This is a genomic window from Wenzhouxiangella sediminis (assembly GCF_003410055.1).
GTDB lineage: Bacteria > Pseudomonadota > Gammaproteobacteria > Xanthomonadales > Wenzhouxiangellaceae > Wenzhouxiangella > Wenzhouxiangella sediminis.
In genome coordinates, this window is record NZ_QUZK01000022.1 from 1 (window position 1) to 56,365 (window position 56,365).

A 56,365-nucleotide genomic window follows, 5' to 3' on the forward strand; every position below is an offset into this window, starting at 1 on the left:
TGATAAACTCCTGATTTACAGTACGTATCAATGGGCAGTTACACAAATCTCAGGACAGTCCCCTAAAGACAGTCACTGGCCACGCCCAATGCAATGGAAGACACAACTCCACACTGTACGCCGCGCCCATTCATGACAATTGGTACCTGGACCGATCAGACCATAATATGGTCTTTCTTGCTCAAACTTCCCCAAAAAGCATTGCTCCATGCAATCATTTTCATTGTCGTCAATTTCAGTACACGAATCGGGGTGGTAATAATCCTCGTCCGAGGTTGTCGGACGCCCTTGGTTCCAACCCCCGCCGGTGGTTGTTTGGCCTCCGCACTCTATAGAGCCGTCTGGTGTTGTGGCGCAAAGAAAAGTATGAGAGTAATCAAGAAATCCCTTTGTTCCAGGTGGCTCGTCTAGCGCTCGCCGACAAATCCAACTCGTTAGACCTAAAGGATCGATATATTTCGAGGGGCTTTGGAACGCGTAACCATACGTACTAAACCCACCGCTAAGTCCAATCGGATCACTCTGCACATACCGCCCGGTCTGCGGCTCATAATCCCGGAAGTAGTTGTAGTGCAAGCCGCTTTCAGCATCATAGTACTGCCCGGGAAAGCGAAGATTGAACTCAAAGGCTTCGCCAGTTTTCTTTGGATCCTCATTCGGCGCCATTTCGCCAAAAGGATTTCTCCGGAACGACCACTCCCAACGCTTTGATCCACTAGCATCAACAACCGCGCGCGGTGCCCCCAAGTGGTCAGCGTGGATGCTGTAAACACTTTGGCCAGACTCGTGGCATTCGCCGAAAATCGTTAGCGTCAGAACGCGACCGAATGAGTTGGTGGGCATCAGGTTTCAGGAAAAGAACCGCGCCGTCGCCCCGGACATGATCCGGGGCCTCCCATCAGCTGGTGCCTTCGTTTGGAAGGTCCCGGATCGGGGTCCGGGACGACGCTTCGCGTCGGTTCGGGGTTCGGACCACGACACTAGGACATGGCCGATCTGGGTTCTGCGCTCAGCGACTCCCTGCGTAACGATTTTCGGCAACACACTCACCGACTCTCCACTCGCTCCTGAACACTGAACCCTGAAACCTGAACCCCTAATCCCAGAGCCCTTCTCGTAGCTGCAAGGTCACAGATTGGTGTAGTTCGGCCCGGAGCCACCCTCGGGCGTCACCCAATCAATCACCTGGTAGGGATCGGCGATATCGCAGGTCTTGCAGTGCACGCAGTTGGCGGCGTTGATCTGCAGGCGCTTGCCGCCTTCGTCTTCGACCACCTCGTAGACGTTGGCCGGGCAGAAGCGGGTACAGGGGTTGCCGTACTCCTCTTCGCACCGGGTGAAGCACACGTCCGGGTCGATGACCTTCAGGTGCACGGGCTGGTCTTCGTCGTGTTCGGTCTGCGCGTAGTAGACGGAGGCGAGGCGATCGCGCGGCGGCAGGTCGCGGTCGACGTAGTCGAACTCGAGACCCTTCTCGTCGATCTTGCGGTACTGCTCATGGTCGGCGTGATTGGACAAGGTACGGGGCAGCTTGCCGGCTGTCGCCGTCTCGATGGCGGCGATCGACATGCCGCGCCACAGTCCCTTGTTGAAACCGGGGCGGATGTTACGAACCTTCTTGAGCTCGGCCATGATGTCGGAGTCGCGCAGCCGCTTGTCGAAGCCCTCGCTGCTGAGCTTCTCGCTGAGGTGTTCTGCGGCGAGCATGCCCGACTTCATCGCCTGGTGCGTGCCCTTGATCTTGGGCACGTTGAGCAGGCCGGCGGAATCGCCGATCAGCATCGCGCCGGGCATCTCGACCTTCGGCAAGGACTGGTAACCGCCCTCGACCAGGGCGCGGGCGCCGGACGACAGGATCTCGCCGCCCTCGAGCAGCTCGTGCATCATCGGATGGTGCTTGAACTGCTGGAAGGCCTCGAAGGGCATGAATTCTGGGTCCTGGTAGTCCAGGCCGCAGACGAATCCGACCGCGACGCGGTCCTTGTCGAGGTGGTAGACGAAGCTGCCGCCGTAGATTTCGGAGGGCAGCGGCCAGCCGACCGTGTGCTGGATCAGGCCCGGCTCGACGCGGCCTTCCGGAAGGCGCCAGAGTTCCTTCATGCCGATGCCGTAGGTCTGCGGGTCGCTGTCGGCGTCGAGCTTGTACTTCTTGATCGCGCGCTTGGACAGGTGGCCACGGCAGCCCTCGCCCAGCACCGTCACCGATGCGCGGATCTCGATGCCCTGGACATAGGTGTCCTTCTCGTTGCCCTGCGCATCGACGCCCATGTCGCCGATGATCACGCCCTGGACCTCGTCGGCGTCGTTGTAGCTCAGGTCGGCGGCGGCGAAGCCGGGGAACAGGTCGACGCCCAGTGCTTCGGCCTTTGGCGCCAGCCAGCCGCACATCGCGCCGAGCGAGACGATGAAATTGCCGTGGTTTTTCTGCTGCGGCGGCGTGGGCAGCTTGCGCTTGCCGGTCTTCGACAGGTGCAGGAACTGATCCTTGCCGGCCGGCACGCAGATCGGCGGCGGATCATCGCGCCAGCCTTCGATCAGCGCGTCCAGCGGCTCGGGCTCGATGACCGCACCGGACAGGATGTGCCCGCCGATCTCGGCGGCCTTCTCGATCACGCAGACGTTGAGGTCGTCGGAGAGCTGCTTGAGCCGGATGGCGCAGGCCAGGCCGGCCGGGCCGGCACCGACGATCACCACGTCGTATTCCATGATTTCGCGTTCGGACATGAACTTCGCAGGGGATTCGGATCAGGCCTCAAAGGATACAGCCAAGGCGCTGACGGTGTCAGCCGACCGCAGCGCTGCCTGCAGATCCCTAGCCGGCGAGAAGCGATCTCAGCTCGGACAGGACCGTCTCGAGCATCAGGGGCTGCGCTTCGGCGGTCGGGTGGATGCCGTCGTCCTGCAACATGCCCGGGCGCTGGAAGATGTCCTCGAGGAAGAACGGCAGCAGTTCGACGTCGAAGCGTTCGGCCAGGCGCGGATAGACCGCCTCGAAGCGTTCGATGTAGACCGGGCCCAGGTTGGGCGGCAGGCGGATCTGCATCAGGCCGACGCGGGCGCCGGCCGACTTGCCTTTTTCGATCAGGGCCGCCAGATTGTCTTCGGTCTGGGCCGGCGAAAGGCCGCGCAGTCCGTCGTTGCCGCCGAGGATGATCAGCAGCACGTCGGGATCGTGGCGCTCGAGCAACCCATCGATGCGCGTTACGGCACCGGCGGTGGTCTCGCCCGAGATGCTGGCGTTGACCACTTCGTGCTCGCCATCCAGCCGCTCGGACAGCAGGTGAACCCAGCCCGATTCACGGGGGATGGAATAGGCGTCGGACAGACTGTCGCCAACGACCATCACCGTGGCGGCTTGCACGGCATGACCGAAGGCCAGCGCCGCGACCAGCACGGTGATCCATGAAACGTAGGCAAATCGCTTGAACATGACCCAATCCGGTAAAGAGATCCTGTCGGCCCGACAGGTGGGATTTTCCGTCGACGCGCCCGGCGGGCGGCTCGACATCCTCAAAGATATCAGCCTGGACCTGAACGGCGGCGAAACGCTGGCCATCGTCGGGGCCTCCGGCTCGGGCAAGACCACCCTGCTGGGCCTGCTCGCCGGCCTGGATCGCCCGACATCCGGCGATATCCGGCTGATCGGCGCTGAACTCAAGTCGCTCGACGAGAATGCGCGCGCCCGATTGCGCAAGCGCCACGTCGGCTTCGTTTTCCAGAGTTTCCACCTGCTGCCCAGCCTGACCGCGCTGGAGAACGTGATGCTGGCCCTGGAGATCGCGGGTTTCGACAAGCCCCGGGAGCGCGCGCTCGGCGCGCTCGACCAGGTCGGCCTGAGCCACCGCCTCGAGCACTACCCGCGCCAGCTCTCCGGCGGCGAACAGCAGCGCGTGGCCATCGCCCGCGCCTTCGCCGGCGAGCCGGAAATCCTGTTCGCCGACGAGCCCACCGGCAACCTCGACCAGCGCACCGGCGAGTCGGTGGCCGACCTGCTGTTCGAACTCAACGAACGCCACGGCACGGCGCTCGTACTGGTCACGCATGATATGAGGCTCGCCCGGCGCTGCGGACGAGTGGAAGAAATCGAGGACGGCCGGCTCGTCGGACGCAGGAATGGGGCAGTGGCAGGAGCTTCAAGCGCATGAGCATTCTGTTCGACGGGCAAGATCTTGAAACGCAAAGACGCGAAGACGCGAAGAAAAGTCATTTGGAAACTCGGCTAACCCCCTGGAATCACATTGCAGGCGCGTGGCGATCTGCCAAGGGACCGAGAACGTCTTCTCTTTCACCCTTTGCGTCTTTGCGTCTTCGCGTTTCCAAGATTTTGAGGAACAAAGCCCTCCCAGCATGAACGCCACCACGCTGTCACTAAAGCTGCTGACCCGTCAGTCCCGCTCCGGCGCGCTGATCATGTTGTTCGCCGGGCTGGTCGTGGCCACGGCGGCGCTGGCGGCGGTGAGTCTGTTTACCGACCGGGTCGGGCGGGCGCTGGAGCGGCAGGCCGGCGAGGTGCTGGCTGCCGACCTGGTGGTGACCGGCCGCGAGCGACTGCCTGACGAATATCTGGACAAGGCATCCGAGCTGGGCCTGGAAACCGCCGAGATCGCGCTGCTGAGCACCGTCCTTTTTGTCGGCGAGGAAAGCCATCTCGTGGACCTCAAGGCCGTCACCGAGGGCTACCCCTTGCGCGGGCAGCTCAAGCTGGCCGACCGGCTCGGGGCGCCCGAGGAGGCGCTGGCCGGCATCCCCGAGCCCGGCACCGGCTGGATGGCGGCGCGAGGCCTGCGCCTGTTCGAGACCGACACCGGCGTGCAGGTCGACATCGGCCGCCGACCGGTCACGATCGAGCGCGTGCTCGCCTGGGAGCCCGACCGCGGCGGCAGCCGCTTCATGCTCGCCCCGCGCCTGATCATCCACATGGACGACCTGCTGGCCAGCGAACTGCTCGGCCCCGGCTCGCGCGTGCGCTGGCGCCTGCTGGTCGCCGGCAGCGAGTCGGGCGTGGCCGAGTTCCGGCGCTGGGTCGAGCCGCGCCTGGAAGAACGCCAGGACATCGAGACCGTCGCGGAAGCCGAGGCCGACACCGGCCGGGCGCTCGAGCAGGCGCGCCGCTTCCTGGGCGTGGCCGCGCTGACCGCGGTGATCCTGGCCGCCGCCGCGGTGCTGCTCGCCGCGCTTCGCTTCTCGCGCTCGCAGCGCGACCTGGTCGCCCTGCTCAAGGCCTTCGGGGCCGAGGGCCGGCAGATCCTGCTGGCCCTGACCCTGCTGTTGCTCTGGCTGGCCCTGGCCGCGATTGCCGTCGGCGGGCTGCTGGGCTTCGGCGCGCAGGCGATCATCGGGCAGATCCTGGCCGACGGGCCGGCGGGCGAGCTGCCACCGGCAAGGCTCCTGCCCCTGCTGGGCAGCGGCAGCTTCACCCTGCTGCTGGCAGCCGGCTTCGCCCTGCCGCCGCTGGTCGCGCTTCGCGGCGTGGCACCCATGCGCATCCTCAATCGCTCGCTCGACACGCGGCCCGGCCTGGCCGGCGGGCTGTGGTTGCTGCCGATTCTCGGCGCCCTGACCATTCCGGTGCTGCAGCTCGGCAACCTGCGCCTGGCGATGATCGTGCTCGGCGGGTCGGCCGTACTGGCCGCCCTGCTGGCCCTGGCGGCCTGGCTGGCGATGGGCCTGAGCCGGCAGCTTTCCAAGCGCACCCGGGCGGACTGGCGCTTCGGCCTGGCCGGCCTGCACCGCCGTCGCGGCCAGGGCATCATCCAGATCACCGCCCTGGGCCTCGGCCTGATGGCCCTCCTGCTGTTGATGATCGTGCGTACCGAGCTGCTCGACCAGTGGCGCGGCAGCCTGCCGGCCGACACCGCCGACCATTTCGTGGTGAACATCCAGCCCGACCAGACCGAGGGCGTGCGCGAGGCGTTGATCGAAGCCGGCGCGCAGAACGTGCAGGTGCGGCCCATGGCGACGGTCAACCTCATCGAGGTCAACGGCGAGCCGCCGCCCGATCACCGCTGGGCCGGCCAGGTCAACGTTTCCTGGATCGACCGCCTGCCGCCGGCCAACCGGGTCGTCGAAGGCGAATTCTTCGCCCCGGATGCCACCGGCGAGATCTCGCTGGCCAAGCGCTGGTCGGAGCGGACCGGCGTCGGCCTGGGGGACACCATGCTGTTCGAGGCCGGCAGCCGGCGCTTCGAAGCCACGGTGACCAGCATGCGCGAGGTCGAGTGGGAGTCATTCAACGTCAACTTCTTCATCCTGCTCACGCCCTCGGCCGGCGAGGCCCTGCCGCACCAGTTCATCGCCAGTTTCCGCCTGCCCGAGGAGGCCGGCCCGCTGCGCGCCGTGCAACAGGGCTGGCCCAACGTCTCGATCATCGACATTGGCGCCCTGCTGGACCGCATCGGCGAGATCATCGACCGGGTCTCGCGCGCCGCGCAGGTGGTGTTCTTCTTCACCCTGGTGGCCGGCCTGGTGGTGCTGCTGGCCGCGCTGGAAGCCACGCGCGACGAGCGCCGCCAGGAGGCGGCCCTGATCCGCGCCCTGGGCGCCGACGACGCGATGGTGCGGCGCGGCCTCCTGATCGAGTACGGCGCCATGGCCTTCATCGCCGCGGTGCTGGCCACCGGCGGCGCGGCGCTGACCGGCTGGCTGCTCGCCCGTGAGCTGTTCGAATTCGCCTACCAACCGTCCGGGCTGCTACTGGTCACCGGCTTCCTGGCTTCCTTCGTGCTGGTGATCGGCAGCGGCTGGCTGGGCAACCGCTCGGTCCTTCGCACTTCCCCCATCCGCATTCTGCGCGCCGGCGGCTGATCCCGGTTTGGCTTCCACGCCCGAAACCGCGCTGCCCGAGGAGCACGCCGATCCGCACGCCCACCTGATTCTCTACGGCGGCCGGCTGCAGGTGCTGTGGCACATGGCCTGGCCGGCGATCGCGGTGATGATGGCCTTCGGCCTCAACGCCGTGATGGACGCCGTCTACATCGGTCGGCTGATCGGCGAGCAGGCCCTGGCCGGCGCGGTGCTGGCCTACCCGCTGACCCAGTTGACCCTGGGCCTCGGTTCGCTGGCGGGCATCGGCGGCGGCGTGGCGCTGTCGATCGCCATCGGCCGTGCCGACCGGGAAACGGTCAGGCAACTGCCCGGCACCGCGGTGACCATCGCCTTCGCGCTCTCGGCGGGCTATGCCGTAGTCGGCGGGATCTTCGCGGAGCAACTCGTCTACGCCATGGGCGCGCGCGGCGAGCTGGTCGGCATCGCCGCCGCCTACCTGCGCGCCTCGGCCCTGGGCGGGTTCGGCGCCATCGGCGGCATGACGCTCAACATGCTGCTCAGGGGCGAGGGCAAGATGAAGCTCGCCGCCGGCTACATGGCCACCGGGCTGCTGGTCAACGTCCTTCTGACACCGGCTTTCATCGTCTTCTTCGACTGGGGCGTGGCCGGCGCGGCCTGGGCGACGAATATCGGGGGCGCCGTCGGCGGGCTGCTGGTTTGGCGGCGCTTCGCGCGCGGCCGGGCCAGCTACCCTGTGGACGCCCGCTTTCTCGGCCTGCCGCGCGCGCTGGCCCAGCGCATCGTCAAGCTGGGCACGCCGGCGATGGTCCAGAGTTCGACCGGCCTGGTGCAGGCGGTGGTGGTTTTCAACATGCTCAGCCGCATCGGCAGCGAGGCCGACATCGCCTTCTTCGGTGCGGCCTGGCGGGTGCTGCTGTTCATGCTCACGCCGCTGTTCGGGCTGATGCGCGCCTTCCAGCCGGTGGCCGGTATCAACTACGGGGCGGGCCAGTGGCAGCGCATCCGCGAGGGATACTGGACCTTCGTCGCCGCGGGTGCGGTCATGATCGTGCCGATCTGGATTTTCATGAACCTCTTCCCCGAAGCTACCCTGGCGCTGATGCTGCCCGAAGCGACGCTGGGGGCGATCGACCTGCACCGCTTCCGGGTGCTGATGCTGGTGCTGCCGGTGCTGCCGATCGTGTTCACCGCGCTGGCGCTGCTGCCGGCCATCGAGCAGCCCGGCAAGGCGACGCTGGTCTCGGTGTCGCGACAGCTGCTGTTCTACGTGCCGGTCATGCTCACGCTACCCACGCTCATCGGCGTGTCGGGCATCTACTACGGCGCGACTTCGATCGACTTCGTCTGCGCGATGTGGTTGCTGTCGATCGTGCTGTTGACCTTCCGCAACGCACCCGCGACCCGATCGCCTTAGAATTCCCGACGAACCTTCACCAAGGCAAGCGAATGTTCCGCTCGGTCCTCGTGCTCGGCCACATCCGCGGCATCCGCATCGAAATCCACGTCAGCTGGCTGGTGATCTTCGCGTTGTTGATGATTTCGCTCCACACCGGGCTCGGCCAGGCCTACCCGGACTGGTCGACGGCCACCGTGCTTGTCACGGCGATCACCACCGTCCTCCTGTTCTTCGCCAGTATCGTGGCGCACGAACTGGGGCACAGCCTGGTCGCCATCCGCCGGGGGGTCAGCGTGGAAGCGATCACCCTGTTCATCTTCGGCGGATTGGCGCAGATCACGCGCGAGGCGGAGTCGGCCAGCGACGAATTCTGGATCGCCATCGCCGGCCCGCTGGTCAGCATCGCGCTGGCCCTGCTGTTCACGCTCGTTTCCCTGCTTGCCGCGGGGTTCAGCGAACCGGCCGCGGTGGCGCTCGGCTGGCTGGGCATCATCAACCTGGTCGTGGCGGTGTTCAACCTGATTCCCGGGTTTCCGCTCGACGGCGGTCGCGTCTTCCGCGCCGTGGTCTGGCGCTTCACCGGTGATGCCCGCAAGGGCATGCGGGCGGCGGTCGCGGGCGGCCGCCTGGTCGCCTACGGGTTGTTCGCGTTCGGGCTGTGGCAGCTCCTGGTCTGGAACAACCTGATCGGCGGGCTGTGGATCATGGTCATCGCCTGGTTCCTGCTCAACGCCGCGGAAGCCAGCGGCCGGAGCTTCGGACTCGGCGAGCGTCTCAGGAAGATCCGCGCCCGCGACCTGGCCGAGCGGGACGTGCCCTTCGTCTCGCCGACGACGAGCGTGGCCGACTGGGTGGAGCATCAGGTGCTGCCCACCAGCCTGCGCGCCGCGTTCGTGGGCGACGGCGAAACCTTGCTTGGACTGGTGACGCTCGGCGACGCGCGCGGGATCGAGCGCGAACGCTGGTCCCGAACCCGGGTCGCCGACATCATGACGCCGGCCGACCGGCTGGTGACGGTCGGGCCCGACACGGATGCCGAAGAAATCATGCGCCTGGTCAACCACCACCGGCTGAACCAGCTCCCGGTCATGGAGGGCAGTCGGTTGTACGGCTGGATCGATCGCCAGCGCCTGCTGTCGGCGCTGGCGGTGCAGATGGAAGCAGGCGACACCGGCGGCCGCTGAATTACTTCTTCCGGACGTCGCGCAGGATCGTGTAAGTCGTGATGTGCTTGCTCTCGTCCTCGTCGTCCTGGCGCTGCCCGGGGCGACTGTCGGCGTGCTTGCCGATGTACTTCATGTCGTCGCCGGGCCCGGCACGGAAGACCAGTAGTGCGTTGTTGGAAGACGGCAGGGGCTTGTCGGCGATCAGCGTCAACTGATCGGCGCTCTTGCCCGAATCGGCCACGGTCACCTTGCTGAAGCGACCGCCCATTTCGTTCATGTCGGAGACAGCGCCCTGGTAGTAGGTCGTCTGGCCACGCCGCTCGAGCCCGATGTTGCTCGACAGCGAGGAGCACATCTCCTCGGCACGCTTGATCGTGTCGTTGGAGACGAATTCGTAAATGTCGTCGTCTTCTTCTCGGCGCATCTTCTCGCTCTCCTGCAGACGGGTGACGGACGTCACATCTGCGACGTGTATTTGCAATATAACTCAGGTCCCGAACCTTTCGAAACCGCTCCTTCACGAATGTGATCCGCTCGTCGGGTAATCGTTCCCCGCGATTCGAGATATTCAACCGCCACGCTGGCGCTCCCACCAGGCCAGGCGCTTGGCCACTTCACGCTCGAAACCCCGCTCGACCGGACGGTAGAAGCGCCGCCGATCCATTTCCTCGGGAAAGTAATCCTGACCGGAAAAGCCGGCCTCCGTGTCGTGATCGTAGACGTAGTCCTTGCCGTAGCCGAGTTCCTTCATCAGTCCGGTCGGGGCATTGAGAATGTGCGCCGGCGGCATGAGCGACCCGGTCTCCTTCGCCGAGCGCCAGGCCGCTCCGGCGGCCTTGTAGACGGCATTGGACTTGGGCGCGGTCGCCAGGTAGAGCGTGGCCTGGACGATCGCCAGCTCGCCTTCGGGCGAGCCCAGCACCTCGTAGGCCTCACGCGCGGACAGCGCCTGGACGAGCGCCTGGGGGTCGGCCAACCCGATGTCTTCGGAGGCAAAGCGGATCAGGCGCCGCGCAACGTAGAGCGGATCCTCGCCGCCGACCAGCATCCGGGCCAGCCAGTAGAGCGCGGCGTCCGCATCGGAGCCCCGCAACGACTTGTGCAGCGCCGAGATCAGGTTGTAGTGCTCTTCGCGATCCTTGTCGTAGGCCGGCGCACGGCGCTGCACCAGGCCCATCAGCCGGTCGCTGTCGATGGTCTCGTCGTCGCCGGCGAGCTCGTAGATCGCCTCGGCCATGTTCAGCAGGTAGCGCCCGTCGCCGTCGGCCATGGCCAGCAGCATGCTCCGCGCTGCCTCGTCGACCGGCAGCGGCCGCTCGACGTGCGCTTCGGCACGCTCGAGCAAGCGCCCGAGTGCCGCCTGGTCCAGGCGCTGCAGCACGAGCACCTGCATGCGAGACAGCAGCGCCCCGTTGAGCTCGAAGGAGGGATTTTCGGTGGTCGCGCCCACCAGCGTGATCGTGCCGTCCTCCACGTGCGGCAGGAAGCTGTCCTGCTGGGCGCGATTGAAGCGATGGATCTCGTCGACGAACAGCAGCGTGCCCTGGCCGTTGCGGCGGCGCAGGCGGGCGGCCTCGAAGATCTTCTTGAGATCGCCCACGCCCGAGAAGATGGCCGAGATCTGGACGAACTCGAGATCGCCGACCTGCGCCAGCAGCCGCGCCATGGTCGTCTTGCCGGTGCCCGGCGGCCCCCAGAAGACCAGCGAGGCAACGCGGCCGGAATCGACCATCCGCCGCAGCGGCCCGCCGGGGCCGAGCAGATGGTCCTGCCCGACCACTTCGTCGAAATTTCCCGGACGCAGCCGGTCGGCCAGCGGACCCGAAGGCGGCTGGTCGGTGGTCTCCGGTGCGAATAGATCAGTCATGCGCCCATTTTACGCCCCGAACCCGATGACGACGGCCTTCACGATCCGCGTTGCTATACTCCGGAAAACAACCCGACCAGAGGGGAGGAAGCCAGCATGCGCGGCATTCAGGATCAACTGGCGCACCGGGCGAAGGCCACGCCCGACCAGCTCTACCTGACCCAGCCGATCGACCGGCAATGGCATACCTGGACGTGGGCGGAGGCCTACGACGAGGCAAGGCGAATGGCCGCCGCGCTGGAGCGCATGGGCCTGCAGCCGGGAGACCGGGTCGGGCTGATTTCGCGTAACTGCGCGCACTGGATCCTCGCCGACATGGCGATCATCCTCGCCGGCCTGGTGAGCGTGCCCGTCTATCCCACGGCCAAGGCCGAGACCATCCGCCAGATTCTCGAGCACAGCGACTGCAAGCTGTGTTTCGTCGGCAAGATCGACGAGGCCGTCGAGCGCCTGGCCGGCGTTCCCGCGGGCGTGAGCACCATCGCCATGCCCTACCCCGACGCGCGGGGCGATTCCGACTGGGAGGAGCTGGTCGAGCAGCCGGCCGGCGAGTTCCAGACCCGCCAACGACGGGAAGACGACCTGGCCACCCTGCTCTACACCTCCGGCAGCACGGGTACGCCGAAAGGCGCGATGCACAGCTTCTCCAACTTTGCCTTCGTGGGCCACACCATCGCCACTTCTCTGGGCGTCGAGCCCGGCGACAAGGTCTTTTCCTACCTGCCGCTGTCGCACTGCACCGAACGCGCCTACGTCGAGGCCGTAAGCTTCTACGCCGAGACGTCGCTGTATTTCGCCGAGTCGATCGAGACCTTCGCCGAGGACCTGCGCCATGTCCGCCCCACCCTGTTCGGCTCGGTTCCGAGACTGTGGAAGCGCTTCCAGCTCGGCGTGCTCGAAAAGCTGCCGCCGGAGAAGCTCGATCGCCTGCTGAAGATCCCGGTCGTGGCCGGCCTGGTGCGGCGCAAGATCAAGAAGGGCCTGGGCCTGGACCGGGCGCGCTGGTTCGCCAGCGGCAGCGCGCCGATGGCCGTATCGCTGCTGGAATGGTGGGACCGTGTCGGCGTGACCATCCGCGAGGGTTGGGGCATGACCGAGACCTTCGCCTACGGCACCCAGATCGGCCTGGACGTCGAGCCGCGCTTCGGTACCATCAGCCGCGCGTTGCCGGAAGCGGAACTCAAGATCAACGACGACCAGGAGCTGCTGATCCGCTGTCCCTGTCTGATGCAGGGTTACTACAAGGCCGACGAGCTCACCGCCGAGTCCATGACCGACGACGGCTTCTTCCGGACCGGCGATCGCGCCTTCATCGAGGACGGCTTCGTGACCATCACCGGCCGCGTGAAGGAGCTGTTCAAGACCGCCAAGGGCAAGTACGTCGCGCCCGTGCCGGTCGAGAGTCTTCTGGCGCGGACCTCGTGGATCGAGATCGCCTGCGTTCTCGGTAGCGGCATGACCCAGCCGGTCGCGCTCATCCAGCTCGCTGAACACGCGCCCGCTGATCGCGACCACGTGGCGCGGCAGCTCGAGTCCGACCTCGAAAAGCTCAACCGCGAACTCGAGCCGCATGAACGCCTGGGCAGCCTGATCGTGGTCAGCGAGACCTGGGAAGTCGACAACGGCATGCTCACACCCACGCTCAAGATCAAGCGCGACGTCATCGAGGCCCGATACGCCGGGCTGATCGAGCGGGCCAGCGACCGGATCCACTTCGAGTCCTGATGCGTCGTGTCCTGTTGCTGTCGGCCTATCGCGCCGACAGCCACGCCTACTGGGCCGACTGGCTCCAGCGCGAGTTCGAGGAGTTCGACTGGCAGGTCCTGGAACTGCCGGGAAGGCACTTCGCCTGGCGCATCCGCGGCAATCCCCTGAGCTGGCTCGATGCACTACCCGCCGAGAAGCCGGACCTGCTGCTGGCCACCTCGATGGTCGACCTGGCCACGCTCAAGGGCCTGCAGCCGCAGTTGGCCGACGTGCCCAGCCTGCTCTACTTCCACGAGAACCAGTTCGCCTACCCGCTCAGCGACGACCAGGTGCGCTCGGTGGAGCCGGCCATGGTGCAGATCTACGCCGGGCTGGCCGCCGACCGACTGCTGTTCAACTCCGCTTTCAATCGCGACAGCTACCTCCAAGGCGTGGCATCGCTGCTCGCGCGAATGCCCGATCACGTACCCGGCGGCATCGCCCAGCGCCTGCGCAAGAAATCATCGGTGCTGCCCGTGGGCGTCGATCCGATCGAGCCTGCCCGGGACAAGGATCGACGGCTCGTGCTCTGGAACCACCGCTGGGAATACGACAAGCGGCCCGAACTGTTCGTCGAGGCCATGCTCCAGCTGGCCGATCGTGGCGTCGACTTCCGACTGGCCCTGCTGGGCGCGCGGGGACGAAATCCCGTGCCGGCACTCGAGCTTCTGCGCCGGGAGCTGCCCGATCGCATCGTCGCCGACGGCTTTCCGCCGAAAGACGAGTATCGATCGATCGTGTCCAGGGCCGGCATCGTCGTCTCCACCGCCGCCCACGAGTTCCAGGGCCTGTCGATACTCGAGGCGGTCAGCGCCGGTGCCATGCCGGTCGTTCCGGATGCCTTGTGCTATCCAGAGCAGTTCCCTGAGCGATTCCGCTATGAGTCCGGGGATCCCGATAGCCTCGCCACGTACATCGAAAGGCTGCTTTCTCCTGGTAATGCCCGAGCGCCGGATGTGCAGGATTGGTCAGCCGCTCGCGTGCGCGAACGATGGCGCAAGGCGTTGTCCAGCCTGGCGGAGTAGGACCTCGCAGGCCAGATGCGGATCGTAAACTGGGGTAAGCTGGCGCTGGCGAAAAGCAGAAAGTCTTTAAAAGTAGGGAGTGGGCATGCCCCAGGAAATTACCGTGTGCCGGGCGCGCCCCGGATCCTTCTGCACGGGTCGAGCGAGGAGAACCGACGCCAGGCGCAAGCAGGGTGGAAAAGGTACATTTGGAAACACCGTGTTCGCCCTGCTGCTGGCAAGCGGCACGATCTTTCAAGCGGCGCAGGCAGGCTCGACAGCGGTCCAGGATCACGCCGCCCCCGAAGCCACTCCGGCGGCACTAAAGGGCGAGGCGTGGCAGCAAATCACGACGAAGATCGAGGCCGACCGTCACCGAATTCTCGAGCAGGACGGCAACTGGCGGGCTCACACGCCCAGCCAACACTATTCAACGACCTTCGGACCCGAAGGTCCCGAACTGGCACTGAAGGACGGCAAGCGCAGCCACACGATTGGCTTCCGGTTCCAGGGCGCTCGGGTGGATGGACAGGCCATCGAGACCCCTTCCCCGGAGCCTGTCGCCGACGGCAATCGCATGAGCTACCGACGCGGCTCGCTCACCGAATGGTACGTGAACGCCCCCGGAGGACTGGAGCAGGGGTTCACCATCGACGACGGGCCGGCCGGCGAGACACTGCATATCGATATCGGCGTGCATTCGGAACTGACAACGCAACTCGAGACCAACGCGCTGTTGCTCAGCGAAGGTGACCGACAGGTATTCAGGTATGCCGGACTCAGGGCCTGGGACGCCTCGGGTCGCGCCTTGTCCTCCCAACTGGCGCTTGACGGCCGTCGGCTGAGCCTGGCTGTCGACATCGAGGAAGCGCACTACCCGATCACCGTGGATCCGGTGATGTTCAACGAGGCGGCCAAGCTCACCGCCGAAGTTCCCGCCAATGCCTACGGCGGCGACTCGGACGCGGCCGGCTATTCCGTCAGCGTCGACGGCAATCGCGCCCTGATCGGAGCGCCCGGGAGCGATGACGGCGGACTTTCAACGAACGGCGAAGCCTTCATATTCGAACTGGATTCGAGCGGCGCGGGCTGGCAATTCGTTGCGCGACTGGCACCGGATGACCCCGGTTACGCTGCTCAGTTCGGCTCATCGGTCAGCCTTTCGGGTGATCGCGCGCTGATCGGCTCTCACAGCGATCTCCAAGGCGGTTCCCGAACGGGTTCGGCATACGTGTTCGACTTTGACGGCAAGGCCTGGAGTCAGAGCGCAAGACTGATTGCGCAAGATGGCGCAAGCCATGATTCCTTCGGATTCTCCGTCAGCCTCTCCAGTGATCGGGCGCTGATTGGAGCCAATCACGACGCCAACGGCAACGGCAGCAATGCGGGATCGGTCTATGTATTCGACTTTGACGGTTCAAACTGGAGCGAGAGCGCGAAACTGACTCCTGACGATGGAGCGCCCCAAGACGGCTTTGGCCATTCCGTCAGCCTGGCGGGAAATCGCGCCCTGGTCGGCTCGCCTTCCGGGACGGGTCATGATGTAAATTCGGGCTCGGCTTACCTGTTCGAATTCGACGGAGATGCGTGGCAGCAGAGCGCAAAGCTGGTTTCGAAAGACGATTCGGGAGACAACTCCTTCTTTGGTTCGGCCGTCAGCTTGTCCGGCGATCGCGCATTGGTCGGCGACTATGGTCATTACAGCGCGCCGCTCGGTTCCGGCGCGGCCTTCGTGTTCGACTTCGACGGCGCTGCCTGGCACCAGAGCGCCAAACTGACGAATGACGGCAGCGCAAGGGATGACGAGTTCGGCTACGCGGTCAGTCTCTCCGGCGACCGAGCGGTCGTCGGTGCCCATGGGCACGATGGCTCGGAAACCGGAACGGGTGCGGCGTATCTGTTCGAATTCGATGGAACGAGCTGGCACCGCAACGCAAGACTGGAAGCGGACGACGGCGCCGAGTACGACTCGTTCGGCTTTGCGGTCGGCATTTCCGGAGACCGCGTTCTGATTGGCGCCTACGGGGATGATGACAGCGGCGGAGACTCCGGTTCGGCTTACGTCTTCGACTTCGAAACCGAAGGCTGGTCGCAGAACGGCAAGCTCGTGGCTATAGGTGGCGCAGCGCACGACCGGTTCGGCCGCTCGGTCAGCCTTTACGGCACCAGAGCCCTGATCGGGGCCTATGGCGACGACGACGGTGCCTACAACTCCGGAGCTGCTTATGTCTTCGAGCTGGAAGGCGCCGACTGGACACTGACTGCCAAACTCGCTCCCGCCGATGGCACCTCCGGCGATCGCTTCGGTCGGGCCGTCAGCCTCTCCGGCGATCGGGCGCTGATCGGCGCCTACCTGGCTGCAGGCGATGGCGCAGATGACGGCGCGGCCTACGTGTTCGACTTCGACGGCCTTGAGTGGCAGGAAAGCGCGAAACTCCTGCCGAATGATGGCCTTAACGGCCAGTTCGGCTGGAGCGTCAGCCTGGACGGCGATCGAGCGCTGATCGGCTCTGCGACCGGATCGGCGCGCGTGTTCGAGCTCGGCGCATCGGGCTGGAGTCAATCCGCCAGACTGGTACCGGACGACTTTGAGGGCGACGATCTTTTCGGCCATGTCGTCAGCCTTTCCGGCGATCGCGCATTGGTCGGCGCCCAGGAAGACGACGACAACGGCAGCAATTCCGGGTCGGCGCACCTGTTCGAGTTCGACGGCACCAGCTGGATCCAGAGTGCGAAGCTCGTGGCGGCTGACGGTGCATCGGAGGATTGGTTCGGCAGCTCGGTCAGTCTGTCCGGCAACCGGGCGCTGGTCGGCGCCTATCGGGACAACAGTGACCAATTGGATACCGGCTCGGCCTACGTCTTCGACTTTGACGGTGTGACCTGGATCCAGAGCGCGAAACTGGAACCCGGTGTGGCCGACGAAAGCGATCTGTTTGGAAGGTCCGTCAGTCTGTACGGGGATCGCGCGCTCATCAGTGCCTCCCTGGACGATGCCAACGGCGGCAACTCCGGCGCGGTCTACGTGTTTGAATTCGACGGAAGTGACTGGAGCGAGCGTGCCAAGCTGACTCCGGCCTACGGCGACGCGGGCGACAACTTCGGTCAGGCCGTCAGCCTTTTCGGCGAACAAGCATTGATCGGCGCTTCCGGAGACGATGACAACGGCACCGGCTCCGGTTCGGCCTACATCTTCAAGAACGTCATACTGTTCTCGGATGGCTTTGAGGGCTAGGCAGGACTCTCCTCCATAGAAGGGACCCCGCTGTGAGTGGCACGATGGATGCCTCCGCCGGAATCAGTCTCCGCTCCCATCGACTTCCAGCGCCTCCAGGCGCTCGATCGTCGCTGCCGGAATTTCCTGGCCCGAATAGCGCTCGCGAAAATCTTCCATCTCGGCCCGGGCGCGCTCGGCGTTGCCCACGGCGATCAGCTGATCGATCAACCACAGGGCCCGCTCGGCGTCGGCGGTGCGGCGCTGCATTTCTTCGAGCCGGGGTTCGGCGGACTCGAGGGGAGTCTGCTCGAGGGCGTCGTCGGGTGCGGGGCCGGCCTCCGACCATTCCTCCAGGAGCTCACTCGCGCCGGGGCCGTCCTGACCGGTTGAAAAATTGAATCGGACTTCGTCTTCGCCGGCTTTCTCTTCTGCGGCAGGCGAGCCGGCGCTTGGCGATGCGGCTCGCTCGGACTCGCCTTGCGCTGTGTCGGCGGACGTCGCGCGCGCGCGACGCTCCAGGACGTCCAGCGACGGTGGTGGCGATTCCGGACGCACGGGTATTGGCCGTTCTCTGAAGGCTGCCCGCTCGGGAAACGGCCGGTCGCTGCGCGCAGCGTTGATCCCCGAGTCCCCGGTCCGATCCGATTCCGCTGCCGGCTGTGGACTGCCTTGCCGTTCGGGCTCGGTCATGGGGAATTCCGCTTGCGGCGGCTCCATGTTGACGACGATGGAGACGACCACGAACAGCGAGGCGGCGACCGCCGCGCCGCCCAGCCAGTGGGCCGGGCGCGGCAGGCTGCTCGGGCGGACCTCGTCGTGGGCTTTTGCGCGGATGCGCTGGTCGACGCCGGGGCCGGGCTCGATATCGCCCTGCTCGCGATAGAGCTGCGCGAGTCGTTCCTGATCGCCGTCGTGATTCCGGTGATCGTGATGTCTGTCCTTGCCGGTCATGGTTCGCTCGTCGATGTTGCGGGCCTGAGCAGCGTTCTCAGTTTTCCGGTGGCGTAGCGCAGGCGGCTCTTGACCGTTTCGCGGCCCACGCCGCTGCGCTCGGCGATTTCTGCCAGGGTCAGGCCCGCTTCCTGTTGCAGCAGGAAAGTCTCGCGCTGCACGCGGGAGAGCTGGCCCAGGGCCTTCGTCAGTTCCGCCCGGTGCTGCGCCTGCTCGACGCTCGCCTCGGGCGAGTCCTCCCGGTCGGACACCGGTTCGGCTTCGCTGCCGTCGGCATCCTCGCGCCGGCGATCGAGGGCTCGCCAGTGGTCGACCAGGCGGTTGTGGGCGATGCGGAAGGCGTAGCGCTTGAAGCCGGTGTCCTTCCGGAATCGCTTGCGCGCGTCGATGATGCGGGTCCACACGTCCTGGAACAGTTCGTCGGCGACCGATCGGTTGCGGGCGGAATGGAACAGGTAGCGATAGAGCGGCTTGCGATAGCGTTCATAGAGCGCATCGAAGGCGCGCGCATCGCCGCGTGCGTAGGCCAGCATCAGCTCGTCGTCACTGCGGGAGTCGGTCATCGCTCGCGGTGGTTGCGCCCGGATCGTCGATTCTACGCCCGGAGAGCCGCCGGCGCTTCGGACCGTGCCCGAAGCGCCGGCGCCGCACTGCCCGACCCGACAGGGTCAATGACCATCGCTGGCGATCGTGCGCTCGTTCGGCCCGTAGCGTCGGGCTACGGCCAGGCCGTCGGCCAGGCGGACCAGCTGGAGAAATTCGCCGCGGTAGCCGAAGGCATCGGCACCCTTCGAGTCCCGGGCCAGCGCGTGGACGTCTTCCATGCTGAAGCCTTCCAGGTACTTGCCGCCGCGAAGGTGCTGGCCGAAGGCCGCCACGGCCGCGGCAAAACGCAGTCGCTCCGAGGCCGACTCCGCGGCCAGGTTGGGCACCGGCCGCTCGATGAGCTGGCTGCTGTCGGATTCTGGCTGCTTGTAGCGCAGGCGAACGATGCCGAGCTCGTTGCTGATCTCGCGGGTTGCGCGAGCCGCACCGTAGCGAAGCGGATCCATGCGCTCGCCGCCGCTGCCGACGAGGGCGAGTTCGTACAGCGCGGTGACCGTGTGTCCGGCGCCGATGTCACCGGCGTCGACCGCGTCGTTGTTGAAGTCCTCTCGCGCGAGCATGCGGTTCTCGTAGCCGATCAGGCGGTACTCGGCGACCACCGCCGGGTTGAACTCCACCTGGATCTTCACGTCACGCGCGATGGTGTGCAGGGTCGCACCCATCTCGTCGACCAGCACCTTGCGCGCCTCGCCCAGAGTGTCGATGTAGGCGTGATTGCCGTCGCCCGCATCGGCGAGTTGCTCCATCAGGTGGTCGTTGTAGTTACCCGTGCCGAAGCCCAGGGTGGTGAGCGCAACGCCGGACTGGCGATTACGCTCGACCAGGTCGACGAGCGCATCGAAGTCGACGGTGCCGACGTTGAAGTCGCCGTCGGTGGCCAGGATGATGCGGTTGATACCGCCTTCGATGAAGCCTTGCCTGGCCTGGGCGTAGGCCAGCTCGATTCCGGCCGCGCCGTTGGTACGCCCGCCGGCCTGGAGCTGGTCGAGGGCGTTGCGGATCTTCACCGCCTGGTCGCCCGGGGTGGATTCCAGCACCACGCCGGTCGCGCCCGCGTAGACCACCATGGCGACCCGGTCGTCGCCGTCGAGCTGGCCGGCCAGCATCTTCAGCGCGTTCTTGAGCAGCCCGAGCTTGTCGGGCGAGTGCATCGAACCGGAGACATCGACCAGGAAGACCAGGTTGGCCGGCGGCACGTCCTCGGGCGGCGGCACGAAGCCCTTGATGCCGATCTGCAGCAGGCGCGTGTTCTCGTTCCAGGGCGAAGCGGCCTGCTCCAGCACGACGTTGAACGGTGTCGACGGATCCTCCGGCGCCGGATAGTCGTAGTCGAAGTAGTTGATCATCTCCTCGACCCGCACCGCGCCTTTCGGCGGGAGTTGGCCGGCGTTGAGCATGCGCCGGACGTTGGCGTAGCTGCCGGTGTCGACATCGATGCTGAAGGTCGATACCGGCTGCTCGCTCACCCGATGGATCGGGTTGGGGTCGAGCTCGTCGTAGTTCTCGCGGTTGATCGGGCGATCCGGCGCTCGCAGGTGAGCTAGCGGATCGGCGCCCGGCGACGCGGGCGAGGGGGCGAACGCCATAGGCTGGCCGGGAGCCGCCCGGTCGGCCAGGGCTTCCTCGACCCGGACCGGGCGCTGCCGAAACCGCCGCTCTTGCTCCGACGCGGTCTCGATGGTGACCTGCGTGAGATCCACTTCGGTCCGGGGCGCCGGTTCGGATACCGGCTTGTGCTCCTCACCGGTTTCCGGGGCCTGCGAGGCACAGCCTGCCGCCAGCGCAACGGCGGCCGCCGCCGCGGCCGCGAGTGCCCGGCGCCGAATACTCGAGTTGCGAATTGACTGGCTCATCCTGTTCTCCATTTGTGGGACTTGCATGGAGAACAACGATCGTGCCGCGAATACGGGGTTAATCCGTCGGTCTGTCGGCCAACAGGTCGACGTAGGCCACCTCGACCAGGTCGTCGTCGGCGATATGCAGCCGTTCCATGAGCACCTGCGCATCGGCCTCGCCCAGGCGCGAGGACTCGCCGTCTGCGAGCACGACCTCCAGTTCCAGAAAGTCGCCGAGGCCCTCGACGTGATCGAGGTGAATCCGGGTCCGGTCGGCCAGGTAGAGGATCCGGCGCTTTCGGACGCGCCCGGTGGTTCCGAGCGCATCGGTCAGCACTGCGCGCAGGCCATCGGGATCCTCGGTGGGCGTGATGCGATACTCCGACTGCCCCGGGCCGGCCTGGTCCGGGCGGCGGTAGAAGATCAGCTCGCCGCTGCCGTTGCCGAAATCGCGCAGCTTCAAGCGCCCGTCACGGCAGGCGAAGAAGGTGTCGTCCTGTTCGATGGCCCAGGGGCCCTCGTCGGCGATTCGCGCCGCGCGCTCGGCCATGACCTCCGGATCGGCCACGCGGGCCTTGATTTCGATGTTTCTCGCCATCTGCCGCATTCTTGCTCGAAGGGAAAGCAGGGAGCAGAATAACGCAGCAGACAACAACAACGACATTCGAGGAGGATCACCATGACCGAGACGCATGCCACGAAGCCGCCGGTCCATTTCTGGATCATCGCCGTCATCGCCGTGCTCTGGAACGCCGTCGGCGCTTTCGATTTCCTGGCCACGCAGATTCAGCTTGAATCCTACATGTCGGCCTTCAGCGAGGAGCAACTCGCCTTCTTCTACGGCATTCCGACCTGGGCCGTGGTCACCTGGGGCATTGCCACCTGGGGTTCGCTGCTCGGGTCGCTGGCCATGCTGCCCCGCCTGCGCTGGGCCTACCACCTGTTCATCATCGCGCTGGTCGCGATGCTGGCGACCTCGTTCCAGAATTTCGTACTTTCCAACGGCGCGGAGATCATGGGAACCGGCGGCATGATCTTTTCGGGCGTGATCGTCGCCATCGGCATCTTCCTGGTGTTCTACAACCGGGCCATGCTCCAGCGCGGCGTGCTCAGGTAGACGCCAGGCTCCAATCAAACGCGGGCGCCGTCGTCATTCGGCGCCCGCCGATCGGGTACTCGACTTCCGGTCGTTGCAGTTCTACAGCCCGAGATCCTGCCACTCCAGCGGTTCACCGCCAGGCGCCGGCTCGGGATCGATGAGTCGATCCTCGGCCGCTTCCGCATTGCCATCGAGCACGTCGCGCACGCGATCCAGGGCCCGCCAGCCGTAGGGCAACAGCGGCACATAGCGCCCGGCCACGCCCGGCGCGCCGAGCAGCACGTCGAAGTGCTGGGCATTCTTCACTTCCCAGTAGCTCACATTGCCGCCGTTGGCGCGCACCTGCTCGACCCAGGGCCGGCTGCTGAAGGCTGCGGGGATCAGGCCGTCGTCTGCGCCGTGGATCACCATCACCGGCGCTTCGCCGGGCAGCGAAGCGGAGGCGCGCGTGGCCTCGACGGCTTCGTGCAACTGCCTCGTCTCGCTTCCCTTGCCGGCCCACAGGGACCGCAGGCATCGCAGCGCCGGCAGCTGGGCGTCCTGACCGTCGCCCAGTGAGTCGGTGAGGACGATGCCCTCTCCCGCGCCGACCCCGGAATGCAGGGCCCACCAGGCATGCCGCTGGGCGGCAGTCGCTTCCGGCGCGCTGTAGGCGAAGCCGCAGGGCATGTCGAGAGGCCCGCGCCGCAGGTAGGCCGAGGCATAGCTGGCACCGACCGTGCGCCACAGGCCGAGCACCACGTTCACGGCGGCCTGGTCGAGGGCGGGATCCTCGAAGCCCAGTTCGTTGAGGCGCGCCCGGGCCGCCTGCGCGTGGCCTTCTTCGAGCAGTCCGGCGCGCACCAGCGAGGCGCAGCGAACCTCGCCCATCGCCGCCAGCATCGGATTGCCCAGGGGCATGCCGCCGACCTTCTCCAGGTCGGCCAGCATGCAGGGCTGGTAGAGCGCGGCGGCCGTGGCGTAGTCGTAGAGCGGCGGCGCGCCGGGCGCGGTGACGTTGGGCGAGACGGCGACCACGGCGTCGAGCAAGCCAGCTTCGTCCAGCTCGGCTGCGCGCAGCACCGCGCCCCCGCCATTGGACAGGCCGGCGGCGATCACGCGGGTGTTGTCGGCCGAAATCTCGCCATCGAGTTCATCGGACAGAATCCCGAGGCCGAACTCCGCCGCCGCCAGAACGTGGCGGCCCCAATCGGCTTCGGGGTTGTCGCCGGAGTGGGCATGCGGCAGCGCGACGGTGGCCGGGTCCGGTGCCGGGCCTTCAGCCTCCTCGTCTCCCGTCGGTATCGCGGCGGGTTCGAAGCCCAATCGGGCCTCGCCGCGGGCAGCACGGGTGCCGTCCAGGCGCACGCCGGTTTCGCTGGCGTAGTCGAAGAAATCGGTGCCGGCTCCCTTGTCGGTGTAGACCACGGCGCAGCCGGCGGGCAAGGCCCAGGGTCCGGCCAGGGCGATAGCGCCATAGACCCCGCGCGAGCCGGAGGCGGGCGCTACGACTAGGCAGGGCGCTTCGGAATCGAAGGCGTCGGGAAGCTGGAGCAGCACGCGTACCGGGTGGTTCGCATCGGCAACGGTTACGAAGGCCTGGAACTCGCGCCCGGGCACGGCCGGCAGGTCGTCGAGCAGGCCGCCGAGACCGCCCGCGGGCGTGAAGCTCTGGATGCCGGTCCAGGACTTGTGGATGGCCATGCGGCGCAGTTCCGCCGCTGTCGGCGCTTCCGGATCGGCCGTCTGCGGCGCGTTGCCGGCAAGCCCGTCCAGACCCAGCCCCGCGGTCAGCAAATCGTCGCCGTCGCGATGCTCGGTGACCCGGATTTCGAGGTCGGCGGCAGCTTTGCCGTTGCCGGCGGAATCCTCGCCGGGGCTGCAGGCCGCGAGCAACGGAATCGCGAATAGGAGGACAGTCAGGTTCGATCGCATCATCGGCTCTCTGAGGGCGTTCGGAAATTCGGGAGCGTCACTTTAGCAGGGCGCATGCGCGCGCACCCAATGGACTTTGGTACAGCAGCCGCGGCCTTGTCGCTCTGCTAGTCTTTCGATCCTGGCCAATCCACCCTATCCGGAGTCCGACGCGAACATGACCGATCGCCCCCTGCGCATCCTGATCACCGGCGCCGGCAGCGGCATCGGCGCCGGCATTGCAGCCGACCTGGCCAAGGCCGGTCATACCATTCTCGCGACCGACCTCGACGGCTCGGCCGCCGAGGCCACCGCCGCAGCGATCACTGCGGCCGGCGGCACGGCAAGCGCCCATGCCCTGGACGTCACCAACGACACCGATGTCGACAGGCTGGTGTCCGAACTCGACGGCAACGTCGACGTGCTCGTCAACAATGCCGGGCTGCAACACGTCGCACGCCTGGAGGACTTTCCCATGGAGAAATGGGACCAGCTCGTCCAGGTCATGCTGACCGGGACGGCGCGCCTGACCCGGGCCCTGCTGCCGGGCATGCGCGAGCGCGGCTTCGGGCGCATCGTCAACATCGGCTCGATCCACTCGCTGGTGGCCAGCCCCTTCAAGAGCGCCTACGTGGCCGCCAAGCACGGCCTGACCGGCTTTTCCAAGGTGCTGGCGCTGGAAACGGCCGACACCGACATCACCATCAACACGGTCTGCCCGACCTACGTGAAAACCCCATTGGTCGAGAAGCAGATCGCCGACCAGGCGAAGACCCACGGCATCTCGGAGGACCGCGTGGTCGAAGAGATCATGCTCAAGCCCATGCCCAAGGGCGTGTTCATCTCCTTCGAGGAACTGGCCGGCATCTGCGCCTTCCTGGTCGGACCGGCCGCGCGCAACATCACCGGGCAATGCATCGTTGTCGATGGGGGGTGGACGGTGCAATGAGATCAGGTTTCGGGTTTCAGGTTTCAGTGTTCAGGAGCGCCCGGAATACCGAGAACGCCTTGCCGACAACCCGCGCGCCGTGCTCACCGGACACTCGATGGTGGCATCATCAATCTGGCGATCTGGTCGCCGACCAGACTCCGGACCCGATATTTTTTCCTGAAACCTGAAACCTGAAACCTGAAACCTGAAACCTGAAACCTGAAACCTGAATCCTGAAACCTTTATCCTTGGATCTCAATGGCCACCCGAGTCCTCATCGCAGACGATCACCCGCTGTTCCGCGGGGCGCTGGTGCAGGCCCTGGGGGCTTGCCTGGACGACGTCGAGATACTCGAGGCGCGCGATCTGCCTGAAACGACTGCCCTGCTCGAAGACAACGAGGACATCGACCTCGTCCTGCTCGACCTGCACATGCCGGGCAGTCACGGCCTGGCGGGGCTGGCGTCCATTCGATGCAATCACCCGGCCGTGGCCGTTGTGGTCGTTTCGGCCAACGAAGACCCGCGCGTCATCCGGCGCGTGCTCGATCACGGTGCGGCGGGCTTCATCCCGAAGAGTTCCGGGCTCGACGACATGACCGCCGCGCTCGACACCGTGCTCGACTGCCGGGAGTGGGTGCCGCCCCGCCTGGAGCGCGCCGTGGCCGAACTCGATTCCGACGATGAAGACCTGGTGCTGGCCGAGCACATCGCGGCCCTGACGCCGCAGCAGTTCCGTGTGCTGGCGCTGGTCGCCGACGGCTGGCTCAACAAGCAGATCGCCGACGAGCTGGGCATCCAGGAGCGCACCGTCAAGGCCCACATGAGCGAAATACTTCAGAAACTCGAGGTGCGCAACCGAACCCAGGCCGGCGTGGCGCTGCGACGGCTCGAACTGATCGATCCCGCCTCGCGCATCGGATAGGCAACCCGGTCAGGGCATCTCGAAACGGTCCTTGAACAATTCGTCGGGCGGCGGCGTGATGGTAAACGCCTGCTGTACACCGATTTCCGAGCTGTTGCCGTCGGCATCGATGACCATGGCCATCAGGTAACCGTTGTCGAAGGGCGGATCGATCGTGATCGTTCGGTTCGAGCCCGGTGCGACGTTGTAGCTGTCGACGTGGATGCGGTAGCCCTCACGGAAATCCTGGCTGTTGTAGTAGAAGTCCACCTGTAGCGGATAGGTCGACTGACCGGTGCCGCTGTCGACGAAATAGGTCACCGAGAGTTGACCGCCCACGTCATCCACCTGCGAGATGACGGGATAGTTCTGCATGTTGTTGGGTCCGCTGTCGACATCGCCGGCGTCGTTGGGCGTGTCGCCGTCGTCGTTGAGGTCGATGGCCAGGTCGGCATGGCCGCCGAAGTTGTTGTCCTCGAGGCGATTGCCGGTCCCGGCCGTGCTTCCGACGCGGATCCCGTCGTCGTTGTTCCAGACAACGTTGTCCGAAACGTCATTGAGCGAGGCACCGTCGGTCAGCAAGACGCCGCCGCGTCCATTGCCGAGGTCCACGAAACGCTGGCCGCCAATCGTGTTATCGCGAATGGTGTTGTTGTCGCCGTGGACCTGAATGCCGTCGGAGGCATTGAAACCGATGTGGTTGCCGGTGCAGCCCGCACCCTCGTCACCGATCACGTTGGCCCCACCAAGCACTCGGATGCCCTCTATGGCATTGCCGATATTCTCGTTGGACGAGCCGAGCCCGATGAGATTGCCGCACACGTCGTTGGTGGCGCCTTCGAGCAGGACACCATCGCTGTTGTCTCCGATGACGTTGTCGAGGATCTGGGTGTTGACGGCCGCCGCGCGCACGCGGATGCCGACGCCCGCGTTGCCGAACACCGATCCGTCCTGTTGCGCGCCGACGCTGTTGCCGGTGATGGTCGAAGTCACGCCGCTGACGACATCGATGCCGTCGTCGGCCATGCCGCCGATGCGGTTGCCCTGCAGCAGGTTGCCGCCGGCGGCCACGACGATGCCGTTGGCCCCGTTGCCCACGAGAGATCCGTTGAGGAAACCGATCTCGTTGCCCTGGACGGTGTTGTCTTCATCGGCGAGGTATACAGCATCGTTGTCGTTGTCGAAGATCTGGTTGAAAACGACCGAGTTGTTTGATCCGGCCGAGACCTGTACGCCGCGCTGCTGGTTCTGGTAGATCCAGTTTTCCTCGATCACGTTGCCGCTACTGGTCGCCAGGTTGCCCACATGAATGCCGTGACCGGCATTGGCAGCAATCAGGTTGCGCCGTCCCGCCACGGAATCGCCCACTTCGCTGCTTCCGCCGTTGAGTGAAATGCCGTTGCCGCCATTGGCGAAGATCTCGTTGACGTGGATTCGTTGTGTGCCCGTCGTCGTGCGGATGCCGTCGCCGGCGTTGTATTCGATGTAGTTGGGGCTGGTAATCGGACCCGACGCAGTGCCCGCGATGATGCCCAGGAAGTTGTCGGGCCCGACAAGCTGGATGCCGTGTCGAGAATTGCCGAACGCACTCCCGCCGGCCGGATTGGTTCCGATGTAGTTGCCTGCGATCTGACCATCGGCACCCAGTTGCACGTAGATGCCGTCCTCGGCATTGTTGGAAATCAGGTTGCCCCGCCCGCTGATTCCGATGGTCGGCGAGGTCACAACGTCCGTGCCGACGACGCAACGATCGCAGTTGCTGACGTACACACCGCTGCCGCCGTTGCCACCGGCAGCACCGTCATGGCGAACGCCGATCCAGTTGGAATCCAGCTCGACTGTCGAGCTGTTGACGATCTCGATCCCGTTGTCGGGAAAATTGAAGATCGCCAGGCCGCGAATCGTCACGGCCGCAGTGCTGGCCACGCGCAGTCCGTCAGCCGTCGTCCCGCCCAGAGAAGAACCGTCGAGCCGCACGAGCGGCGTGGCGTCGAGAACGGACGAAGCGCCCGTGTTGTAGCCGGGTGCCGTGGTCGCGTCGATGGTCACGACGGAAGAAATGGTGGGCAGGGGCGTTACGGGCGTGATCGTGAACAGGCCGACGGAGAATTCGATCAGGTGGCCGCCACCGAATGCATTGGCCTCCTCGATGGCGGCCCTGAGCGTGCATCGGGGCGGCCCGCCGACCGGGATGTCGCAAAAGCCGTCGCCAGGATTGGCGTCTGACGCATCACCGATATCATTGACGACGAAAGCCTGGGCAGCGCCGGCTGCCAGCAGCATGCCCAGGGCCACGAACCGATTGAGAGTATTCATCGAGTTGTCCTGCGAAATCCCGTCGTCAAGCAAATCGAAATCCCGGCGGTTTCTGTGACACGCCACGCAGGGCAGGCTGACTTACGCGGCGGAATGCGCCAGAATGAAGCCGGGACACCAGAAAGTCGCCTCGATCATGGTTCAAGCCTCAGACTCGGGATCTGCCGGCAGCGGTTTGTCGGAGTTCGGTCCCGACGGTACCGATCTCGACCGGGTCCGCCAGCTCTACCAGGAGTTGCGGCGCATCGCCCGGCGCGAGCGCCAGCTCATCCCCTCGGCGACGCTCAACACGACCGCACTGGTTCACGAGGTCTGGCTGCGCCTGGCCGCCGGAGAAAGCGAGTTCCGCGACCGGCGACATTTTCTCGGCGTGGCGGCGGTCGCCATGCGCCGGATGGTGGTCGACTACGCTCGCTATCGCCTGGCACAGAAACGCGGCGGCGACGCCGTCCAGGTGGAGCTGGGTGACGCCGACGCGGCCACGGTGACCGACATCGACCGAATCCTCGACATCGACCAGGCCATCGGCGACCTCGAGCAGCTCGATCCCCGCCTGGGCCGCCTGGTCGAACTTCGCTTCTTCACCGGCCTTTCCAACGAGGACGCAGCCGAAGTGCTCGAAGTCTCCCCGCGCACGGCAGCGCGCGACTGGAAACGCGCACGGGCGCTGCTGGCGGCCAGCCTGGAATGAAGATCAGCGCCTCGGACTGGGCAACCATTTCCGACCATTTCGATCGCCTGGCCGACCTGACTCGGGACGAGCGACAGGCCGAGCTCGACGCGCTGGACCTGGATCGCGTTCACCGCCGACAACTTCGCCACCTGCTGGAACAACACGACCGGGCCGACTCGCTGGGGCTGGACACGGGCGCTCCCGAACGGCTGGGGTTGGACCGAGACGAATCCGGCAAGGCAGACGCGCCGCCGCCCGACTGGCAGGGCCAGCGGCTCGGGCCCTGGCAGGTCGACGAGATCATCGGCCGCGGCGGTATGAGCGTGATCCACCGCGGGCACCGCGCCGACGGGCAATTCGAGAAGGAAGTGGCCGTCAAGGTACTCAAGCGCGCCAACCTGATCGGCGACGGCGAACGGCTGACGGAGGAAACGCGCATCCTCGCGCGCCTCGAGCACCCGGGCATCGCGCGACTGATCGACAGCGGCACAAGCGAGCAAGGTCACGGCTATCTCGTCATGGAACTCGTCCACGGCCGCGCGCTCGACGCCCATTGCCGGGAGCGCGAGCTGTCCGTGGCCGCCATCGTTAAGCTGGTCATCGAGGCGGCCCGGGCACTTGAATACGCTCACCAGCGCCAGGTGGTGCATTGCGACGTCAAGCCGGCCAACCTGCTGGTGCGCGACAACGGCCGGCTGTGCGTGGTCGATTTCGGCATCGCTGCAATGCTGCAGCGGCAACCCGACGCCGAGCGCCACCTGTATTGCTCGCCCGCCTATACGGCCCCCGAACGGTTCCGGCGGGCGCCGCCGGACACGAGCCAGGACATCTACTCCCTCGGCGCGGTACTCGAGGAACTGATCGCCGAAAGGTCGGATCGCGACCTCGCGGCGATTTGCGCCCAGGCGACAGCACGTCAACCGGAAGAGCGCTACAGCTCGATGACCCTGTTGCGGGCCGACCTGGAATCCTGGCAGGAAAAGCGTCCGGTCGCGGCGCGCCGGGGCGGGCGGACTTACGTCTTCGTCCGCTGGCTGCAGCGCCACTCGGTCGCGGCGAGTCTCGGCCTGTTGCTGGTTGCCAGCCTGACGCTGGGCATTGCCGCCGCGCTCTGGCAAGCTCGCGAAGCTCGTAGCGAAGCCGCCCGGGCCGTGGCCGCCCGCGATTTCCTGATCGGCATCTTCGAGTCGGCCGATCCCGCGTTGATGCGCGGCGAGGATCCGCCGGCCTCCGAGTTGCTTCGGCGCGGCGCCGACCGGGTCCGCTCGGCCATGGCCGATCAACCGCGCCTTCTCGCGGAACTGCTCCACGTCATCGGGCGGACTCAGCTCGAAAGAGGCCTGATCGCCGACGCGGCGAATTCGCTCGACGAAGCGCTGTCACTGGATGCGGCCGATCGGATGAGCGACCTTCGAATCTCCGCCCTTTCCGATCGGGGCATGGTCGCTTACGAACAAGGGCTTTTCGAAGATGCCGTGCGCTTCCTCGAGAGGTCGCGTGCGCTCGCGCTCGAGCACGACGTGAAAGGCACCCGACTGGCCCGGATCGAGGTGCGACTGGCCGACATGCTGTTGATCGTTCAGCAGGCGGATCGGTCGCTCTCCATCGCCGAGCGGGTCGTTAGTCGCCTGGCGGATGCGCCGACGGGACCCGCGGCATCGATCCGGGCCGACGCGCTCCGCGTCCAGGGTGCCGCCCTTCAGGAAACGGGCCGCCTGGCGCAAGCCCAGGCCGTGCTTGAGGCGGCGCTTGAACTCCAGAAGCGCCTGGACGACGACGAGATCCTGCTGGCGAAGATCGAGAACGATCTCGGCATCGTCCACTGGTACCAGGAGGACTTCGATGCGGCCGCGAGCGTCTTCGAACGCTCACTGCAACACAAACGGGCCGTCTACGGCGACGACCACCCCCAAACGCTCAGCACCCTGGGCAACCTGGCCGGGGTCAACATGGCCCGCGGCGACCACGCCGGCGCGGAATCGGCCTGGCGACAATCGCTGGAATCGCTGATGCGTGTGCACGATGGACCACACCCCGACATTGCCTACACCTGGGGCATGCTGGCCTGGTCTCACTACATGCGGGACGATTTCACGGGCGGGCTCGAACTCGTCGAGCGAGGCCTGGCGCACCGCGACGCCCTGCCGGAGGCCGACCTGGCCATGGTCAACTGGCTGCTGCCTCTCAGGAGCCTTATCCTGCTGGAACTCGACCGCACCCCGAGCCTGTCCGATCTGCAACGACCCGGGGAAGCCTGCGACGACCTGGACGGCATCAGCAGCCTGCAGCAGCGGTTCTGCCTGGCCCGGCGCCTGCTGGAAACCGATCCACCGGCCAACTGCCACACATCGGTCGTACCCGCGGCAGGCGCAGCCACCCTCGACTCGCTACCCGCGCGTTGGCGAGACGCCTATCGACTGTTGCGACAACGTTGCGCCGGCGATCCCGCGCCCCCCGGCGGGCACATCACGGCAGCGAAGGATCCGCGATGGCTGGCGAGCCGCTTGGACGAGCTCGCTGGCAAGCCGGGCCGCGATGCCGTCACCGGGCCCGACTGAATTCACTCAGAGTTCCGGCAGGATTCTCCAGAAGGCGTCGATGCAGGCCGCGCCCAGGTGCTTGCAGCGGTCGGGTGACCAGCCGATCTCCGGCATCGGCATGTCGGCATTGTCCTTGAAAGGCATCTCCAGCGTCATGGCCAGGCAATCGAAGGTCTCGGCCATGTAGTCGGTGTTCTTCTTCAGGTCGGCCGCGCTGCCGGGGGCATCCACCTCGTAGCCGATTTTCGTCTGGAAATCCGGGCTGATCCCGGCCAGCAGATTCTTGAAGGTGTCGAGCTGGTGCTGCTTGCGGTCGTTCCAGGAGGGCGTGCCCTCGGCGCCGGCGATGAAGTTGTACGGCAGCGCCTCGTCGCCGTGAACGTCAAAGCACATGTCCACGCCGGTGGCGTGCATCTTCCGGCGCGTGAAGTAGACCTCGGGCGACTCGGTCTCGGAGGGCTCGGCCCACTCACGGTTGAGGTTGCGCCCCTTCGCGTTGCAGCGCAGGTGACCGCGCACGGCGCCGTCGATGCACATATTCGGCACCAGGTAGACCACCGCCTCGTCGAGGAGCTTGCGCGACACCGGCTCTTCGGCATCGAGCAGGCGCTCCAGGAAACCTTCGACCCACCATTCGGCCATCGACTCGCCGGGATGCTGGCGGGCGATCACCCAGATCTTCTTGCGACCCTCGACCGGCTCGCCGATGCGCAGCATGGTGTGGGCGCGCCCGTCCGGCGTGCTGCAAAGGGCCTCGGCGCGAACGCGGGGGTCGACCAGCGCGGCGGCGATCAGGTTGTCGTGCTCGAGCTGCGAATACGGCGCGAAATAGGCGTAGTAGACGACGTCACTGTCGGGCTTGTGCTTGATGACCAGCTGCTTGCCGTCGAATTCGGTAGGGACGCGAAACCAGTGGACGCGGTCGAAACTCGCCACCGCCTGGTAATCCTCGAAACCGTCCACGTAGGACACCTCGCCGGCATTCTCGATGGTCATGCGGCAGTGCGTATCGCGCGCTCCGGACAACTGGAAGTGGAACCACTGCATGTGCTCCCCGCCGGCATCGGGCCGGATCTTGAGACGGATATTGTCCGGGGATTCGGCTTCCAGGACTTCGATATTGCCGCTGTCGAAGGTTGAATTGATTTGCATGGCTATATCCAGGTTTCAGGTTTCAGGTTTCAGGCCGCGAGTTTATCGCAGGGGTCAACGCGCCGTAGGTTCCGGCCAGCCGAAGACTTCGGCGGCGACGCGTGCGAACTCACCGGCCAGAGGCGCTTCAAGGCGGAGACGCCCGGCCTGCCGCGGATGGTCGAGTTCGAGCCGGCGGGCGTGCAGGAGCATGCGGTGGCATCCCAGGTGCTGGCGGAAAAGGCGGTTGTGGCGGCCGTCGCCGTAGGTGGTGTCGCCGATCAGGTGGTGAGAGATGTGCTTGAGGTGGCGCCGGATCTGGTGGCGCCGGCCAGTTTCGGGCACGGCCTCGAGCAGCGAATAGCGAGCGGTTTCGAATCCGCCGACCGGGATGGGCAACTCGCAGGTCGCCAGGCGCTCGTAGCGGGTCCTGGCGTCACGCGGCTCGGCATGCTTGTGCCGCGCGAGCGGATGGTCGACGGTACCCTGCTCTTCCGTCCAGCCCCGGACGACCGCGAGGTAACGCTTGTCGACGCTGCGGTCCATGAAGGCCTGCCCGAGCATCCTGGCGGTTTCGGGATCGAGGGCGAACAGCAGCACGCCGGAAGTGGCCCGATCGAGTCGGTGCACCGGCCAGACGCGCTGGCCGAGCTGGTCGCGCAGGTTCTGCATCACGAATTCACGATCAGTACCTATGCTGCTGCGGTGGACCATGATGCCGGTCGGCTTGTTGACCGCGCACAGCCATTCGTCGCGCAGCAGGATCTCGAAAGACACGGACCGGCCCGGCGCTCAGCAGTGACGCTCGGCGGCTTCTGCCAGTCGCTCGAGACTGTCGAGGAAGCGGCGCCGCTCCTCGGGTTCGAGCGCTTCGAGCAGGTCGCGCTCGAACGCCAGCGCGGCGGGCACGATGGCGTCATGGATCGACTCGCCCTCCTCGCTGAGGTAGAGCCGCTTGGCGCGGCGATCGGGGTGGTTCTCCCGTCGCTCGAGCCGGCCCGCGTCAAGCAGGCGGGAGACCGCCCGACTGACCGCGACCTTGTCCATCGCCGCGCGATCGGCGACCTCGGTGGCGGTCACCCCGGGATAGCGCCCGACGATGGCAATCACCCGCCACTCGGTGACGCCCAGGTCGAAGCGCGACTGGTAGGTGCGGGCAATCCCGTTGCTGATCCGGTTGGAGAGCACGGACAGGCGGTAGGGAAGGAAATCCTCGAGGTCGAGCATGGTCGAAGAGGTACGGGTCCGGCTTGAAAACAGTTACAAATGTAACTAATATCACGGGTCCGAGGCAAGGCCATTCTTTGCCCACTCATTCAACCATTCGCCTTTCGTCGAAACGCACAGTTGCAAGGAGACCGAATCATGACGCAGTCCCGCCCCAATCCGCTCGGCGTCGAGCAGTTCGAATTCATCGAGTTCGCCGCGCCCGAACCGGCGTTGCTGCACGACCTGTTCCAGCAGCTCGGTTTCACGGCCGTCGCACGCCACAAGGAACAACCGGTCACCCTGTACCGCCAGGGCGGCATCAACTTCCTGGTCAACGAGAGCACCGACTCGTTCGCCAGCGACTTCGCCGCTGCCCACGGCCCGTGCTGCACCGGCTTCGCGATGCGCGTGACCGATCCGAAGGCCGCGCACGAGGCCGTCCGCGCCAAGGGCGCCAAGGACATCGAGAACAAGCCCGACACCCTGCCGATCGACGTGCCCTGCATCGAAGGCATTGGCGGTTCCGTGCTGTATCTGACCAGCGGCGAGGAAGACGTCGACCGCCACTTCGACTTCGATCCGGCCGTCGACCGCCATCCCGAAGGCGTGAGCATGAACTTCATCGACCACCTTACCCACAACGTCTACAACGGCAACATGGGTCAGTGGGCGTCCTTCTACGAAGACCTCTTCGGCTTCTTTGAGGTGAAGTACTTCGACATCAAGGGCAAGGCGACCGGCCTGAAGTCCAAGGCCATGACCTCGCCGACGACGAAGATCGCCATCCCGATCAACGAGTCCGAAGACCCCAAGAGCCAGATCAACGAATACCTGGACGAGTACAAGGGTGAAGGCGTCCAGCACATCGCGCTCTACACCGACCGCATCTATGAAACGGTCGAGGCGCTGCGCGAGAAGGGCGTCGAGTTCCTCGACACGCCCGACACCTATTACGACGTCATCGACGAGCGCATTCCGAACCACGGCGAGGACGTCGAGCGCATGCGCAAGAACAAGATCCTGATCGACGCCGACCCGAACGACTCGAACAAGCAGTTGCTGCAGATCTTCACCAAGACCAATATCGGTCCTATCTTCTTCGAGATCATTCAGCGCAAGGGCAACGAAGGGTTCGGCGAGGGCAACTTCACCGCCCTGTTCGAAGCCATCGAGCGCGACCAGGAAAAGCGCGGCGTACTTTAAGAGAAGGTTTCAGGGTTCAGGGTTCAGGTTTCAGGAGCGGGTCAGCACCGCTCCTGGAGCCTGACCCGAACCTGGAGTCTTCGAAGCGGATGCATCCAAGACAGCCAATTCGGAGGCAGTCATGAAGAAGTGGATTTCTCATTCCAAGGTGGAAGGCAAGGCCAGCCGGCAGGCGCACACCAACCTGCCCGAAGGCACGTTTGAGCGCGAGATGGGCAAGGAAGGCTTTTTCGGCCCGGCCACGCACTTCTACCACCAGCACATGCCCACGGGCTGGACCGACTTCGAAGGCCCGCTGCAGCCGCGCGCCTTCGACACCACCAAGCTCGACGACAACGTGGGCTCTCCGTGGCAGGCGGCCGAGCTGCTCAGCAACGCCCACTGCAAGTTCCGCTGCTGGCACTCGGACGGCAAGATGGATCACCTGGTGCGCAACGGCGACGGCGATGAACTGCTGTTCATCCACGACGGCGCCGGCGAGCTGTTTTGCGACTTCGGCCATATGTCCTTCCGCGACGGCGACTACATCATGCTGCCGCGCGGCACCATGTGGCGCATCGAGTCCGACGGCCCGGTCGAGATGCTGCTCATCGAGGCGACCAACTCCAGCTACATGCTGCCCGAGAAGGGCCTGGTCGGTCCGCACGCCATCTTCGATCCGGCCATGCTCGACACCCCGGAAATCGACGACGCCTTCCGCGCCCAGCAGGGCGAGGACGAATGGAAGGTGCTGGTCAAGCGGCGCCACCAGATCTCGACCATCACCTACCCGTTCAACCCGCTCGACGCCGTCGGCTGGAAGGGCGACCTGATGCCGGTGCGCATCAACTGGCGCGACATCCGCCCACTGATGAGTCACCGCTACCACCTGCCGCCGTCGGCGCACACGACGTTCGTGGCGCATCGCTTCGTCATCTGTACCTTCACGCCGCGCCCGTTCGAGTCGAGCGAGGACGCCCTCAAGGTGCCGTTCTTCCACAACAACGACGACTACGACGAAGTGCTGTTCTACCACGCCGGCAACTTCTTCTCGCGCGACAACATCCACCCGGGCATGATGACGCACCACCCCTGCGGCTTCACCCACGGCCCGCACCCGAAGGCGATGAACAACGCCTTCACGCCCAAGACGGACAAGACCGAAGAAGTCGCCGTCATGCTCGACACGCGCGACGCCCTCGACGTCACCGAAGCGGCCGAAAAGATCGAGTGGACCGGCTACGTGGATAGTTGGAAGCCTAAGAACTGACGTTATTGGGTTTCGGGTTTCAGGTTTCAGGTTTCAGGGGCCAGTGGCGGCGATTCGGGATCGTTGCCGAAAAACCGGATGACGTGCTGACTGCCACGTCGCCATGAGGCTCACCCCCGAAATCGGAATTCGTGTTGTTTTTCCTGAAACCCGAAACCTGAACCCTGAAACCTCAAACGCAATCTAGCGCCAACACGCTTACCAGACTCACAAGACACTCATTCGAGGCGAATCAATCATGAAACTAGCAACACTGAAGGAAGGCGGTCGCGACGGTACGCTGATCGTCGTTAATCGAGACCTCACACGCGCCGTTTCGGCAACCGATATCGCCCCGACCCTCCAGGCCGCGCTGGACGACTGGGACGCGGCCGCGCCGCGCCTGGCCAGCCTGTTCGACGACCTGATGAACGGCACGGCCGAAGGCAGCTTCGACCTCGACATCGACCGGCTGGCCGCCCCGCTGCCGCGCTGCTTCCAGTTCGTCGACGGCTCGGCCTACCTGCCGCACGTCGAACGCGTGCGCAAGGCACGCGGGGCCGAGGTGCCGGAGAGCTTCTTCACCGACCCGCTGATGTACCAGGCCGTCTCCGACGGATTCCTGGCGCCGCACGACCCCATCTCCATGGCCTCGACCGAATGGGGTATCGACTTCGAGTCCGAGATCGGCGTCTTCACCGACGACGTGCCGATGGGCGCCACGCCCGAGGAGTGCGCCGAGCACATCCAGCTGGTGACCATCCTCAACGACGTCTCGCTGCGCAACCTGATCCCCGGCGAACTGGCCAAGGGCTTCGGCTTCCTCCAGTCCAAGCCGCGCTCGGCGCTGGCCCCGGTCGTCGTGACGCCCGACGAGCTGGGTGACGCCTGGCAGGACACCAAGCTCAACCTGCCGCTGCTGACCCATCTCAACGGTGAACTCTTCGGCGAACCGGAAGCCGGCGAGGACATGCAGTTCAGCTTTGCCGAACTGGTCGCGCATGCCGCCAAGAGCCGCCCGCTGGCGGCCGGCTCCCTGGTCGGTTCGGGCACCATCGCCAACCAGGACACCAGCCGCGGCGCCTCCTGCCTGGCCGAGAAGCGCATGCTAGAGATCATCGCCGACGGCAAGCCGAGCACGCCTTTCATGGACTTCGGCGACGTGGTGCGCATCGAGATGAAGACCCGCGAAGGCGAGTCCATCTTCGGCGCCATCGAGCAGAAAGTGGTTCAGTACGAGCGATAAAGAAGGTTTCAGGGGTTCAGGTTTCAGTGTTCAGGAGCACTTGGAGAGCCGGCGCATGTGACGTCGACAGGCTTGGCGCCGTGCAATCGGTTCGCCAGGAACGACACAACGGGATCCGGTACACCGGTTCCCTTTGGTTTTCCTGAAACCTGAAACCTGAAACCTGAAACCCAATAGATCGCAGCCGAAGCGACCCAAAGATGCCCCAAACCAAACAGATGGTTCTATATTCCTACTGGCGCTCCTCAGCCAGCTACCGGGTGCGCATGGCGCTCAAGCTCAAGGGCCTGGATCACGAGATCCGGCCCGTGCACCTGGTGCGAGACGGCGGCGAGCAGTTTGCCGACGACTACACGGCGCTCAACCCGCAGCAGCTGGTGCCGACGCTGATCGACGGCGAGACCGTCATCACGCAGTCGATGGCGATGCTCGAGTACCTGGAGGAGCGCCACCCCGAGCCCGCACTGCTGCCCGGCGACCATGCCGGGCGTGCACGGGTACGCGCCATCGCCCAGGCGATCGCCTGCGAAATTCACCCGCTCAACAACCTGCGCGTGCTCAAGTACCTGACGGGGACGGCCGGTCTCGACGAAGACGCCAAGCTCGCCTGGTACCGACACTGGACGGAAACCGGCCTGGCTGCCGTCGAGCGCATGCTCGACAATCCGGGCACCGGGCGATTCTGTCACGGCGATGAACCGGGCCTGGCCGATTGCTGTCTGTTGCCACAGGTCTATAATGCCGAGAGATTCGAGTGCAACATCGCGCAGCTCAAGCGCATTCGCCGCATCTGCGAAGCACTCGGAAAGATCCCGGCCGTGGTCGAAGCCATGCCGGAAAACCAGCCCGACGCGGCCTGATTCCGCGTCAATCCGAAAAGACGAAACCAGTGACCGACCCGATGAAGCCAATTCGCCTGCTCGCCGCGGCCGCCGCGCTGGCGCTGCTGGCCGCCTGTGCCACGACGCCGCCCGACCCCGCCATGCTCGACAACGCGCGCAACGCCATCAGTCAGGCCGAGGCCGCCAACGCCGAGGAATACGCGCCGATCGAGTTGCGCTACGCCCACGAACGCCTGCAGCAGGCCAGCCAGGCCCTCGAGAACGAACGCCCGGACGATGCCCGGCGACTGGCCGAACAGGCCGAGATCGAGGCCCAGCTGGCCCTGGCACGTACCCGAGCCGCGCTCGCCCGAGCCGAACTGCAGCGCAAGCAGGAAGAACTCGAGCAGGTGCGCGCCGACCTGGTCGAGGTGTTCGGCGAGGGGGTCGTGCAGCCATGAGCCGAATGCAGACCACCGTCAGAATCACCCTCACGGCGCTGATCATCGCCGCCCTGGCCGCCTGCGCGGTCCAGCCGCCGCGCGAGAACGCCGCGCTGCGCAACCTGAACAACGACCTCGAGGAGTTCCGGGCCAACACCGAGTTGTCCGAACGTGTGCCGCTGGCCGTTTCCGACGCCGAGCGCGCGGTGCGCGCCGCCAGCGCGGAGGGCCTGTCCGAGGCCGAGCTTTCGCACCGCATCAATCTGGCGGCCAAGCGCATCGAGATCGCCCGCGCCGAGGCCTTTCGGGCCCAGGCGCGCGAGCAGATCGACGCCGTCGAGGCCGAGCGCACCGAACTGCTTCTGCGCGCCAGCCGCCTCGAGGTCGAGCAGGCGCGCCGTGAGGCCGAACGCGCCCTGATGCAGAGCCAGGCGGCGACCGAGGAAGCCGAGCGCACGCGCCTGGAGGCGATGACCGCCGAGGAACTTCGCGAGGAAGCCGCACGCCGGGAGCAGCAGGCCCGCGAGGAAGCCGAGGCCGCCCGGCGCCTGGCGGAAGCCCAGGCCAGCGAGATCGAGCTGGCCCGACGCGAGGCCGAGCTGGCCACCGAGGCCGCGGAATCCATGCGCCGCCGCCTGGATTACCTGGAGCTGCGCGAAACCGACCGCGGAGTCGTGGTGACGCTCGGCGACGTGCTGTTCGCGAGCGGCGAAACCACCCTGCAACCCGAGGCCCGCAATCAACTGGGCGACGTGGTCAAGCTCGTCGAGGGCGAACCCGAAAAGCAGATCCGCATCGAAGGGCACACCGACTCGACCGGATCGTCGGCGGCCAACATGCGCATTTCGCGCCTGCGGGCCGAAGCGGTGCGTGACGCCCTGGTCGAAGAAGGCATCGACGCCAGCCGGATCCAGGCCGTCGGCATGGGGGAGGACTTCCCCATCGCCAGCAACGAATCGGCCGAAGGCCGCCGCAAGAATCGCCGCGTGGACGTGATTCTGCTCAACGACTGACCGGGCCGCTCCCAACCCTTGAACTGGCCGGGAGTTGACGCTATAAAGTGAGTGTGATGGTTGATTTCTCGAGCGCGTCGCTCGCAGCATCCAGCCGCCGCAGGAACGAATCTGCACCAGCGCGCCCTGCGGCGCCGCATCCCACCTCCCGAATTCACACGGGCCGCCGAAGTGCGGCCCGTTGTTTTATGCGCGGGGCCGGACGGCTTCGCGCACACTCATGGACCCAACCGAAAAGGAGTCTGCCCATGTTCGAAAGTCAGAAGGATCAGATGGAAATCATGCTCAAGGGCAACGAAGAATTCCGTCGCCTCTACAACCATCACCAGCAGCTCGAAAAACGGGTCGTGGCCGCCGAAAACGGTACGGCGCCGATGGAGGATCTGGCGCTGAACCAGCTCAAGCGCGAAAAGCTCCGCACCAAGGACCAGCTCACTCGAATGATGGAACAGGGCCAGGCCGCCTGACCCCGGCCGGAACCGATTCCTGCCAGACGCCCGGCCACCGCGCCGGGCGTCTTGCGTTTCGGGCCTGCCGACGGGAGCGCCTTGCTCCCGACGGACGGTTTGAGCTATCGTGGCCGGCTGGCAACCGACCCGACCAGAGCCCCTTCCAATGAGCGTCTACGGCAACACACTCGAATTGATCGGCAACACGCCGATCGTGCGCGTCAACAAGCTGGACACCGGCCCCTGCGAGCTCTACCTCAAGCTCGAGAACCAGAATCCGGCTGGATCGATCAAGGATCGCATCGCCCTGAAGATGATCGAGGAGGCCGAGAAACGCGGCGACCTCAAGCCGGGCGCGACCATCATCGAAGGCACGGCCGGCAACACCGGGCTGGGGCTCGCCCTGGTCGCCGCGCAGAAGGGCTACCGCCTGATCCTGGTCATCCCGGACAAGATGAGCCGGGAGAAGATCTCCAACCTCAAGGCCATGGGCGCGGAAGTGGTCATCACCCGCTCCGACGTCGGCAAGGGCCACCCCGAGTACTACCAGGACCTGGCCGAGAAGCTGGCCGGGGAGACCGAGAACAGCTACTTCATCAACCAGTTCGGCAATCCCGACAACCCCAAGGCGCATGAAGAGGACACCGGCCCGGAAATCCTCAGGCAGATGGACGGTGATCTCGACGCGATGGTGATCGGCGTCGGCTCCAGCGGCACCATCACGGGGCTTTCGCGCCACTTCGCCAAGGCCGCGCCCGAGCTGGAACTGGTCCTGGCCGACCCGGAGGGCTCGATCCTGGCCGACTACATCGCCACCGGCAACGTACGCGACGATGCCGGCGGCTGGCTGGTCGAGGGCATCGGCGAGGACTTCCTGCCGTCCATCAGCGACTTCTCGCGCGTGCACAAGGCCTATTCGATCTCCGACAAGGAGAGTTTCCTGACCGCGCGCCTCCTGCTCGAGAAGGAAGGCCTGTTCGGCGGCTCGTCCACGGGCACGCTGCTGGCGGCCGCGCTGAAGTACTGCCGCGAACAGACCGAACCGAAGAAGGTGCTCACCTTCGTCTGCGACACGGGCAACAAGTACCTGTCGAAGATGTACAACGACACCTGGATGCGCGAACAGGGCTTCCTCGACACCGACGAGTTCGGCGACCTGCGCGACCTGATCGCACGCCCGGCCGCCACCCGCGACGCCATCACGGTGGGCCCCAAGGAGCCGCTTTCGAACGCCTACAAGCGCATGAAGCTCTACGACGTCTCACAGCTGCCGGTCGTCGACGGCAAGCGCATCGTCGGCATCATCGACGAGTCGGACCTGCTGATGGCCGTCTACGACAACGAGGAGCGCTTTGCCGAGCCCGTCTCGACGGCGATGGTCAGCAAGCTCGAATCCGTCCAGGTCGACGGCACCATCGACGACCTGCTGCCGATCTTCAACCGCGACCTCGTCGCCATCGTCCTCGACGGCGAGGAGTTCATGGGCCTGATCACGCGCGTCGACCTGCTGAACTACCTGCGCCGCCGGGCCGACCGGTAATCGGGTTGGCTGGTTTGCTCGTTTGCTGGTTCGCTGGTTGAAGACCACGGGAACCAGACGCACGAGCCAACTAGCCAACCAGCCAACTAGCCAACCAGCCAACTAGCCAACCAGCCAACTAGCAAACCAGTCAACGAGCAAACGCAATGACCAAACTCGCCACACGCGTCATCCACGCCGGCCAGGCGCCGGATCCGTCGAACGGGGCCATCATGACCCCGATCTACCAGACGTCGACCTACGTGCAGAAGAGCCCGGGCGACCACCAGGGCTTCGAGTACTCGCGCACGCACAATCCGACCCGCAAGGCCTGGGAGGCCTGCATCGCCGATCTCGAGGGCGGCAGCCACGGCTTCGCCTTCGCCTCGGGCATGGCCGCGGTCGACACGCTGATGCACCTGCTCGAGCCGGGTGACCACGTGCTGGCCATGCACGACCTCTACGGCGGCACCTGGCGCCTGTTCGAGCGCGTGCGCCGCCGCTCCTCGGGCCTGGAGTTCAGCTTCGCCGACCTGGCCGACGTCGACGCCGCCCGCGCCGCGCTGACCGACAAGACGAAGATGATCTGGGTCGAGACGCCGACCAACCCGATGCTGCAATTGGTCGACATCGCGGCCATGGCCGAGCTGGCGCGCGAGGCGGGTGCGATGCTGGTGGTCGACAACACCTTCGCCACGCCGATGCTGCAGCAGCCCATCGCGCTGGGCGCCGACGTGGTCCTGCACTCGGTGACCAAGTACCTCAACGGCCATTCCGACATGGTCGGCGGCGCGCTGGTGGTCAACGACGACAAGCTGGCCGAAGACATTCACTTCATCCAGAATTCCGCCGGCGGCGTCCAGGGACCCTTCGACTCCTGGCTGGTGATGCGCGGGGTCAAGACCCTGGCGCTGCGCATGGCCGCCCACTGCGAAAACGCCGGCCGCATCGCAGAATGGCTTTCCCAGCACCCCAAGGTCGAGAAGGTCATCTACCCCGGCCTGGACAGCCATCCGCAGAAGGCCCTGGCCGAGAAGCAGATGTCGGGCTTCGGGGGCATGGTCAGCTTCGACATCGGCGGCGACCTCGACCGCGCGCGGCGCTTCCTGGAGAACACTCATCTGTTCGCCCTGGCCGAGTCCCTGGGCGGCGTGGAGTCCCTGGTCAACCACCCGGCCATCATGACCCACGGTTCGGTGCCGAAGGAAAACCGCGACAAGCTGGGTATCACCGACACCCTGATCCGCCTGTCGGTCGGCATCGAAGACGTCGACGACCTGATCGAAGACCTCTCGACGGCGCTGGACCACGTTTAATCGAAGATCATGTCGTGATCAGGACTGATATGTTGTCGGGACTCTCGCAAAGGCGCCAAGGCGCAAGGATCGCAAAGGAAATCAACACGGAAGAAAAGAAGTCCGCGCCCCGAAGAAAATCGCTGCTGACAACTTTCTTTTTTCTGTTTTCCTTTCACTTTTTCATTGCGACCCTTGCGCCGTTGCGCCTTTGCGAGAAATCCGTCCCAGAGCGCTAGAATAAACACCGGATCCACCCCGAGACACCCATGCAATTTCGCCTGAAAGCCGCCTCCGGCCCGCACACGGGGAAGAACTTTCCGCTCGAGGAAGAGGACACTTCCATCGGCTCGGCCGAGGGTTCCGACATCCAGCTCGACGGTCTGATGGAGCGCCACGCGCGGATCGTTTACGACGGCGAGACCCTGATGCTCGAGCCGGCCGGCAAGGCCTGGGTCAACGGCGAGCCCGTGCAGCGCCGCCCGCTGAAATCGGGCGACGAGATCCGGCTCGGTGAGCATCGTTTCGTGCTGCAGGCCCCGGGACTGCGTCCGCCGAGCGTGCTCAAGGACACCGAGGCACGCCCTTCGCGCACCTGGCTGTGGACGGCCATCGGCGTGGCCCTCGCCGCCGGCGGCGCGGCGGCCGCTTACTACTACTTCTGGCCGCTGCAGTAAGAGATCAGAACAAGGGAACCACGGAGGACACGGAAATCACGGAGTGAATCAAGAAGGAATTTTTCCCGTGCATTCCGTGTTTTCCGTGGTTCCATTCTTTTCAGGCGGCGCCCCCACGAGCCGGAACCCGACTCATTCGTAGTCCACCAGCTCGCGCAGCACAGAGGTGGCGTAGCTGCCGGTTCCCAGCGAAAAGACCAGCTTCAGCGTGCGCTCCTCGGGGAAGGACCACTCGAGATCGCCCACGCGCATGCGCAGGGGGCGCCGCTCCTGCTTCATGCCGAACTTCGCCAGGCCCTCGACCAGTTCGCGGTGGGCCTCGAACTGCCGGTTCTCGATCTCGGCGGCCTCGCCTTCGGCGGGACTGTCGCCCTGCCCCGGCAGCGGACCGCTGGGATGAATATCCTGTTCGGCGCAGCGGCGGACCTGGTCGGGATCGTCCGGATCGGCGGCGAAGAAGGAGCGACTGCCGTCGAGCATGGCCAGGTCGCCATCGATCAGGCGGTTCCAGTCGCCGCGGCGGATGCGCTCGTCGAGCACGTGGTTGAACACCAGGCTACGCGCGGCCGACAGGTAGAAGCCGCGCTTGATCTTGGACGGCTTGCGGCGCATCTCGCCGCGGAAGAGCGCGAGAGCGCGAGCAATGTTGTTGCCGCCGAAACGCTGCTCGCCGAAGCCGTTGGGCACGCCGTGGTCGCGCACCGCGGCCAGCCGTTCCTCGAGCGCCCCGAGGTCGCCTTCCAGTTCGCGCACGACCAGCTCGAAGCGGTTGCCGCGCAGGCGGCCGCGCTTGATCTTGCGCGAGCTGCGCGAGGCCGACTCGATGGTCACGCCGTCGATGCGCCACTGCGACCAGTCGGGCGAGTCGGTTCCGGGGAGATGGATGGAAAAATACTGCCGGGTGACCGCGTTGCGGTCCTTGAGGCCGGCAAAACCGACCTGGCGGATGTGCACACCGGCGGCGCGCGCCAGGTCGGCGGCCACGTCCACCGTATTGCGTTCCCGCTTGGCCACCCATAGCCAGAGGTGCTCCCCCTGGCCGTCGGGTTCGTGCCCGAGCACCTCGTTGACCGCGAAGTCCTCGGGCTCGAGGCGGATTCGCCCGGTGGCGGGAGGCCCGCCCCAGGCGAATCCGGGTTGACGAGCGTTGTCTTCGCTCACTGATTGTCCTCGACGCGGTAGACCACCGTGTTGTAGGGCGCCCGCCGATCCCTGCCGGTGAAGTGCGCGCCGATGTAGTAGGTCTTGCCCGCCTCGACGACGACCTCGATCTCGTTGATGTCGTCGCGTTCGCGCAGGCGACCCCGCATCGAGCTCAGCCCGCCGGGATTGGTGATTTCCGGCGACACCGTCAGCGTGTACTTGCCCGGCTTGAGCCAGAACACCTCGCGCGGGATGATCTGCTGACCGTCGATGGCGACGACCCGGACCGGGTAGATGTCGCGGGCGGGCTGGGCCGGCGCACCGACGATGGAGCCCGACGCCTCGCCGGAATCGGCGAACGGCAGTTCGGCCAGCGCCGGCAACGCGGCCAGGCCGATTGCCAGGCCGGCCACCAGGTTGATGAGCATCCTTCTTGATTGCATGACAACCTCCTCGTGCTGTCTTGTTCGTGAATGTGCCGACAGGATGGGCCTTCGCCGCCGCCCCGACCATGGACATTCACTGAAATCGTCCTGAACTTGTCCTGAAATCACCTGAGAGCCGCGTGATATCAGCCCTCGCGCGCCAGGCGCGCTCGCAGTGACGGCCAGGCCTCGACCAGATCCTCGGCCATGCTCCCCGCCACCGCGCGCACATCCAGCGGCCTGCCCGGCTCGCCGGTGACCGTCGACGACCACACCACGCGACCGGGCGGGACGGCCAGCAGCCGCATCTCCGCCTGCCAGCCCTGCTCGGCCCGACCGGTGACGGCGCCCTCGATCAGCAGTTCGACACCCAGGTCCCCGGCCAGGGCGGAAACCACGTCCTCGCGGCCCAGGTAGGGCCTGAGGCTCGTGCGTCCGAGCAGCTCGAGCCCTTCGACCGGTCGTGCCAGCAATTCGGCCAGCAGGGTGTCGGCCATCAGCAGGCCGACATGCTCGGGCAGCTCGGCGCTGCGCTCATAGTTCTCGAAAGGCAGGATGGCCAGGCTGGACTCACCGGGCGGTTCCGGCGCCGTGCCGTCCAGGGCCAGCCAGAGGCCGTAGCCCGCGCCCAGGAGCACCGGCACGAGCACGGCCAGCAGCATGGCCGCCCGCCGTCGCCCGCCTCGCGACCCGCCGTCGACGCGCACCTCGGCGTCCAGGCGATAGCCGCGCCGCGGCACGGTCTCGACCAGGTCATCGGGACCCTCGACCGCGCGCACGGATTGTCGAAGCTCGCGCATCAGCGCGGCCAGGCCCGATTCGAAGTCGACCACGGCCTCTTCGCCCCAGACCGCGGTGTAGAGCCGCTCGCGGGGGATTACTTCGCCGGCGTGGGCCAGGAGGTTCTCCAGCAGGCGGGCGACCTGGGGCCGCAGGGACGTCTCGCTTTCGGCGTGCTCGTTGCGCAGCCGGCCGTCCTCGAGGGTGAAGACCAGATTGGCGAAGCGGTAAGCGTGCATCTTTCGGACAATCAGCCCCGGGGCTCGGCGTCCTCGGGATCGACGATCAGGAAGAACTCCTCGTCTTCACGGATCAGGCCGAGCTCCGAGCGGGCGCGTTCTTCGATGGCTTCCAGGCCGGCGCGCAGGTCTTCGACCTCGGCGGCTAGGGCCTCGTTGCGCTTGTGCAGTTCGTCGTTTTCGGCCTGCTGCTCTTCGACCAGCTCGCGCAGCGTGCGCACTTCACTGAACTGGCGCCACAGCTGTACCTGCAGCGCGAGCAGAATGATCAGCAGGGCGATCAGGATGACGCGCATGACGCACCCCCGGACTTGAGCATGCCCTCGATGATGCGCCGGTAGAGGCCGGGCAGCAAGACCAGTTCGTCGACGGCGATGCACTCGTCAACCTGGTGGATGGTGGCATTGACCGGGCCCAGCTCGACGACGGGGATGCCGAGCGGGCCGAAGAAGCGCCCGTCGGAAGTGCCGCCGCCGGTGTCCGGCTTCGACTCGATCCCCAGCAGCTCCCGGCAAGCCGTTTCGACAACGCCCGGCAGCGGTCCGGACGCCGGGCCGAACGGTTCGCCGGAGACGCGCCAGGAAAGCGCCCAGTCGCCGGGATCGGCGTCTTCGATCAAGTGGCGGATGCGAGACTCGAGCGCATCGGAGCGAGTGTTGGGGTTATTGCGCAGGTTGAACCAGATTTCGAGCTCACCGGGCGTCACGTTGTCGGCCCCGGTGCCGGCACGGACGTTGGAAACCTGAAGCCGTGTGGGCGGAAAGAACTCGTCGCCGTCATCGAAGTCCAGCCGGCCCAGTTCGGCCAGCAAGGGGCCGGCCCGGTGCACCGGGTTGTCGCGCGGATCGGCATAGGCCGTGTGTCCCTGGATGCCGCGAATGGTCAGCCGCCCCTGAATCGAGCCGCGCCTTCCGATCCGGATGACGTCGCCCAGGCGGTCCCGGCTGGACGGTTCGCCCACCAGGCAGGCGTCGGGCATCATCCCGCGCTTCTCCAGCTCGGGCACGACGGCCCGCACGCCGTGGCGCGCCGGGCCTTCCTCGTCGGAAGTCAGCAGCAGCGAAACCGTACCGGGGTGATCGGGATGCGCCTCGAGAAACGCCTCCAGCGCCAGCACGAAAGCGGCAACGGACGACTTCATGTCCGCCGCACCCCGGCCGTAGAGCACGCCGTCCCGGATTTCCGGCTCGAAGGGCGGCGAAGCCCAGTTCGACTCCGGCCCCGGCGGCACGACGTCGGTGTGGCCGACGAGCATCAGGTGCGGCGAACCGCTGCCGTGCCGGGCCAGAAGATTGTGCACATCCTCGACGTCGATCGACTCGACCGCCATCCCCGCGGCCTCGAGCCGGTCGGCGATCAAGGGCTGGCAGCCGGCGTCCTCGGGCGTGACCGACGCGCGCGAAATCAGTTCGCGGGCCAGTGTCAGCACCGCGTCGCGCTCGGCTTGGGAAGGGGCGGTCGCCATGGGAGTGAAGCTTACCGCATTGGCTGGTTCGTTGGTTCGTTGGTTGGTTGGTTGGTTGGTTGAGGATCGTCGATAATCGGGGGCCGGAAGTCGAGGCCTGATCTGCAATGCTGAACAAATGGCGCCAGCGACGCTGGCAACGCAAGGTCGACGCGGCCCTGCCCTCGCCCGAGGATGTCGCGGCCGTGGTCCGGCACTTTCCGGTCCTGGCCGGCATCGAGGGAGAATCAGCGCATCTGCTGCGCCGTCGCGCGGCCGAGATCCTGGCTGCCAAGACCTTCCTGGGCGCAGGCGGCCTGGAGCCGGGCTACGAGGACTGCCTCGCGGTCGCCCTGCTCGCCGCACGGCCAGTGCTCGAGTTGGGCATCGACGCCTACGCCGATTTCCACACCTTCATCCTCTATCCCGACGAATTCATCGCCGAAGAGGAATTCGAGGACGAGGCCGGCGTGGTCAGCCACGGCCGCGACCTGCGCGCCGGCGAGGCCTGGGCGCGCGGTCCGGTGGTGCTGTCGATGGCCGACGTCATGGACTCGGCGCAGGGCCAGGGCTTCGACGTCGTCGTCCATGAACTCGCCCACCAGATCGACCAGCTCAACGGCGACATGGACGGCTTCCCGCCCCTGCCACGCTCGATGAACCCGGATGAGTGGACCCGAAGCTTCTCCGAGGCCTTCGACCGAATCAACGCCGCCCTCGACCGCGACGAGGAACCCGCCATCGACCCCTACGCCGCCGAATCACCCGCCGAGTACTTCGCGGTCACCAGCGAATACTATTTCGATGCGCCCGCATGGCTGGAACAACACGAGCCGGCAATCTTCAGCTTGCTACGGAGCTTCTACTCAGGCAATTGATCACGACAGCCGAGTGCACCGCACATCCCCAACCCAAGCGCGGCGCAGCCGCCCGCAACGACCTCCGCGCCGAACCAAAAAACCAAAAAACCAAACAACGAAAAAACCACGCCGCGTCAGCGGCCAGCGGCTAACCCGGTCCCCAAAGCATTCGATCCAGCGCCCGCTCGGGGCTGAATCGGTCCAGATCGATACTGCCGCCCTCGAACTCGACGCCCTCCTCTTCCAGGCGCCGGCGCTGTTCGGCAGCCTTGCGGCTGTCTTCCGGGAAACTGATCCTGCCCTGGGCGTTGACCACCCGGTGCCAGGGCAGCGCCATCTTCTTCGGCGCCAGGCCGAGCGCCCGGCCGACAAGGCGCGCCTTGCCCGGCAGGCCGGCACGACGGGCCACTTCACCGTAATTGAGCACGCAGCCGGTGGGGATTCCGGCGACCGCCTCCCAGATGCGCTGATAGCGGTCGTCTTCACCCGCCGGATCAGCGGTCGCTTTCGTCTTCTCGCTCACGGGCGACTCCGAGGGTGTGCGACACGATCCCGTTGAGGATGTTGAGCTCGTTCTCGTCCGGCCGGGCACGCAGGTAGAGACGGCGCAGGCGCTGCATCAGCCGCTTGGGCTGGCGCGGGTTCAGAAAGCGGATGGCCAGCAGGGATTCCTCCAGGCGTTTGAAGAAGAACTCGAGGCGCTCGGGCTCGACCGGGTCCCAGTCCGAGGGCGGCGTCTCGCCGGGCGCACCGCCGATCATGGCCAGGTGCACTTCGTAGGCCAGGATCTGCACCGCCTGGGCCAGGTTGAGCGAGCCGTAGGTCTCGCTTGTCGGGATGCTGATCAGCGAATGACAGTGTTTGATCTCCTCGACGTGCAGCCCGGTCTTCTCGCGGCCGAAGACCAGGGCGACCTCGTGGTTGCCGGCCTCGGCCACCGCTCTGGCCGCCGCGGTCCGGGGGTCGACCGCCGGCTGCGGCAGGGACCAGAGCTTGCCCGAGGTGCCCAGCACCAGCGGGCAGCCGGCAATCGCCTGCATGAAGTCGTCGACGACCACCGCACGAGCCAGAATGTCGTCGGCGTGCGAGGCCCGGGCGGTGGCCTCCCCGGACGGAAAGCCCGACGGGGACACCAGATAGAGCCGATCGAGCCCCATCACCTTCATCGCCCGCGCCGTGGCACCGATATTGCCCGGATGCGTGGTGCCGACCAACACGACCCGGATATTGCTCGCTGGATTCGTCATGCGCGCGATTTTACCCCGATAATCCTTTATCCTTACGGGTTTGGCACCGAAGCTGCGCTCGCAATGTCCACCAACCCGTATATCAACATCGCTTCCGAGGCTGCGCGTCGCGCCGGCCAGCTGGCGGTCAAGTACCGCTCGCGCCTGGAGGGCATTCCGGTCGAGCGCAAGGCCCGGCACGACTACGTCAGCGACGTCGACCGCGCCTGCGAACAGGTGATCCGCGAATACATCCTGAAGCACCACCGCGACCACGCCATTCTCGGCGAGGAAGGCGGCCAGACGGGCAGCGGCGACTATGTGTGGATCGTCGACCCGATCGACGGCACCAGCAACTACCTGCGCGGCATTCCGCACTTCGCCATCTCGATCGCCCTGCAGATCAAGGGCCGGATCGAGGCGGGCGTGGTCTACGATCCGCTTCGCGAGGAGATGTTCACGGCCGCGCGCGGCCAGGGCGCCTTCCTCAACAGCCAGCGCATGCGCGTGTCGGGCCGCAAGGACCTGGCCACGGCGGTCGTGGCAACCGCGTTTCCCTTCCGCCAGCGCCGCCTCATGGAGGCCTACCAGGCGATGTTCAACTCGGTCTTCGAAAAGGTCGAGGACTTCCGCCGCGCCGGCACCGCTTCGCTGGACCTGGCTTACGTGGCCTGCGGCCGCCTCGACGGCTACTGGGAACTCAACCTCAAGCCCTGGGACATCGCCGCGGGCGCCCTCCTCGTCCAGGAAGCCGGCGGCGTGGTGATGGACGTCACCGGCGGCGACCAGTGGCTGCAGTCCGGCCACATCCTGGCCGCACCCTTCAAGCTGATCACGCCCATGCGCGCAGCCATCGAGCCGCACGTGACCGAAGGCATCAGGGCACGCGTGTCCCGCAAGATCGATACGGACTGATTATCGGGCGGGCGAGACGTCTCGCCTGCAGGCGGAGTGGCAAGATAATGGCGTTTGCCCTACCCTGCATTGTGTAGGGATACATTCTGGGGAGTTCGCCATCACTATCATCAATGCCATGCGGCTCGGTGCCGCACTTTCTGTGTGCTTGCCGCTGTTTGCCGTTAGCCAGACACCGGTAACGGATACCACGGCCAAGGAGTCCCTGGGATTCGCCCTGCAACCGTGGGACAGCCCGCAGGAACGCATCGTGGTCATGGACCGGATTGACCTCGATACCAATTACCAACTATACGTCACTCGCTCATCCGACGGCGGGGCGACGTGGACGACGCCGTCCCCGGCGCTCGCCACCGGCGTGTACGAAAGTCATGGCTCGCTCATACAAACGGGCGAGGACGCCTACCAGCTCTTCTACTCGACGATGAGCGACGACGGCATGCGCATCAGTCGAGCGACTTCCGCCAACGCCGCGAACTTCACGGTCGAGGGGCCCCTGGAACTGGGCTGGGCGGAACCGGGCTCGATCCGCCCTCGCGCCGTTCGACTTCCGGGCGGCCGGATCGTTTTGGTCTATGATCGCTTGCTCGACATGCCGGCCTACGTCTCCTGGTCCGATGACGATGGTGCATCCTGGGACACGAGCAAGGTGCAGATCGCGCCGGCCGGGGCGCAATTCGCCAGGATTACCTGGAGAGAGGCCGACGATCGCTTTCTCCTCACCTATTCCACGGGCGCGCAGGATGGATCCAGCCGCCTGTGGGCCCGGACCACCACCGAGATCGACGACTGGAGTGATCCTGCAACCGAGATCTCTTCGGGCGACGGAGACTTCCTCTCGACACCCCTGGCACTGGACGATGGTGATTTCGCTGTTCTCTGGGGACAATCGGTCGGCTCGGACGTCCAGCTCTTTTCCTCGCACAGCGAGAATGGCAATGACTGGAGCGAGGCACGACAACACACGTTCACGAACGGGAGCACCAATGTTGCGCCATTCGGGCTTGATGCCGGAGAAGGCTGCGTGGACTTGTTTTGGACCTTGAGCGATTCGGAGGTTTACTACGACATCGTTCAGGAGCTGGCCTGCCTGGACCCCCTGTTCGGGGATCAGTTCGAATAGCGATCGACTCCTCCGGACTCCTTCTTGGAAAAAGATTCAGGAGTCGCGACGATTTCTTCCCGTGGCCGTCATCGAACCAAGCGACGCCCTGAACGCACCATAAAGCAGGGGCGTCGTCAGCAGGATGCCCAGGAAGAAGCCCAGTACGGCGAAATGCTCTTCCGTGGCGGGCGGCTCCTCGAGGGGCGCCTGATGCCAAAGTAGCAGTGACCCCGCCATTACGACAATGCCCGTAAGCCCCAACCATCGACTGGCCGGGGGAATCGCTGCCGCACGGCGCTCGAAATCCTCTTTGAGCCGCTCTCGCCAGGTACCCTTGATTCGTTGTCGGTCTTCTTCAACGCGCTCCAAAAAGAGCAGTACTTGCGCCCCTAGGGCCGCTATCACGAGCAGGCCGATCATCGCGTAAAAGAGATAGACAAAAACGTCGTTGACGGTCGGAATTTCGCCTCCGATGCGCCCGCCTGACCTGCGGGGCCACTGCGCAAAAAGCCAATAACGCATTGTACCGCCCGGCCGGATTCGGCCGGGCAGCCGGTACTTAATTGCAGCTACCCGGCACGATCTTCTCGACATCAAGTGTCTGGTCTTCGAAGCCGGCCAGGGCCGACTCGACCTGGATCGTGGCGTTGTTGCAGTCCTCGATCGTCATCTCGATGGCGCCGAAAAACTCGCTCTGGACGTCGCCGGGCCGGAAACGACCGCCGAAGTCGGCACCCCCGGTGATGTTGACGTCGGGGAAGATCAGGGTGTCACCGAAACGCTCACCCAGGCCGAGGAGCCAGGTCTGCTTGCCGTTGTTGTACGTGTAGTAGGTCAGCACGAACTGACCTTCTTCCCAGGCCAGCTGGAAGCCCTCTCCGCTGCGTGCAGGATCGTACCAGTTGCCGGTGATGACGCGATTGTTCATCGACGGGCCGCCGGCATCGCATTGCGTTGGCACGATGCGTTGCATTTCCACAGCGAACGGCTCGAACCCGTCCAAGACGGGATCGATGTCGAGAACGGCACGGTCGCAGTCGATGAATTCCATCTCGATCGAGCCCCAGTGCGTGTAGTCGACATCATCGGGGTCGAAGGCGCTACCGTAATCGGCGCCCTGCGTGATCGACATCTCGTCGAACAGAATGCGGCCATTGGACAAGGTACCAATTCCGATCAGCCAGACCTGTTCGCCATCGAGGTACGTGTAGTACGTCAGGACGAAAGTCTCGCCGTCGTTCTCGAGCGTGAGCTGGATCCCCTCGCCCGAGCGACCGGGGTTGTAGAAATTACCGTAGGCTTCTTCACGAAGCTGCGCGTCCGTTGGCACGTCGTCATCGGACTCATCTCCGGGCTCGGCCTCGCCGTTGGCAATGGGACCGTCGGTGCCGAAGCGATCGAGAGTGACATGGCCACTGGCTCCCTCGATGCTTCCAGTCGTGATGAGGATATTATCGACCCGATCCCATTCCAGCGGTGTCGGCGTCATTGAAATGAACTGATCGAATGGAATGACAAGCTGTCCCGGTGACGGCGACTGAACAAACGCGATGGCATTGTTCTGGTCCGGCCCGGTAACGGACACCTGCATGACGGCACCGCCGCTGACCGATTCGATATCGATCTCGAACGCGCTTGAGCCGGTCAGGTCGAACAGCGGGCCGTCACTGCGATCATAGCCGGTACCGCAGCCGCCGCCAGTGTCCGAAACTGCCGACGACAGGTTGACCTGGCAGGTGAACTGGCCACCGGCCACGCTTGCGGTCACCGTCGACCCCGGCGGCGCCTCGTCATCGAGGGCTGGAACCAGGATTCTGAACCCGCCAAGTACGGAAGGCGTCTCCAGAATGCCTTCATCCTCGGATACCTCCTCTCCGGGCCCGACCGTAAAGGGGCCCTGGCTGACTCCGAAATCATCGATCAGCTCGGCCTGGGCCAGCTGGGCGGCGCCTGACAGTAGCGCGGCCAATATCACTCGTGACATAAGATTCTCCAATCGTCGTGGCCGGTTCTCCGGCGCTTGCCCTCAGTTACGAGAAGCGCCGGAAAATGTGGACAGCGGATTCTGCTGACCCGCAAGCGGCGTGCCTTGCAGCCGGTATCACTCGTTCGCCAGCGACTGCATGGCGTCGGAATAGCTGGCGCCGAAGTGCTCGATCATGGCGTCGAGCAAGCGCAGGTTCATGGCATTGCCTCGATGCTCGTCCACGCCTTCGGCGACACGTTCACGATGATCGATCAGGGCCTCGCGGTTCTTCTCAAGGAATGCGATGGTGGCCAGTACGTAGTCGTTCCAACGCAGCGGGTGCTCGGACAGATCCTCGTTCTCCCTGAGGGAGGCGCGTGCGTACCTGATGGCTTCGGCATTGTCCCCGTGCGATGCCCGCAGCTGGGCGATGTGCCAGCGAAGCGAACTCTGCTCCGCACCGGTAGCTTCAATGTAGGCTTCGATCAGATCAGCTGCCCGTCGCTCGCAGCCGGCTTGCGCCAGGGCGCGGAAGCCGCTGCCCATCGTCTGGTCGAATTCCTGGTAGGAGAGGGAAAGATCGGTTTCCAGGTGTTGCTGGAAGAGCTTTTCGCAATCGGCCTCGACCCCGGCCTCGACGATCATGGGCGCCAGAAGCGCAAGCGCAACGAGAGTTCTCACAAACGATTTCCTTTTTGTCGTGTTCCTCTGCCTTTGGAACGCGACATCTGGAAAAGTTCATTTCAGTTCCTTCCGTTCAGGCACTTGCTTCAGATAACTTCACCCGCGGCGTGTCCGGAGGCCCAGGCCCACTGAAAGTTGTGCCCGCCGAGATGGCCCGTGACGTCGACGACTTCACCGATGAAGAACAGGCCAGATTGCTGACGGCACTCCATGGTCCTGGACGATAGCTCGCCGGTATCGACCCCGCCGATGGTGACCTCGGCCGTGCGGTACCCTTCGGTTCCCGCCGGCCACACGCGCCAGGGCTTGAGTCGTTGGCGGGCCTGTTCGATATCCGCGTCGGAGACTTCGGCCATGGGTTTGTCGGGGAGCCACAGTTCGCACCAGCGTTCGGCCACGCGGCGCGGCAGGAGGTCGGCCAGTGCGTTCTTCAGTGACAGCTTCGGACGACTCCGGCGCAGTTCCCGCAAGTGCTCGGCAAGATCGATCTCGGGCAGCAGATCGATCGAGACCGGCTCGCCGGGATGCCAGTAGGAAGAGGTCTGGAGCATGGCCGGCCCACTCAGGCCTTGATGAGTGAACAGCATGTTCTCCCGGAAGCCCGCACCGCCGGCCTCGCTGTAGGTGTCGAGCGACACGCCGGCCAGGTCGCGAATCTGCTCGAGCTTGCGACCCTCGAACACGAAGGGCACCAGCGCAGCGCGTGTAGGCTGGATCTCGAGTCCCAAATCCCGGGCGAAATCGAAGCCGAATCCGGTCGCGCCCATCCTCGGAATGGAATAGCCGCCGGTAGCAATCACCAGGGATTCGCAATGAATCGCACCATCCGGGCCGGTCATGTGATGCGGTGGTCCCAGCTGATCGATACGGACCGGAGAGTGCGTGCGCACCTGCACGCCCGCGGCTTCGCATTCGGCCAACAGCAGTCGCACGATGTCCTTCGAGGAGCGGTCACAGAACAGTTGCCCCAGCTTCTTCTCGTGGTAGGGAATTTCGTGCTGCTCGACCAGGGCGATGAAGTCCCGGGGCGTGTAGCGGCTGAGGGCCGACTTGCAGAAATGCGGATTGGCGGAAAGAAAATTCTCGGGCGCAGAGTACATGTTGGTGAAGTTGCAGCGCCCACCGCCGGACATCAGGATTTTCTTGCCGACCTTGTTGGCATGGTCGACGACGAGCACGCTGCGCCCGCGCCGGCCGGCCGTGATGGCGCACATCAGGCCTGCGGCGCCAGCACCTATGATGCAAACGTCAAACTGTTCCGCATTGTTTGAAGCGCCGACCATCGCGGCATTCTACGCGAGTCGGCGCTTGCCCCTGCGCCTCGACCTGACTAAGATGCCCGCTTCCATCCCGGGGACCGATCGATGACCGACGCAAGAATCGTCCGCCGCCCGCGCAGGCGCGCTGCGGCCATTTACTCGCTGATTCTCATCATCGCGCTCTATGCGCTCTACAAGCTGGCCAGCCCCGGGTTTCCGTTCTCCCTGCTGCTCGCGCCGGTCATTTTCGGCCAGGGCCTGCTCATGATGCTGCTGGGTGCCCTGGGCATGGAAGGCGACACGGCGGGCGACATTGCCTTCGGCCTGTCCTGGTTCGCCGGTGCGCTGGCCATGTGGTACGTCTACTACAAGCTGGTCTACTTCCTGCTGTGGCTGTTCGGGATACATCAGCCGCTCAAGGCCGGCAGCGACGACCCGGACGCCGAGATGGAGCGCGACTCAGAGGGCGGCTGGCCCATGCGGGTGTTCCTGGTATCACTGTTCCCCGCGGTCATCGGCCTCATGTTCTGGCAATCGGCCACCAGCTTCGACGGCCAGTACCAGCGCCAGCACGATATCGTGCGCACGGCCGCCGAGGTCGCATGCAGGGAGAAGGAATCCTGCCACACCCGCATCGAATCACACTTCGACGAATGCTTCGACGCCCATTTCGTGGAGCGTGGCCGCAAGTGGCTGCGGGCCAGGTATGTCGTTGATCGCGAGCCGTTCAGGGCCTGCCTGTTTCCCGCACGAAGCGGCAAAACGAACCCGTAATCAGCCCGCGGTGAACAGGCGAACGGGCTTGAGGTGGCCCATACCGTCCATCTCTCCCACGCCGAGGAAGGTCCCGGGGCCGTAGATTCGCACTTGCCCGGAATGCGACGCCCGCAGGCCGGCCAGGCGTTGTCCCTGAGCCATCCGTGCGGCCTGCTGTTCATCGAGTTCGACCGCCGGCAGGTGCTCCAGGGCGCGATCGGGCGGTGCCAGAAGGGCGCGCGCCTGATCGCGCGTCAACGATTCAAGCGCCTCGAGTTCCACAGAGTCGCGAATGTCGAAGGGAGCGCTGGCTGTCCGCCGCAGTCCCGAAAGATGCGCGCCGCAGCCCAGCGCCTCGCCGATGTCGCGCGCCAGCGACCGGATGTAGGTACCCTTCGAA

At 65.5% G+C, this 56,365-nt stretch carries 51 protein-coding genes and 1 pseudogene (1 of these 52 cut by a window edge); 26 read left to right on the forward strand and 26 right to left on the reverse strand.

Annotation, left to right across the window (positions count from 1 at the left end; translation table 11 throughout):
* Positions 1-72: 72 nt before the first annotated feature.
* The 3 genes from DZC52_RS04870 to DZC52_RS04880 form a co-directional block, all read right to left on the reverse strand.
* Complete coding sequence (locus DZC52_RS04870) at positions 73-843, reverse strand: RHS repeat domain-containing protein (protein WP_116650006.1); 771 nt, start codon at positions 841-843, stop codon at positions 73-75.
* Between the two features lie 285 nt (positions 844-1,128).
* Entirely contained in the window at positions 1,129-2,724 is a 1,596-nt protein-coding gene (locus DZC52_RS04875; RefSeq protein ID WP_116650007.1) for an electron transfer flavoprotein-ubiquinone oxidoreductase, read from the reverse strand.
* An 88-nt stretch (positions 2,725-2,812) separates the two neighbouring features.
* Positions 2,813-3,430, reverse strand: coding sequence for an arylesterase (locus tag DZC52_RS04880; protein WP_116650008.1), 618 nt, complete (start codon positions 3,428-3,430; stop codon positions 2,813-2,815).
* Here DZC52_RS04880 and DZC52_RS04885 point away from each other — a divergent pair.
* The 4 genes from DZC52_RS04885 (at position 3,429) to DZC52_RS04900 (ending at position 9,366) form a co-directional block, all read left to right on the forward strand.
* Positions 3,429-4,145 carry an ABC transporter ATP-binding protein gene (locus tag DZC52_RS04885; RefSeq protein ID WP_116650009.1) on the forward strand — a complete coding sequence of 239 codons (717 nt, stop codon included), beginning with the start codon at positions 3,429-3,431 and terminating at the stop codon, positions 4,143-4,145. The genes DZC52_RS04880 and DZC52_RS04885 overlap by 2 nt on opposite strands.
* Before the next feature lie 202 nt (positions 4,146-4,347).
* Positions 4,348-6,804, forward strand: coding sequence for an ABC transporter permease (locus DZC52_RS04890; RefSeq protein ID WP_116650010.1), 2,457 nt, complete (start codon positions 4,348-4,350; stop codon positions 6,802-6,804).
* A gap of 7 nt (positions 6,805-6,811) precedes the next feature.
* Entirely contained in the window at positions 6,812-8,200 is a 1,389-nt protein-coding gene (locus tag DZC52_RS04895; RefSeq protein WP_116650011.1) for an MATE family efflux transporter, read from the forward strand.
* A 32-nt stretch (positions 8,201-8,232) separates the two neighbouring features.
* Positions 8,233-9,366 carry a site-2 protease family protein gene (locus DZC52_RS04900; protein WP_116650012.1) on the forward strand — a complete coding sequence of 378 codons (1,134 nt, stop codon included), beginning with the start codon at positions 8,233-8,235 and terminating at the stop codon, positions 9,364-9,366.
* 1 nt (position 9,367) lies between these two features.
* Here the strand turns inward: DZC52_RS04900 and DZC52_RS04905 are convergent, their stop codons facing one another.
* Together DZC52_RS04905 and DZC52_RS04910 are read right to left on the reverse strand one after the other, a co-directional pair.
* Positions 9,368-9,772, reverse strand: a complete 405-nt coding sequence (locus tag DZC52_RS04905; RefSeq protein WP_147307609.1) for a hypothetical protein — start codon at positions 9,770-9,772, stop codon at positions 9,368-9,370.
* Between the two features lie 144 nt (positions 9,773-9,916).
* Complete coding sequence (locus tag DZC52_RS04910) at positions 9,917-11,215, reverse strand: replication-associated recombination protein A (protein WP_116650014.1); 1,299 nt, start codon at positions 11,213-11,215, stop codon at positions 9,917-9,919.
* Between the two features lie 96 nt (positions 11,216-11,311).
* Here DZC52_RS04910 and DZC52_RS04915 point away from each other — a divergent pair, with 96 nt between their 5' ends.
* The 3 genes from DZC52_RS04915 (at position 11,312) to DZC52_RS04925 (ending at position 17,200) form a co-directional block, all read left to right on the forward strand.
* On the forward strand, positions 11,312-12,940 hold the full coding sequence (locus tag DZC52_RS04915; RefSeq protein ID WP_116650015.1) for an AMP-binding protein: 1,629 nt from the start codon (positions 11,312-11,314) through the stop codon (positions 12,938-12,940).
* Positions 12,940-13,986, forward strand: a complete 1,047-nt coding sequence (locus DZC52_RS04920; RefSeq protein ID WP_116650016.1) for a tRNA-queuosine alpha-mannosyltransferase domain-containing protein — start codon at positions 12,940-12,942, stop codon at positions 13,984-13,986. Before DZC52_RS04915 ends, DZC52_RS04920 begins: the two co-directional genes overlap by 1 nt.
* A 199-nt stretch (positions 13,987-14,185) precedes the next feature.
* Complete coding sequence (locus DZC52_RS04925; RefSeq protein WP_181918785.1) at positions 14,186-17,200, forward strand: FG-GAP repeat protein; 3,015 nt, start codon at positions 14,186-14,188, stop codon at positions 17,198-17,200.
* A gap of 63 nt (positions 17,201-17,263) precedes the next feature.
* On the opposite strand, the gene DZC52_RS04930 is transcribed toward DZC52_RS04925, so the two are convergent.
* The 4 genes from DZC52_RS04930 to DZC52_RS04945 form a co-directional block, all read right to left on the reverse strand.
* Positions 17,264-18,133 carry a RodZ family helix-turn-helix domain-containing protein gene (locus DZC52_RS04930; RefSeq protein WP_116650018.1) on the reverse strand — a complete coding sequence of 290 codons (870 nt, stop codon included), beginning with the start codon at positions 18,131-18,133 and terminating at the stop codon, positions 17,264-17,266.
* The gene (locus tag DZC52_RS04935; protein WP_116650019.1) at positions 18,130-18,696 is read right to left on the reverse strand and encodes a sigma-70 family RNA polymerase sigma factor; all 567 of its coding nucleotides are present in this window, start codon (positions 18,694-18,696) and stop codon (positions 18,130-18,132) included. Before DZC52_RS04935 ends, DZC52_RS04930 begins: the two co-directional genes overlap by 4 nt.
* 105 nt (positions 18,697-18,801) lie before the next feature.
* Entirely contained in the window at positions 18,802-20,592 is a 1,791-nt protein-coding gene (locus tag DZC52_RS04940) for a vWA domain-containing protein (RefSeq protein ID WP_116650138.1), read from the reverse strand.
* Positions 20,593-20,650: 58 nt separating this feature from the next.
* On the reverse strand, positions 20,651-21,172 hold the full coding sequence (locus tag DZC52_RS04945) for a class IV adenylate cyclase (protein WP_116650139.1): 522 nt from the start codon (positions 21,170-21,172) through the stop codon (positions 20,651-20,653).
* A gap of 81 nt (positions 21,173-21,253) precedes the next feature.
* On the opposite strand from DZC52_RS04945, the gene DZC52_RS04950 reads away from it, so the two are divergent.
* Positions 21,254-21,691 carry a hypothetical protein gene (locus DZC52_RS04950; RefSeq protein WP_116650020.1) on the forward strand — a complete coding sequence of 146 codons (438 nt, stop codon included), beginning with the start codon at positions 21,254-21,256 and terminating at the stop codon, positions 21,689-21,691.
* Between the two features lie 81 nt (positions 21,692-21,772).
* Here the strand turns inward: DZC52_RS04950 and DZC52_RS04955 are convergent, their stop codons facing one another.
* A complete protein-coding gene (locus tag DZC52_RS04955) occupies positions 21,773-23,590 on the reverse strand; it encodes a 3-hydroxybutyrate oligomer hydrolase family protein (protein WP_116650021.1) in 1,818 nt (605 codons plus the stop codon).
* 154 nt (positions 23,591-23,744) lie between these two features.
* Here DZC52_RS04955 and DZC52_RS04960 point away from each other — a divergent pair, with 154 nt between their 5' ends.
* The gene (locus DZC52_RS04960) at positions 23,745-24,515 is read left to right on the forward strand and encodes a 3-hydroxybutyrate dehydrogenase (protein ID WP_116650022.1); all 771 of its coding nucleotides are present in this window, start codon (positions 23,745-23,747) and stop codon (positions 24,513-24,515) included.
* A gap of 240 nt (positions 24,516-24,755) precedes the next feature.
* The gene (locus DZC52_RS04965; RefSeq protein WP_116650023.1) at positions 24,756-25,421 is read left to right on the forward strand and encodes a response regulator transcription factor; all 666 of its coding nucleotides are present in this window, start codon (positions 24,756-24,758) and stop codon (positions 25,419-25,421) included.
* A gap of 9 nt (positions 25,422-25,430) precedes the next feature.
* Here DZC52_RS04965 and DZC52_RS04970 read toward each other — a convergent pair whose 3' ends face one another.
* The gene (locus DZC52_RS04970) at positions 25,431-27,716 is read right to left on the reverse strand and encodes a right-handed parallel beta-helix repeat-containing protein (RefSeq protein ID WP_147307610.1); all 2,286 of its coding nucleotides are present in this window, start codon (positions 27,714-27,716) and stop codon (positions 25,431-25,433) included.
* 136 nt (positions 27,717-27,852) lie between these two features.
* Between DZC52_RS04970 and DZC52_RS04975 the strand changes: the two genes are divergently transcribed.
* Positions 27,853-28,407 carry an ECF-type sigma factor gene (locus tag DZC52_RS04975; protein ID WP_181918786.1) on the forward strand — a complete coding sequence of 185 codons (555 nt, stop codon included), beginning with the start codon at positions 27,853-27,855 and terminating at the stop codon, positions 28,405-28,407.
* Positions 28,404-30,947, forward strand: coding sequence for a serine/threonine-protein kinase (locus DZC52_RS04980; protein WP_116650026.1), 2,544 nt, complete (start codon positions 28,404-28,406; stop codon positions 30,945-30,947). The genes DZC52_RS04975 and DZC52_RS04980 overlap by 4 nt, the downstream gene beginning before the upstream one ends.
* Before the next feature lie 6 nt (positions 30,948-30,953).
* On the opposite strand, the gene DZC52_RS04985 is transcribed toward DZC52_RS04980, so the two are convergent.
* The 3 genes from DZC52_RS04985 to DZC52_RS04995 are packed head-to-tail and all read right to left on the reverse strand — an operon-like array spanning position 30,954 to position 33,287.
* A complete protein-coding gene (locus tag DZC52_RS04985; protein WP_116650027.1) occupies positions 30,954-32,081 on the reverse strand; it encodes a M14 family metallopeptidase in 1,128 nt (375 codons plus the stop codon).
* Between the two features lie 54 nt (positions 32,082-32,135).
* The gene (locus DZC52_RS04990; protein WP_116650028.1) at positions 32,136-32,837 is read right to left on the reverse strand and encodes a pseudouridine synthase; all 702 of its coding nucleotides are present in this window, start codon (positions 32,835-32,837) and stop codon (positions 32,136-32,138) included.
* Between the two features lie 15 nt (positions 32,838-32,852).
* Positions 32,853-33,287, reverse strand: coding sequence for a MarR family winged helix-turn-helix transcriptional regulator (locus tag DZC52_RS04995; RefSeq protein WP_116650029.1), 435 nt, complete (start codon positions 33,285-33,287; stop codon positions 32,853-32,855).
* A 138-nt stretch (positions 33,288-33,425) separates the two neighbouring features.
* Here DZC52_RS04995 and hppD point away from each other — a divergent pair, with 138 nt between their 5' ends.
* The 10 genes and pseudogenes from hppD (at position 33,426) to DZC52_RS05050 (ending at position 43,163) form a co-directional block, all read left to right on the forward strand.
* On the forward strand, positions 33,426-34,472 hold the full coding sequence (gene hppD / locus DZC52_RS05000; protein WP_116650030.1) for a 4-hydroxyphenylpyruvate dioxygenase: 1,047 nt from the start codon (positions 33,426-33,428) through the stop codon (positions 34,470-34,472).
* A 121-nt stretch (positions 34,473-34,593) separates the two neighbouring features.
* On the forward strand, positions 34,594-35,721 hold the full coding sequence (locus tag DZC52_RS05005) for a homogentisate 1,2-dioxygenase (protein WP_116650031.1): 1,128 nt from the start codon (positions 34,594-34,596) through the stop codon (positions 35,719-35,721).
* 238 nt (positions 35,722-35,959) lie between these two features.
* Positions 35,960-36,946: a fumarylacetoacetate hydrolase family protein gene (locus tag DZC52_RS05010; protein WP_116650032.1), complete on the forward strand. Its 987-nt coding sequence runs from the start codon at positions 35,960-35,962 to the stop codon at positions 36,944-36,946.
* A gap of 200 nt (positions 36,947-37,146) precedes the next feature.
* A complete protein-coding gene (gene maiA / locus DZC52_RS05015) occupies positions 37,147-37,806 on the forward strand; it encodes a maleylacetoacetate isomerase (protein ID WP_245960762.1) in 660 nt (219 codons plus the stop codon).
* A 41-nt stretch (positions 37,807-37,847) separates the two neighbouring features.
* Positions 37,848-38,228, forward strand: coding sequence for a DUF4398 domain-containing protein (locus DZC52_RS05020; protein ID WP_116650033.1), 381 nt, complete (start codon positions 37,848-37,850; stop codon positions 38,226-38,228).
* Complete coding sequence (locus DZC52_RS05025; protein WP_147307611.1) at positions 38,225-39,223, forward strand: OmpA family protein; 999 nt, start codon at positions 38,225-38,227, stop codon at positions 39,221-39,223. Before DZC52_RS05020 ends, DZC52_RS05025 begins: the two co-directional genes overlap by 4 nt.
* A 248-nt stretch (positions 39,224-39,471) precedes the next feature.
* Entirely contained in the window at positions 39,472-39,690 is a 219-nt protein-coding gene (locus DZC52_RS05030) for an HP1242/YdcH family protein (RefSeq protein ID WP_116650035.1), read from the forward strand.
* A gap of 148 nt (positions 39,691-39,838) precedes the next feature.
* Positions 39,839-41,212 carry a pyridoxal-phosphate dependent enzyme gene (locus tag DZC52_RS05035; RefSeq protein ID WP_116650036.1) on the forward strand — a complete coding sequence of 458 codons (1,374 nt, stop codon included), beginning with the start codon at positions 39,839-39,841 and terminating at the stop codon, positions 41,210-41,212.
* A gap of 143 nt (positions 41,213-41,355) precedes the next feature.
* A pseudogene (locus DZC52_RS05045) lies at positions 41,356-42,507 on the forward strand (cystathionine gamma-synthase); the annotation flags it as partial.
* 248 nt (positions 42,508-42,755) lie between these two features.
* Positions 42,756-43,163 carry an FHA domain-containing protein gene (locus tag DZC52_RS05050; RefSeq protein WP_116650038.1) on the forward strand — a complete coding sequence of 136 codons (408 nt, stop codon included), beginning with the start codon at positions 42,756-42,758 and terminating at the stop codon, positions 43,161-43,163.
* Positions 43,164-43,295: 132 nt separating this feature from the next.
* On the opposite strand, the gene truD is transcribed toward DZC52_RS05050, so the two are convergent.
* The 5 genes from truD to dapE form a co-directional block, all read right to left on the reverse strand.
* A complete protein-coding gene (truD, locus tag DZC52_RS05055; protein WP_245960763.1) occupies positions 43,296-44,324 on the reverse strand; it encodes a tRNA pseudouridine(13) synthase TruD in 1,029 nt (342 codons plus the stop codon).
* Complete coding sequence (locus DZC52_RS15700) at positions 44,321-44,749, reverse strand: hypothetical protein (protein ID WP_245960764.1); 429 nt, start codon at positions 44,747-44,749, stop codon at positions 44,321-44,323. Before DZC52_RS15700 ends, truD begins: the two co-directional genes overlap by 4 nt.
* A gap of 128 nt (positions 44,750-44,877) precedes the next feature.
* Positions 44,878-45,750: a winged helix-turn-helix domain-containing protein gene (locus DZC52_RS05060; protein WP_116650039.1), complete on the reverse strand. Its 873-nt coding sequence runs from the start codon at positions 45,748-45,750 to the stop codon at positions 44,878-44,880.
* Between the two features lie 11 nt (positions 45,751-45,761).
* Complete coding sequence (locus DZC52_RS05065) at positions 45,762-46,046, reverse strand: septum formation initiator family protein (protein ID WP_116650040.1); 285 nt, start codon at positions 46,044-46,046, stop codon at positions 45,762-45,764.
* Positions 46,031-47,215 (reverse strand): succinyl-diaminopimelate desuccinylase, encoded by a 1,185-nt coding sequence (gene dapE, locus DZC52_RS05070; RefSeq protein WP_116650041.1) that lies wholly within the window; start codon positions 47,213-47,215, stop codon positions 46,031-46,033. The genes DZC52_RS05065 and dapE overlap by 16 nt, the downstream gene beginning before the upstream one ends.
* A gap of 107 nt (positions 47,216-47,322) precedes the next feature.
* Here dapE and DZC52_RS05075 point away from each other — a divergent pair, with 107 nt between their 5' ends.
* On the forward strand, positions 47,323-48,072 hold the full coding sequence (locus DZC52_RS05075; RefSeq protein WP_116650042.1) for a M90 family metallopeptidase: 750 nt from the start codon (positions 47,323-47,325) through the stop codon (positions 48,070-48,072).
* A 130-nt stretch (positions 48,073-48,202) separates the two neighbouring features.
* On the opposite strand, the gene DZC52_RS05080 is transcribed toward DZC52_RS05075, so the two are convergent.
* Both DZC52_RS05080 and DZC52_RS05085 read right to left on the reverse strand, forming a co-directional pair.
* Positions 48,203-48,577, reverse strand: coding sequence for an MGMT family protein (locus DZC52_RS05080; RefSeq protein WP_116650043.1), 375 nt, complete (start codon positions 48,575-48,577; stop codon positions 48,203-48,205).
* Positions 48,549-49,301 (reverse strand): RNA methyltransferase, encoded by a 753-nt coding sequence (locus tag DZC52_RS05085; protein ID WP_116650044.1) that lies wholly within the window; start codon positions 49,299-49,301, stop codon positions 48,549-48,551. Before DZC52_RS05085 ends, DZC52_RS05080 begins: the two co-directional genes overlap by 29 nt.
* A gap of 63 nt (positions 49,302-49,364) precedes the next feature.
* Between DZC52_RS05085 and DZC52_RS05090 the strand changes: the two genes are divergently transcribed.
* Together DZC52_RS05090 and DZC52_RS05095 are read left to right on the forward strand one after the other, a co-directional pair.
* Positions 49,365-50,195 (forward strand): inositol monophosphatase family protein, encoded by an 831-nt coding sequence (locus tag DZC52_RS05090; protein WP_116650045.1) that lies wholly within the window; start codon positions 49,365-49,367, stop codon positions 50,193-50,195.
* Between the two features lie 118 nt (positions 50,196-50,313).
* Positions 50,314-51,318, forward strand: coding sequence for a sialidase family protein (locus DZC52_RS05095; RefSeq protein ID WP_116650046.1), 1,005 nt, complete (start codon positions 50,314-50,316; stop codon positions 51,316-51,318).
* A gap of 36 nt (positions 51,319-51,354) precedes the next feature.
* Here DZC52_RS05095 and DZC52_RS05100 read toward each other — a convergent pair whose 3' ends face one another.
* From DZC52_RS05100 to DZC52_RS05115, 4 genes are all read right to left on the reverse strand, one after another.
* Entirely contained in the window at positions 51,355-51,822 is a 468-nt protein-coding gene (locus DZC52_RS05100) for a hypothetical protein (RefSeq protein ID WP_116650047.1), read from the reverse strand.
* Positions 51,823-51,859: 37 nt separating this feature from the next.
* The gene (locus tag DZC52_RS05105) at positions 51,860-53,284 is read right to left on the reverse strand and encodes a hypothetical protein (protein WP_147307612.1); all 1,425 of its coding nucleotides are present in this window, start codon (positions 53,282-53,284) and stop codon (positions 51,860-51,862) included.
* A 117-nt stretch (positions 53,285-53,401) separates the two neighbouring features.
* Positions 53,402-53,947, reverse strand: a complete 546-nt coding sequence (locus DZC52_RS05110; RefSeq protein ID WP_147307613.1) for a hypothetical protein — start codon at positions 53,945-53,947, stop codon at positions 53,402-53,404.
* An 89-nt stretch (positions 53,948-54,036) separates the two neighbouring features.
* The gene (locus DZC52_RS05115) at positions 54,037-55,233 is read right to left on the reverse strand and encodes a BaiN/RdsA family NAD(P)/FAD-dependent oxidoreductase (protein ID WP_116650050.1); all 1,197 of its coding nucleotides are present in this window, start codon (positions 55,231-55,233) and stop codon (positions 54,037-54,039) included.
* An 81-nt stretch (positions 55,234-55,314) separates the two neighbouring features.
* On the opposite strand from DZC52_RS05115, the gene DZC52_RS05120 reads away from it, so the two are divergent.
* Complete coding sequence (locus tag DZC52_RS05120; RefSeq protein ID WP_116650051.1) at positions 55,315-55,983, forward strand: hypothetical protein; 669 nt, start codon at positions 55,315-55,317, stop codon at positions 55,981-55,983.
* Here the strand turns inward: DZC52_RS05120 and truB are convergent, their stop codons facing one another.
* Positions 55,984-56,365, reverse strand: partial view of a tRNA pseudouridine(55) synthase TruB gene (truB, locus tag DZC52_RS05125; protein ID WP_116650052.1) — the end only. 512 nt of this gene lie beyond the right edge of the window; 382 of the gene's 894 nt are visible here — the last part of the coding sequence; its start codon lies off the right edge, out of view; its stop codon occupies positions 55,984-55,986.

What these genes read in the sequence shown, in the direction of transcription:
- DZC52_RS04870 (WP_116650006.1), bottom strand. Translation starts at nt 843, where the DNA reads ATGCCCACCAACTCATTCGGTCGCGTTCTGACGCTAACGATTTTCGGC.
- DZC52_RS04875 (WP_116650007.1), bottom strand. Translation starts at nt 2,724, where the DNA reads ATGTCCGAACGCGAAATCATGGAATACGACGTGGTGATCGTCGGTGCC.
- DZC52_RS04885 (WP_116650009.1), top strand. Translation starts at nt 3,429, where the DNA reads ATGACCCAATCCGGTAAAGAGATCCTGTCGGCCCGACAGGTGGGATTT.
- DZC52_RS04880 (WP_116650008.1), bottom strand. Translation starts at nt 3,430, where the DNA reads ATGTTCAAGCGATTTGCCTACGTTTCATGGATCACCGTGCTGGTCGCG.
- DZC52_RS04890 (WP_116650010.1), top strand. Translation starts at nt 4,348, where the DNA reads ATGAACGCCACCACGCTGTCACTAAAGCTGCTGACCCGTCAGTCCCGC.
- DZC52_RS04900 (WP_116650012.1), top strand. Translation starts at nt 8,233, where the DNA reads ATGTTCCGCTCGGTCCTCGTGCTCGGCCACATCCGCGGCATCCGCATC.
- DZC52_RS04905 (WP_147307609.1), bottom strand. Translation starts at nt 9,772, where the DNA reads ATGCGCCGAGAAGAAGACGACGACATTTACGAATTCGTCTCCAACGAC.
- DZC52_RS04910 (WP_116650014.1), bottom strand. Translation starts at nt 11,215, where the DNA reads ATGACTGATCTATTCGCACCGGAGACCACCGACCAGCCGCCTTCGGGT.
- DZC52_RS04915 (WP_116650015.1), top strand. Translation starts at nt 11,312, where the DNA reads ATGCGCGGCATTCAGGATCAACTGGCGCACCGGGCGAAGGCCACGCCC.
- DZC52_RS04920 (WP_116650016.1), top strand. Translation starts at nt 12,940, where the DNA reads ATGCGTCGTGTCCTGTTGCTGTCGGCCTATCGCGCCGACAGCCACGCC.
- DZC52_RS04930 (WP_116650018.1), bottom strand. Translation starts at nt 18,133, where the DNA reads ATGACCGGCAAGGACAGACATCACGATCACCGGAATCACGACGGCGAT.
- DZC52_RS04935 (WP_116650019.1), bottom strand. Translation starts at nt 18,696, where the DNA reads ATGACCGACTCCCGCAGTGACGACGAGCTGATGCTGGCCTACGCACGC.
- DZC52_RS04940 (WP_116650138.1), bottom strand. Translation starts at nt 20,592, where the DNA reads ATGAGCCAGTCAATTCGCAACTCGAGTATTCGGCGCCGGGCACTCGCG.
- DZC52_RS04945 (WP_116650139.1), bottom strand. Translation starts at nt 21,172, where the DNA reads ATGGCGAGAAACATCGAAATCAAGGCCCGCGTGGCCGATCCGGAGGTC.
- DZC52_RS04950 (WP_116650020.1), top strand. Translation starts at nt 21,254, where the DNA reads ATGACCGAGACGCATGCCACGAAGCCGCCGGTCCATTTCTGGATCATC.
- DZC52_RS04955 (WP_116650021.1), bottom strand. Translation starts at nt 23,590, where the DNA reads ATGATGCGATCGAACCTGACTGTCCTCCTATTCGCGATTCCGTTGCTC.
- DZC52_RS04960 (WP_116650022.1), top strand. Translation starts at nt 23,745, where the DNA reads ATGACCGATCGCCCCCTGCGCATCCTGATCACCGGCGCCGGCAGCGGC.
- DZC52_RS04965 (WP_116650023.1), top strand. Translation starts at nt 24,756, where the DNA reads ATGGCCACCCGAGTCCTCATCGCAGACGATCACCCGCTGTTCCGCGGG.
- DZC52_RS04970 (WP_147307610.1), bottom strand. Translation starts at nt 27,716, where the DNA reads ATGAATACTCTCAATCGGTTCGTGGCCCTGGGCATGCTGCTGGCAGCC.
- DZC52_RS04975 (WP_181918786.1), top strand. Translation starts at nt 27,853, where the DNA reads ATGGTTCAAGCCTCAGACTCGGGATCTGCCGGCAGCGGTTTGTCGGAG.
- DZC52_RS04980 (WP_116650026.1), top strand. Translation starts at nt 28,404, where the DNA reads ATGAAGATCAGCGCCTCGGACTGGGCAACCATTTCCGACCATTTCGAT.
- DZC52_RS04985 (WP_116650027.1), bottom strand. Translation starts at nt 32,081, where the DNA reads ATGCAAATCAATTCAACCTTCGACAGCGGCAATATCGAAGTCCTGGAA.
- DZC52_RS04995 (WP_116650029.1), bottom strand. Translation starts at nt 33,287, where the DNA reads ATGCTCGACCTCGAGGATTTCCTTCCCTACCGCCTGTCCGTGCTCTCC.
- hppD (WP_116650030.1), top strand. Translation starts at nt 33,426, where the DNA reads ATGACGCAGTCCCGCCCCAATCCGCTCGGCGTCGAGCAGTTCGAATTC.
- DZC52_RS05005 (WP_116650031.1), top strand. Translation starts at nt 34,594, where the DNA reads ATGAAGAAGTGGATTTCTCATTCCAAGGTGGAAGGCAAGGCCAGCCGG.
- DZC52_RS05010 (WP_116650032.1), top strand. Translation starts at nt 35,960, where the DNA reads ATGAAACTAGCAACACTGAAGGAAGGCGGTCGCGACGGTACGCTGATC.
- maiA (WP_245960762.1), top strand. Translation starts at nt 37,147, where the DNA reads ATGCCCCAAACCAAACAGATGGTTCTATATTCCTACTGGCGCTCCTCA.
- DZC52_RS05020 (WP_116650033.1), top strand. Translation starts at nt 37,848, where the DNA reads ATGAAGCCAATTCGCCTGCTCGCCGCGGCCGCCGCGCTGGCGCTGCTG.
- DZC52_RS05025 (WP_147307611.1), top strand. Translation starts at nt 38,225, where the DNA reads ATGAGCCGAATGCAGACCACCGTCAGAATCACCCTCACGGCGCTGATC.
- DZC52_RS05030 (WP_116650035.1), top strand. Translation starts at nt 39,472, where the DNA reads ATGTTCGAAAGTCAGAAGGATCAGATGGAAATCATGCTCAAGGGCAAC.
- DZC52_RS05035 (WP_116650036.1), top strand. Translation starts at nt 39,839, where the DNA reads ATGAGCGTCTACGGCAACACACTCGAATTGATCGGCAACACGCCGATC.
- DZC52_RS05050 (WP_116650038.1), top strand. Translation starts at nt 42,756, where the DNA reads ATGCAATTTCGCCTGAAAGCCGCCTCCGGCCCGCACACGGGGAAGAAC.
- DZC52_RS15700 (WP_245960764.1), bottom strand. Translation starts at nt 44,749, where the DNA reads ATGCAATCAAGAAGGATGCTCATCAACCTGGTGGCCGGCCTGGCAATC.
- DZC52_RS05060 (WP_116650039.1), bottom strand. Translation starts at nt 45,750, where the DNA reads ATGCACGCTTACCGCTTCGCCAATCTGGTCTTCACCCTCGAGGACGGC.
- DZC52_RS05065 (WP_116650040.1), bottom strand. Translation starts at nt 46,046, where the DNA reads ATGCGCGTCATCCTGATCGCCCTGCTGATCATTCTGCTCGCGCTGCAG.
- dapE (WP_116650041.1), bottom strand. Translation starts at nt 47,215, where the DNA reads ATGGCGACCGCCCCTTCCCAAGCCGAGCGCGACGCGGTGCTGACACTG.
- DZC52_RS05075 (WP_116650042.1), top strand. Translation starts at nt 47,323, where the DNA reads ATGCTGAACAAATGGCGCCAGCGACGCTGGCAACGCAAGGTCGACGCG.
- DZC52_RS05085 (WP_116650044.1), bottom strand. Translation starts at nt 49,301, where the DNA reads ATGACGAATCCAGCGAGCAATATCCGGGTCGTGTTGGTCGGCACCACG.
- DZC52_RS05090 (WP_116650045.1), top strand. Translation starts at nt 49,365, where the DNA reads ATGTCCACCAACCCGTATATCAACATCGCTTCCGAGGCTGCGCGTCGC.
- DZC52_RS05095 (WP_116650046.1), top strand. Translation starts at nt 50,314, where the DNA reads ATGCGGCTCGGTGCCGCACTTTCTGTGTGCTTGCCGCTGTTTGCCGTT.
- DZC52_RS05100 (WP_116650047.1), bottom strand. Translation starts at nt 51,822, where the DNA reads ATGCGTTATTGGCTTTTTGCGCAGTGGCCCCGCAGGTCAGGCGGGCGC.
- DZC52_RS05105 (WP_147307612.1), bottom strand. Translation starts at nt 53,284, where the DNA reads ATGTCACGAGTGATATTGGCCGCGCTACTGTCAGGCGCCGCCCAGCTG.
- DZC52_RS05115 (WP_116650050.1), bottom strand. Translation starts at nt 55,233, where the DNA reads ATGGTCGGCGCTTCAAACAATGCGGAACAGTTTGACGTTTGCATCATA.
- DZC52_RS05120 (WP_116650051.1), top strand. Translation starts at nt 55,315, where the DNA reads ATGACCGACGCAAGAATCGTCCGCCGCCCGCGCAGGCGCGCTGCGGCC.